This window comes from Trinickia sp. NRRL B-1857 (assembly GCF_050470685.1).
Classification (GTDB): domain Bacteria; phylum Pseudomonadota; class Gammaproteobacteria; order Burkholderiales; family Burkholderiaceae; genus Trinickia.
On sequence record NZ_JBFLUK010000001.1, the window covers coordinates 3,842,119 to 3,899,789 of the forward strand.

General features: G+C 62.2%; 50 protein-coding genes, 1 tRNA gene and 2 pseudogenes (2 of these 53 only partly in view). 33 read left to right on the plus strand and 20 right to left on the minus strand.

The features are described 5' to 3' along the window. From AB1286_RS17190 to AB1286_RS17220, 7 genes and pseudogenes are all read left to right on the plus strand, one after another. A protein-coding gene (locus AB1286_RS17190; protein WP_430364391.1) for an FkbM family methyltransferase crosses the window boundary here: on the plus strand, window positions 1-62 show its 3' portion. It extends 766 nt beyond the left edge of the window; the window shows 62 of its 828 coding nt (coding positions 767-828); its start codon lies beyond the left edge, outside the window; it ends in the stop codon at window positions 60-62. Between the two features lie 467 nt (window positions 63-529). Continuing rightward, on the plus strand, window positions 530-3,454 hold the full coding sequence (locus AB1286_RS17195; RefSeq protein WP_430364392.1) for an autotransporter outer membrane beta-barrel domain-containing protein: 2,925 nt from the start codon (window positions 530-532) through the stop codon (window positions 3,452-3,454). A 204-nt stretch (window positions 3,455-3,658) separates the two neighbouring features. After that, the gene (locus AB1286_RS17200) at window positions 3,659-5,734 is read left to right on the plus strand and encodes a sulfotransferase (protein ID WP_430364393.1); all 2,076 of its coding nucleotides are present in this window, start codon (window positions 3,659-3,661) and stop codon (window positions 5,732-5,734) included. Next, window positions 5,731-6,897 (plus strand): glycosyl transferase family 8, encoded by a 1,167-nt coding sequence (locus tag AB1286_RS17205; protein WP_430364394.1) that lies wholly within the window; start codon window positions 5,731-5,733, stop codon window positions 6,895-6,897. Before AB1286_RS17200 ends, AB1286_RS17205 begins: the two co-directional genes overlap by 4 nt. After that, window positions 6,897-7,784, plus strand: a complete 888-nt coding sequence (locus tag AB1286_RS17210) for an alpha/beta hydrolase (protein ID WP_430365107.1) — start codon at window positions 6,897-6,899, stop codon at window positions 7,782-7,784. Before AB1286_RS17205 ends, AB1286_RS17210 begins: the two co-directional genes overlap by 1 nt. 7 nt (window positions 7,785-7,791) lie before the next feature. After that, window positions 7,792-8,051 (plus strand): annotated as a pseudogene (locus tag AB1286_RS17215) (aldehyde dehydrogenase family protein); the annotation flags it as partial. Continuing rightward, entirely contained in the window at window positions 7,950-8,444 is a 495-nt protein-coding gene (locus AB1286_RS17220) for an aldehyde dehydrogenase family protein (protein WP_430364395.1), read from the plus strand. The pseudogene AB1286_RS17215 and the gene AB1286_RS17220, both read left to right, overlap by 102 nt. A 486-nt stretch (window positions 8,445-8,930) precedes the next feature. Here the strand turns inward: AB1286_RS17220 and AB1286_RS17225 are convergent, their stop codons facing one another. Both AB1286_RS17225 and AB1286_RS17230 read right to left on the minus strand, forming a co-directional pair. After that, on the minus strand, window positions 8,931-9,452 hold the full coding sequence (locus tag AB1286_RS17225; RefSeq protein ID WP_430364396.1) for a GNAT family N-acetyltransferase: 522 nt from the start codon (window positions 9,450-9,452) through the stop codon (window positions 8,931-8,933). Next, the gene (locus AB1286_RS17230) at window positions 9,452-9,727 is read right to left on the minus strand and encodes a DUF1778 domain-containing protein (protein ID WP_277430043.1); all 276 of its coding nucleotides are present in this window, start codon (window positions 9,725-9,727) and stop codon (window positions 9,452-9,454) included. Before AB1286_RS17230 ends, AB1286_RS17225 begins: the two co-directional genes overlap by 1 nt. A 63-nt stretch (window positions 9,728-9,790) precedes the next feature. Between AB1286_RS17230 and AB1286_RS17235 the strand changes: the two genes are divergently transcribed. Both AB1286_RS17235 and AB1286_RS17240 read left to right on the plus strand, forming a co-directional pair. Continuing rightward, window positions 9,791-10,309 (plus strand): DUF6933 domain-containing protein, encoded by a 519-nt coding sequence (locus AB1286_RS17235; RefSeq protein WP_430364397.1) that lies wholly within the window; start codon window positions 9,791-9,793, stop codon window positions 10,307-10,309. A 368-nt stretch (window positions 10,310-10,677) separates the two neighbouring features. Further along, window positions 10,678-11,822: pseudogene (locus AB1286_RS17240) on the plus strand (IS3 family transposase); the annotation flags it as partial. A gap of 201 nt (window positions 11,823-12,023) precedes the next feature. On the opposite strand, the gene AB1286_RS17245 reads toward AB1286_RS17240, so the two are convergent. The 14 genes from AB1286_RS17245 to zwf all read right to left on the minus strand — a co-directional run bounded on the left by AB1286_RS17245 (window position 12,024) and on the right by zwf (window position 24,540). Beyond that, window positions 12,024-12,338 carry a CcdB family protein gene (locus AB1286_RS17245; protein WP_430364398.1) on the minus strand — a complete coding sequence of 105 codons (315 nt, stop codon included), beginning with the start codon at window positions 12,336-12,338 and terminating at the stop codon, window positions 12,024-12,026. Then, complete coding sequence (locus tag AB1286_RS17250) at window positions 12,338-12,583, minus strand: type II toxin-antitoxin system CcdA family antitoxin (RefSeq protein ID WP_430364399.1); 246 nt, start codon at window positions 12,581-12,583, stop codon at window positions 12,338-12,340. Before AB1286_RS17250 ends, AB1286_RS17245 begins: the two co-directional genes overlap by 1 nt. A 159-nt stretch (window positions 12,584-12,742) precedes the next feature. After that, on the minus strand, window positions 12,743-13,288 hold the full coding sequence (locus tag AB1286_RS17255; protein ID WP_430364400.1) for a serine/threonine protein kinase: 546 nt from the start codon (window positions 13,286-13,288) through the stop codon (window positions 12,743-12,745). Between the two features lie 579 nt (window positions 13,289-13,867). Then, window positions 13,868-14,116 carry a helix-turn-helix domain-containing protein gene (locus AB1286_RS17260; RefSeq protein ID WP_430364401.1) on the minus strand — a complete coding sequence of 83 codons (249 nt, stop codon included), beginning with the start codon at window positions 14,114-14,116 and terminating at the stop codon, window positions 13,868-13,870. Further along, window positions 14,113-14,397, minus strand: a complete 285-nt coding sequence (locus AB1286_RS17265; protein ID WP_430365108.1) for a type II toxin-antitoxin system RelE/ParE family toxin — start codon at window positions 14,395-14,397, stop codon at window positions 14,113-14,115. The genes AB1286_RS17260 and AB1286_RS17265 overlap by 4 nt, the downstream gene beginning before the upstream one ends. Further along, window positions 14,397-14,684: a CopG family ribbon-helix-helix protein gene (locus tag AB1286_RS17270; RefSeq protein ID WP_430364402.1), complete on the minus strand. Its 288-nt coding sequence runs from the start codon at window positions 14,682-14,684 to the stop codon at window positions 14,397-14,399. The genes AB1286_RS17265 and AB1286_RS17270 overlap by 1 nt, the downstream gene beginning before the upstream one ends. 128 nt (window positions 14,685-14,812) lie before the next feature. Then, complete coding sequence (locus AB1286_RS17275) at window positions 14,813-15,214, minus strand: GNAT family N-acetyltransferase (protein WP_430364403.1); 402 nt, start codon at window positions 15,212-15,214, stop codon at window positions 14,813-14,815. Window positions 15,215-15,383: 169 nt separating this feature from the next. Further along, window positions 15,384-16,013, minus strand: a complete 630-nt coding sequence (locus AB1286_RS17280; protein ID WP_430364404.1) for a riboflavin synthase — start codon at window positions 16,011-16,013, stop codon at window positions 15,384-15,386. 22 nt (window positions 16,014-16,035) lie between these two features. After that, window positions 16,036-17,157 carry a bifunctional diaminohydroxyphosphoribosylaminopyrimidine deaminase/5-amino-6-(5-phosphoribosylamino)uracil reductase RibD gene (gene ribD / locus AB1286_RS17285; protein ID WP_430364405.1) on the minus strand — a complete coding sequence of 374 codons (1,122 nt, stop codon included), beginning with the start codon at window positions 17,155-17,157 and terminating at the stop codon, window positions 16,036-16,038. Between the two features lie 14 nt (window positions 17,158-17,171). Then, window positions 17,172-18,455, minus strand: a complete 1,284-nt coding sequence (gene hemL / locus AB1286_RS17290; protein ID WP_430364406.1) for a glutamate-1-semialdehyde 2,1-aminomutase — start codon at window positions 18,453-18,455, stop codon at window positions 17,172-17,174. A 250-nt stretch (window positions 18,456-18,705) separates the two neighbouring features. Then, the gene (locus AB1286_RS17295; protein ID WP_430364407.1) at window positions 18,706-19,839 is read right to left on the minus strand and encodes a porin; all 1,134 of its coding nucleotides are present in this window, start codon (window positions 19,837-19,839) and stop codon (window positions 18,706-18,708) included. Between the two features lie 546 nt (window positions 19,840-20,385). After that, window positions 20,386-22,308, minus strand: a complete 1,923-nt coding sequence (locus tag AB1286_RS17300) for a bifunctional transcriptional regulator/glucokinase (RefSeq protein ID WP_430364408.1) — start codon at window positions 22,306-22,308, stop codon at window positions 20,386-20,388. After that, window positions 22,286-22,978: a 6-phosphogluconolactonase gene (gene pgl, locus AB1286_RS17305; protein WP_430364409.1), complete on the minus strand. Its 693-nt coding sequence runs from the start codon at window positions 22,976-22,978 to the stop codon at window positions 22,286-22,288. Before pgl ends, AB1286_RS17300 begins: the two co-directional genes overlap by 23 nt. Window positions 22,979-23,079: 101 nt before the next feature. Then, window positions 23,080-24,540, minus strand: a complete 1,461-nt coding sequence (zwf, locus tag AB1286_RS17310) for a glucose-6-phosphate dehydrogenase (protein ID WP_430364410.1) — start codon at window positions 24,538-24,540, stop codon at window positions 23,080-23,082. 527 nt (window positions 24,541-25,067) lie between these two features. Between zwf and AB1286_RS17315 the strand changes: the two genes are divergently transcribed. The 10 genes from AB1286_RS17315 (at window position 25,068) to AB1286_RS17360 (ending at window position 42,427) form a co-directional block, all read left to right on the plus strand. After that, on the plus strand, window positions 25,068-26,321 hold the full coding sequence (locus AB1286_RS17315; RefSeq protein WP_430364411.1) for an ABC transporter substrate-binding protein: 1,254 nt from the start codon (window positions 25,068-25,070) through the stop codon (window positions 26,319-26,321). A 117-nt stretch (window positions 26,322-26,438) separates the two neighbouring features. Beyond that, a complete protein-coding gene (locus tag AB1286_RS17320) occupies window positions 26,439-27,380 on the plus strand; it encodes a carbohydrate ABC transporter permease (RefSeq protein ID WP_430364412.1) in 942 nt (313 codons plus the stop codon). Further along, entirely contained in the window at window positions 27,370-28,227 is an 858-nt protein-coding gene (locus AB1286_RS17325; RefSeq protein WP_430364413.1) for a carbohydrate ABC transporter permease, read from the plus strand. The genes AB1286_RS17320 and AB1286_RS17325 overlap by 11 nt, the downstream gene beginning before the upstream one ends. A 101-nt stretch (window positions 28,228-28,328) precedes the next feature. After that, a complete protein-coding gene (locus AB1286_RS17330; protein ID WP_430364414.1) occupies window positions 28,329-29,447 on the plus strand; it encodes an ABC transporter ATP-binding protein in 1,119 nt (372 codons plus the stop codon). Between the two features lie 375 nt (window positions 29,448-29,822). Next, window positions 29,823-32,429, plus strand: a complete 2,607-nt coding sequence (locus AB1286_RS17335) for a glycoside hydrolase family 15 protein (RefSeq protein ID WP_430365109.1) — start codon at window positions 29,823-29,825, stop codon at window positions 32,427-32,429. Between the two features lie 404 nt (window positions 32,430-32,833). Next, window positions 32,834-34,306, plus strand: coding sequence for a circularly permuted type 2 ATP-grasp protein (locus AB1286_RS17340; RefSeq protein WP_430364415.1), 1,473 nt, complete (start codon window positions 32,834-32,836; stop codon window positions 34,304-34,306). Between the two features lie 64 nt (window positions 34,307-34,370). Beyond that, entirely contained in the window at window positions 34,371-35,402 is a 1,032-nt protein-coding gene (locus tag AB1286_RS17345; protein ID WP_430364416.1) for an alpha-E domain-containing protein, read from the plus strand. Window positions 35,403-35,447: 45 nt separating this feature from the next. Further along, complete coding sequence (locus AB1286_RS17350; RefSeq protein WP_430364417.1) at window positions 35,448-38,888, plus strand: DUF2126 domain-containing protein; 3,441 nt, start codon at window positions 35,448-35,450, stop codon at window positions 38,886-38,888. A 27-nt stretch (window positions 38,889-38,915) separates the two neighbouring features. Continuing rightward, window positions 38,916-41,543, plus strand: a complete 2,628-nt coding sequence (locus tag AB1286_RS17355; protein ID WP_430364418.1) for a circularly permuted type 2 ATP-grasp protein — start codon at window positions 38,916-38,918, stop codon at window positions 41,541-41,543. Then, a complete protein-coding gene (locus AB1286_RS17360) occupies window positions 41,540-42,427 on the plus strand; it encodes a transglutaminase family protein (RefSeq protein WP_430364419.1) in 888 nt (295 codons plus the stop codon). Before AB1286_RS17355 ends, AB1286_RS17360 begins: the two co-directional genes overlap by 4 nt. A 16-nt stretch (window positions 42,428-42,443) precedes the next feature. Here the strand turns inward: AB1286_RS17360 and AB1286_RS17365 are convergent, their stop codons facing one another. The 3 genes from AB1286_RS17365 to trxB all read right to left on the minus strand — a co-directional run bounded on the left by AB1286_RS17365 (window position 42,444) and on the right by trxB (window position 44,939). Continuing rightward, window positions 42,444-43,064, minus strand: a complete 621-nt coding sequence (locus AB1286_RS17365) for a trimeric intracellular cation channel family protein (protein WP_430364420.1) — start codon at window positions 43,062-43,064, stop codon at window positions 42,444-42,446. Then, complete coding sequence (locus AB1286_RS17370; protein ID WP_430364421.1) at window positions 43,054-43,782, minus strand: Smr/MutS family protein; 729 nt, start codon at window positions 43,780-43,782, stop codon at window positions 43,054-43,056. The genes AB1286_RS17365 and AB1286_RS17370 overlap by 11 nt, the downstream gene beginning before the upstream one ends. A 161-nt stretch (window positions 43,783-43,943) precedes the next feature. Continuing rightward, entirely contained in the window at window positions 43,944-44,939 is a 996-nt protein-coding gene (gene trxB, locus AB1286_RS17375) for a thioredoxin-disulfide reductase (protein ID WP_430364422.1), read from the minus strand. A gap of 304 nt (window positions 44,940-45,243) precedes the next feature. Between trxB and AB1286_RS17380 the strand changes: the two genes are divergently transcribed. The 13 genes from AB1286_RS17380 to AB1286_RS17440 all read left to right on the plus strand — a co-directional run bounded on the left by AB1286_RS17380 (window position 45,244) and on the right by AB1286_RS17440 (window position 56,184). Continuing rightward, window positions 45,244-47,553 (plus strand): DNA translocase FtsK, encoded by a 2,310-nt coding sequence (locus AB1286_RS17380; RefSeq protein WP_430364423.1) that lies wholly within the window; start codon window positions 45,244-45,246, stop codon window positions 47,551-47,553. A gap of 168 nt (window positions 47,554-47,721) precedes the next feature. Continuing rightward, window positions 47,722-48,381: an outer membrane lipoprotein chaperone LolA gene (lolA, locus tag AB1286_RS17385; RefSeq protein ID WP_430365110.1), complete on the plus strand. Its 660-nt coding sequence runs from the start codon at window positions 47,722-47,724 to the stop codon at window positions 48,379-48,381. A 41-nt stretch (window positions 48,382-48,422) separates the two neighbouring features. After that, window positions 48,423-49,724 (plus strand): replication-associated recombination protein A, encoded by a 1,302-nt coding sequence (locus tag AB1286_RS17390; protein ID WP_430364424.1) that lies wholly within the window; start codon window positions 48,423-48,425, stop codon window positions 49,722-49,724. 120 nt (window positions 49,725-49,844) lie between these two features. Continuing rightward, window positions 49,845-51,143 carry a serine--tRNA ligase gene (serS, locus tag AB1286_RS17395; protein ID WP_430364425.1) on the plus strand — a complete coding sequence of 433 codons (1,299 nt, stop codon included), beginning with the start codon at window positions 49,845-49,847 and terminating at the stop codon, window positions 51,141-51,143. A gap of 132 nt (window positions 51,144-51,275) precedes the next feature. After that, window positions 51,276-51,366: transfer RNA gene (locus AB1286_RS17400), tRNA-Ser, on the plus strand. A gap of 245 nt (window positions 51,367-51,611) precedes the next feature. Then, window positions 51,612-51,902, plus strand: coding sequence for a nucleotidyltransferase family protein (locus AB1286_RS17405; RefSeq protein ID WP_430364426.1), 291 nt, complete (start codon window positions 51,612-51,614; stop codon window positions 51,900-51,902). Continuing rightward, the gene (locus AB1286_RS17410) at window positions 51,899-52,255 is read left to right on the plus strand and encodes a HepT-like ribonuclease domain-containing protein (RefSeq protein WP_430364427.1); all 357 of its coding nucleotides are present in this window, start codon (window positions 51,899-51,901) and stop codon (window positions 52,253-52,255) included. The genes AB1286_RS17405 and AB1286_RS17410 overlap by 4 nt, the downstream gene beginning before the upstream one ends. Window positions 52,256-52,518: 263 nt before the next feature. Continuing rightward, window positions 52,519-52,968 (plus strand): GNAT family N-acetyltransferase, encoded by a 450-nt coding sequence (locus AB1286_RS17415; RefSeq protein ID WP_430364428.1) that lies wholly within the window; start codon window positions 52,519-52,521, stop codon window positions 52,966-52,968. A gap of 165 nt (window positions 52,969-53,133) precedes the next feature. Continuing rightward, entirely contained in the window at window positions 53,134-53,664 is a 531-nt protein-coding gene (locus AB1286_RS17420; protein ID WP_430364429.1) for a GNAT family N-acetyltransferase, read from the plus strand. Between the two features lie 145 nt (window positions 53,665-53,809). After that, a complete protein-coding gene (gene minC, locus AB1286_RS17425; RefSeq protein WP_430364430.1) occupies window positions 53,810-54,577 on the plus strand; it encodes a septum site-determining protein MinC in 768 nt (255 codons plus the stop codon). 72 nt (window positions 54,578-54,649) lie between these two features. Continuing rightward, window positions 54,650-55,465, plus strand: a complete 816-nt coding sequence (gene minD / locus AB1286_RS17430) for a septum site-determining protein MinD (RefSeq protein ID WP_430364431.1) — start codon at window positions 54,650-54,652, stop codon at window positions 55,463-55,465. Window positions 55,466-55,479: 14 nt separating this feature from the next. Then, the gene (minE, locus tag AB1286_RS17435; RefSeq protein ID WP_102608594.1) at window positions 55,480-55,734 is read left to right on the plus strand and encodes a cell division topological specificity factor MinE; all 255 of its coding nucleotides are present in this window, start codon (window positions 55,480-55,482) and stop codon (window positions 55,732-55,734) included. Between the two features lie 315 nt (window positions 55,735-56,049). Further along, window positions 56,050-56,184 (plus strand): hypothetical protein, encoded by a 135-nt coding sequence (locus AB1286_RS17440; RefSeq protein WP_430364432.1) that lies wholly within the window; start codon window positions 56,050-56,052, stop codon window positions 56,182-56,184. Window positions 56,185-56,214: 30 nt separating this feature from the next. Here the strand turns inward: AB1286_RS17440 and AB1286_RS17445 are convergent, their stop codons facing one another. After that, a complete protein-coding gene (locus AB1286_RS17445) occupies window positions 56,215-56,394 on the minus strand; it encodes a hypothetical protein (protein ID WP_430364433.1) in 180 nt (59 codons plus the stop codon). A gap of 234 nt (window positions 56,395-56,628) precedes the next feature. Between AB1286_RS17445 and AB1286_RS17450 the strand changes: the two genes are divergently transcribed. Further along, on the plus strand, window positions 56,629-57,671 hold the 5' portion of the coding sequence (locus AB1286_RS17450) for an OpgC domain-containing protein (protein WP_430364434.1). It continues 97 nt past the right edge of the window; only the first 1,043 of its 1,140 coding nucleotides appear in the window; the start codon lies at window positions 56,629-56,631; its stop codon lies off the right edge, out of view.

Consider the following 57,671-nt stretch of genomic DNA (forward strand, 5'->3'; position numbering starts at 1 on the left):
AAGGGTTCGAGGAAATCGTCGATGCCACCGCTCATCCGTTGGCGGGGCATTCGCGGCCCTAAGCGATCGGAAAGAAAGCGATCCCGACATAACCTACGCCATTCGCATGGCGCCGCTTTTTCATACGCTTATTTGAATTTTATTCGCTGATAGCGCAACTGGTGCCGTCAATCGGTGTTTTCCAGATTTATAAAATCACGACTATTTTAGGGGTCGGAATATAATATATTTTTTGACTCAATGCACATAGCTCGTCTCCACGCGTTTGCGCTTGAGCGGAAGCGATTAGGCCCGCTGGCGGCCCACCACATGAGGCGTTGGCGGGTAAGTGGGTGGGATTTTCCCCGTAGTGAAAATGAAAGAAATCGCCGCGCTCATTCGAAATAAAAAGCTGCGCCGGAGAATATACAAGGATGAGCGTGACGTAAAAACATCGCGCACGGAAATATTGCGATTCGCCTGAATAAAATTTTGCAAGTCGCCACGGTTCTTACATAATGAGCTTCGGGACATTTCGATCGGGGCGCACATGAACCGTAAAAACGTACCGCCGAGACAACATGCGATCGCCGCAGCCCTTGCGGGCTTGCTCACCGGGGTAGTGCCGGTAGTCGCAAAAGCCGATTGCGGGATCAATGGGACGATCAGCTCCAACACGACGGAAATTGGCTGGTCTTCGGGAAACTGTACGATCGCCCCCAACGTCGTCCTCTCCAATTTCAACACTGCAACCGCTTTGCTGGCGACCGGCTCCTCCTTGGGAACGCTTACCAACAGCGGGACCATTGCGGGCATCACGTACGGGATGGTCAATGCAGGCACTATCAGCTCGGCGATCAACAACAGTTCGGGCACCTTCGTCGGCGGCAGTTCGGGCATTAGGACCACCGGCTCGATCAACGCATTCGGCAATAGCGGTTTCGTCGGCACGTCCGGCATTGCGGGCACCATCGCGTCCGGCATCAACAACACCGGCACGATCGGAACGCTGACCAACACGGCAACCGGCACGATCACGGGCGCGGGAAGGGGCATCCTCAATAGCGGGACCATCGGCACTGTGAACAATATGGGCCTGCTTGCCGGTAGCGGGACGGTGAGCGGCAGCATATTCGGCATCGACAACAACGCAGGCAGCATCGGGACGATTCTCAACAGCGGCACCATCAAAGGCTCGACGTACACAGGAACCATCGTCGGCTACGGCGTGCTCGGCGAAAATTCGGGTGTGATCGGCGCGCTGAACAATAGCGGCACCATCACCAACGAACTCGGTGTGCTTATCCGCAGCGGCGCAAACCTCGGTACGCTGACCAATACCGGGACGATCATCGGCACGTTTTCCGGCGTCGTGGCGCAGTCCGGCACGATCGGGACCATCAACAATTCCGGCTTGATCAGCGGCGCGACCACGCAAACCGTCACCGGCTTTCCGAGCGGGCCATACACCGGTATTTTTGCTCTAGCCGGCGCCACTATTGGTTCGCTGATCAACAGCGGCACCATTACGGGTCTGCTCAACGCGATCAATGTCGATACGACCAGCACTATTGGGCAGATCAGCAACAGCGGCCTGATCGCCGGTACGATCCACAACTCGAGCTCGGTGGATCTGACCATCAACGGTGGTACCGGCACGGTATTCGGCACGTTGACGGGGCTCAGCGGCGGCATCGCCAACGCGAATATAGGCACCATCACTAACACCTCGTCTAATCTCGTATTCGGCTCCGGCAACGTGCTGCTCAACGACATAGCCAACGTCGGGAGCCATGCCGTCAACAACACCGGCGCCACGCTCCAGGTCAACAATCCCATCGCGATTACCGGTAACTACACGCAAGGGGCATCGGCCACGCTCTTGGTGGGCGTCGCCGATAGCGCCGTCGCGGGCGGCTCGATCGATACCGACAGCGGCTATGGCCGGTTGGTCGTCTCAGGCACAGCCAACATCGCAAGCGGTGCGGCTGTGACTTTGCAAAAAATCAACGCCTATGGATTCGCGGCCGGCCAGCGCTTCGTCGTTATCGATGCCGCCGGGACGGGTACGAACTACAACGCAGGTACGCTGCGCTATTCGATCGCCGGGGTCTCGGGGCTCGTGGTGACCGGGGCCGCGGTGGCCAATGGTGCAAACAGCGATCTGGTCCTGACGGTCGCCAACTCCACAGGGACGGGAACGGGGACGGGAACGGGAACGGGAACGGGCACCGGCACCGGCACCGGTACGGGAACAGGCACAGGGACGGGAACAGGCACCGGTACGGGAACAGGCACAGGGACGGGAACAGGCACAGGAACATCGACACCAGCGCCGACAGGCGCCACTGCGCCCAATGCTGTGTCATCGCTCACCGGGTTGGCGAACTACACAGGCATTAGTCCCGCTTTGCTCAATTTGTTCGATGCCTCGCTCGCACTCAATGCCACCGGCTCGACCCAAGCGCTCAATGCCGCCGGCAAGCAGCTTAGCCCGACCTCGCAGACAACCTCGAGCCGCGCGGCGGCCGCCCCAACCTTGGATGCGCTCGATATCATCTCGAGCCACGCCAACGGTTTGCGCTTGGCGCAACGGGAAGACAGCGGCATCTCGACCGGAGACGCGGCGCCGACTTGGGGTGCTTGGGGGCAGGCGTTCGGCGGACATGCGAGCCAGGATGAGCGCGATCAGGTGGACGGATATAGCGCCAACTATGGTGGCCTGCTGTTCGGCGTCGATCGCGCGGTATCCGATACGTGGCGTGTCGGCGGTGCATTCAGCTATAGCAATACCGCTGTCAACAACACGGGCGACACCGCTGGGGACAACACTCGCATCAACTCGTACGGTCTGATCGGCTACGGCAGCTACGTGACGGGTAGGTGGTACGCCAATCTGTCTGCTGGCGCAATCCTTCAGCACTACGACACCAATCGCGTGGTCAACTTCCCCGGCTTCTCGAGCCAAGCCAACGGCAGCTTCAGCGGGCAGCAGTATGTCGCGCGCGGCGAGGTGGGTTATCCGTTTCCCCTTGGCTTCGCGACCGTGACGCCGCTCGCGAGTCTCACGTATAGCTATCTGCATCAGAACGCGTACACCGAATCGGGAGGCGACGGTGCGGCGCTCTCGGTCGGCTCCTCGCACCTGAGCTCGGTCACCACCGACCTCGGCGCGAAGATCGAGCGAGAGGTACCCACCTCGTATGGTGTGCTCGTGCCCGAATTGACCCTGGCATGGCGCCACGAGTACGACAACACCCGCGCGCTCACCAATGCCACATTCGCCGCCGACCCCAGCGGCCAAACCAGCTTCACGACCCTTGGCACAAGCCCCGTCACGGACTCGGCTCTGGTGACCGCGGGCGCGACGCTGTTGAATGGGCGCAACCTGAGTCTGACCGTGCATTATGATGTCCAGATCGGGCGAGGATATCTCTCTCAAGCCGGTAGCTTGCGACTACGGCAGCTGTTTTGACCGCGGATAGTGAGGCCGGCGCCAGCGCCGCCGGTCCTCCACGGCCTGCGTTCGCGGGGGGCGGCCCAAAGCGGCGCGCCGGCCTCCGAGCGCTCACGAGGGCCGAGGTCCCGCGTGCGCATGCTACGATCGCCAAGCATCGATGTTCCTTCTTCCCACGATCCCGACTTGTCGAGCATGCCCAGCGCCGCCCCTCCAGAGAACATGAGTATCCAGGAAGCGCTTACGCGAGCCTATGCGCACTGGAATGCCGGTCAGGCCGAGCAGGCCGAAATGCTGGCTCAGCGTGTGCTCGCCGCTTGGCCGGGACAGCCGGATGCGCTCCATCTGCTCGGGCTCATGGCCCACGCCTATGGCAACTTGGACTTGGCGATCGTTCATCTGAGGCAGGCTTGTCTTGCCCCGCGCGCACCGGCCGTGTATTCGAGCAATCTCGCGGAAATGTATCGCCTGAAGGGAATGCTGCCGGAAGGCGAGGAAGCGGCGCGGCGCGCCGTTGAGATGGATCCGACGCTCGTCTCCGGATGGAACAACCTTGGCATCGTGCTTCAAGAAGCCGGCAAGCTGGAGCAGAGCCGCGCATGTCTGGAGAAGGTCGTTGCGCTCAATCCGGCGTGGCCCGAAGCGCAAAACAACCTCGGCAATACCTGGCGGCGACTCGGACAAATGGACCGTGCCGAGGCCTGCTATCGTCAGGCGCTCGCGCTCAACCCGTCCTATGCGGAAGCGCACAGCAACCTCGCCTTCCTGCTCTCGACGCAAGGTAGCTATGACGAAGCCGCGCAGCATGCGCAGCAGGCGATCGATCTCAATCCTCGCCTCGTCGACGCATACCTGAACCTTGCCGATCTCGAGGTTTCCCGCCAGCGGCACCATGCTGGGCTGCGGGCGCTCGATATGCTGAGCGCTTTTGCTCCCGAGCATCCGGCTGCACTTACGGCGCGCGCCAAGGCGCTCAGACAGATTGCGCATATCGAGGAGGCGCTCGCCATCGCGCGGCATGCTGTGGCGCTCGCGCCGCGCAGCGCCGAGGCGCATTACGCGCTGGCGCTCGTATTGCAGGATCTCGGTATGACCGAGGAAGCGCAGCGTGCATACGAGCAGGCCGCGGAACTGCCCGGCACGGTGGCGGAAGCGGCACTCGTCGGGCGCGCCACGCTGTTGACGGAGGCGGGACGCAGGGATGAAGCGCTGTTAGCTTTCGAGCAGGCGCTGGCGCGCTTCCCGGCGTCTGCACAGGCGCTTGCGGCACGCGCGGAACTGCGAACGTTCGGCGCGGGCGATCCGGACATCGCGGCGCTCGAGTCCTGTATCGCGCAAGGCGAGCAGCGCTCGCTCGTCGACCGCATCGCAGCGCACTTCGCGCTCGGCAAGGCCTACCTCGACATCGACGATCCTGAACGAGCGTTTGGCCACCTCGATGCCGGCAACCGCCAGAAACGCGCTTCGTTCGACTATGACAGCGGGGAGACCGGACGCTGGATGGAGCGTATCGGCACGGCTTTCACGCGCGAACGATATGGCCGGCTTGCGGGCCTGGGCGAGCCGTCGACGCTGCCCATCTTCGTCGTCGGCATGCCGCGCTCCGGCACCACACTGATCGAACAGATCCTCTCGTCTCACCCGCAAGTGACGGGGGCAGGGGAGCTGTCCGCGCTCCGGCTGGCAATTGACGAACTCGGCAGCTTTCCTGACTGCATCGTTGCCCTCGATGACCAACCGGATGCCCAAGCGCGCTTGCGCCAGTGCGCGCAAGCGTATCTGGCCCGTGTGGCGCCGCTTGCCGGCGGACGCGCGCACGTCGTCGACAAAATGCCCGGCAACTTCCTGTATGCGGGGGCGATCCCGCTAATCGTGCCCGGCGCCCGGATCATCCACGTTCGGCGTGATCCGGTCGACACGTGCTTGTCCTGCTACACGAAGCTGTTCGCCGGACAACAACCGTTTGCGTACGACCAGACCGAGCTCGGCGATTTCTACCGTCAATACGAACGCTTGATGGCGCATTGGCGTGCGCTGCTGCCTAGCGACGTTTTCATCGAAACTCACTACGAGGCCGTAGTCGACGATCTCGAAGGGGAAGCGCGGCGGTTGATCGGTTTGCTGGGACTGCCGTGGGACGATGCCTGCCTGGACTTCCATCGCAACCGCCGAGTGGTCCGCACGGCGAGCGTAAACCAGGTGCGCCAGCCAATCTATTCGACCTCGAAAGGCCGCGCGCGCGCGTATGCGCGCTATCTCGGCCCCTTGCTCGAAGCACTGGGTATCGAGGCTTCATGATGTCCGGCGTCGCTCTCGATATGCGCGCGATCGATCTTCGGATTCGTCCGTTGCTGGCGTCTGGGCGCTATGAGGAAGCCGAGGCGGTCCTGCGGCCGTATCTGTCCTCGGGGCGCGGACCGCTTCCGCTCTGGAAGCTGCTCGCCGCTACGCTCCGTCCGCAGGGGCGTATCGCCGAGACGCGCGAGATCCAAGAAATGCTGGTGGCGCACGCGCCCGGCGATTTTCCTACGCGCTTCGATCTTGCCGAAACCTTGCTGCTCTCGGGCGAGTTCGAGCGAGGCTGGCGTGAGTATCACTACCGCTATAGCCTCGCGCACACGGCGCACATCGAACGCAAAGTGCAACGTCCACGCTGGGATGGTCGCGCCATGCCCGGCAAAACGCTGCTGATTTACGACGAGCAGGGCTACGGCGACACCTTCCAATTCCTCCGTTTGGTGCCGTGGGCCAAGGAGAGAAGCGGTGCGCGAGTCGTCCTCGAAATCAACGCGGAATCGTTATCGCTCGTACGTCGCGCCGCGGGGTTCGACGACCTCGTCGAACGGGGGAGCCTACCGCCTGCGTTCGACATGCATTGCGAGCTAATGAGCCTGCCGATGGCTTTGATGCTGAGTCTCGACGATTTGCCCGGGCCGACGCCTTACCTGCATCCGGACCCGCGTCGTGTCGAGCGTTGGCGGCAGCGTTTGGCTGGCTTGCCCCGCCCGCTGGTCGCACTTGTTTGGGCGGGACGTCCCACGCACCCCAACGATGCCAACCGCTCCCTGAGCCTTGCACAGCTCGCGCCGCTCGCGCAGACGGGCGTGGGCTTCGTTGCGATTCAGAAAGGTCCTGCCGCGATGCAGGCCGCTTCGCCGCCCGACGGTATGTCGATCCTATCGCTGTCCGACGAGATCAACGATTTCGAGGACACGGCGGCGATCCTTTGCGTTGTCGATCTGTTGATTTCAGTGGACTCTTCTCCCGTTCACCTCGCAGGTGCACTGGGCCGACCCGTTTGGGTCATGCTGCCGAAAGTCCCGGATTGGCGTTGGTTGCTCGAACGGACCGATACACCGTGGTATCCGCAGATGCGTTTGTTTCGTCAGGAGGTGCGGACGGACTGGAACGACGTCGTTTCCCGAATGGCGGCCGAACTGGTACGGTTCGTGGCCCAATGATGATCCTGGGCAGCATGGGCAGGCGTGCCCGTTCGTGGGTGCGCGTCCCGTTTTGCGTTGCGGCGATCGCGGTCACGGTTTCGCTTTTCGGTGCGCTGTCGGGGTGCTCGGTCTTCGATCGCGACGCCCATGCCGACGCCCTGGCCGCGCAGGCGGGGCTGCGGCGGCAACTCGTCGATTCCGGTCCCTTTGTGCTGACGGCCTTTTCGCGCCTCTCTACGCCCCGCGAGCCGTTGCGCATCTACATCGAAGGCGATGGCGTCGCCTGGCTGTCTCGCACTGAACCTTCGCTCGATCCGACGCCGCGAGAGGCGATAGGGCTCGCGCTCGCCGTGCAAGACAGCGCGCCGAATGTCGTCTATTTGGCGCGGCCTTGCCAGTTCACACCGATGGCGATGAATTCACGGTGCGGTATTCCATATTGGACCGGCAAGCGATTCGCGGCGGATGCGATCGAGTCGATGAACGACGCTGTCAGCCACTTTGCCGCGCTTACACCCGGGCAACCTATCGAGTTGATCGGCTATTCGGGAGGAGGCGCCGTTGCGGTATTGATCGCGGCACGCCGCACGGATGTCGCTTCGATACGCACCGTGGCCGGCAATCTCGACGACGAGTTCGTCAATCGGCTGCACCATGTCTCGCCGATGCCCGAATCGGAGGATGCGATCGATTTCGCGAGCCGTGTGGCCGATATTCCGCAAGTGCACTTCAGCGGAGCCGAAGACCATGTCGTTCCGCCGTCGGTGGCGCAGCGCTTTCTCGACGCTACCGGCACAAGATGCGCACGGGCAAGGATCGTCGGTGAGGCGTCACATGAGAGCGGTTGGATTGGACGCTGGCCGGATTTGTTGAAAATCGCGCCGGCTTGCCGGTTGGCAAAGTAGGGGGCGAGTGGGCCGCCAGGATCTCGACGTCGCTGCGGAGCGCTGCGTGTCCGGCGCATATTGGGCCGCGGGTCAGAATTGCCTGCATGTGCAGCGCATTATCGTAGACCGGCGTGTCTATGATCCGTTTCGTAGACGGTTTCTCGAACGTGCGGCCGGCGTGGTATGCGGCCCGAAGCTGAGCGAGTCGTCCGATATGGGGTGCCTTGTCAGCGAACCCGCAGCTCGGCGGATCGACATGCTGATGCGTTCGGGAACGGACGCAGGCGGAGCGATTCTGCTCGGAGGGGCCGCGCAGGTACGCGAATGTCGCCGACGGTTTTCGAGGGCTTGCCCGACGAGCATCCGCTACTCGTCGACGAAATCTATGGTCCGGTGACGGCACTTGTGCCGTGCGATGGAATGACCGATGCAATCAGCCTCGCGAACAACTCGCCATTCGGATTGCAGACGGGCATTTTTACGCGCGCGCTGGACAGCGCACGCGCTGCGATAGAAGAACTCGAAGTCGGTGCCGTCATGATCAATGACAGTACAGATTATCGGCTCGACAGCATGCCGTTCGGCGGCGTCAAGGCGTCGGGATCCGGCCGGGAAGGCGTGCGTTTTTCAATGCGGGCGATGTCGGAAACTAAGGTGGTTTGTTTCAATCATGGATGAGAAAAACCGCGGTTGCGCCGCCATCACCGGCGAGCGTTGGGCGATGAGATCCGTGATGTACTCGGGCAGTAACGCGCGGGGAATTTGGAGGGCACGTCGCACACGAGATGCGACAGCAACTGAGCGACCAATGCGTGTGGCTCGCTTGCACTGCTGTGTTTCGGGACCGGCTCGATAATCAATGGACTTGAGCAAAGGCTGCGGGGGAATTCGTGCCCAGCTCAAAAAACAGGTGTGACACCGCGCGAAGGCGCTCCGGACCGGTCTTTGTCCATCGCCATCGATTCCAAAGGCTGGTGCGGCACGCAGCCAACTGGCGTGCGTTGATAGGGTGAATTCTGAAGGTGTGGCGGTATCCAAACCGCAGACAGCGGACGTATACCGTCAGAGATACCGTCACGAAATCGTAGATGCAGTGATTTTTAATACACCGTCGTATCAACGGAGCTGTAGCAGGGCGGCAATAGACGATGAACTAGGCGATTTCTACTTCGGTTTGCTTGATCCAGCAGGCATTAGCAATCGACGAGCGTCCTTCAGCAACAACAGCAATTGCTGTTCTCGCACCGGTGAAGCTTCAAACCCGAAACGCAGATAGAAGCGTGCCGCATCCTCATCGATCGGATGTGTCAACATCGCGCGAACGCCGACTTGTTCGGCGATGGCCACTGTGCGCCGGATTGCATCTTGCAGCATGCCGATTCCGACGCCACGCCCATGATCCTGCGTTGCTACCGCCAGCCGAGCAAGGATGACAACAGGGATCGGATAGGCACCCATCCCTTTGCGTACTCGATCAGGTGCTTCCAGAGTATCGATTTGCCCCACGGCCAGGCTGTAATATCCGACTAGGCGCTGATCTACGATCACGACGTAAGTCTTGGCCGAACCACTGGCTTGTGCCTGCCGTGCATGGCGCAGGAGCCAGTCATTCAGGCCGGGCTTGCCGCAATCGAAGCCTTCCAAGACATGGTTGGCGTCTAGTGCTTGCAGTGCGGACAGCGGCATCAGCTCTCCCAAGGCGCTGTTCGGGAGAACAATTCCTTCAAGCCCGCATTGTCTTGGGTCGGCCGATCGAGCATGTCAAGCAGCGCTTGCGATTGGCTTTCAGTCACCAGGAACAAGCGTTGGTCGAGCAGCGTTCGTTCGGCGACCTGACAGGCGCTGTCGAGAATAAAATCCGTCATGGATTTGTGCGCGATCTCGGCGGCACGGCGCAGCACTGCTTCCTGCTGCGGCGTGGCGCGCAAACCCAGGCGGGCGGAGCGGGTAGAGGTGCTCATAAAAGGAATCTCCTTTAGATGTACGTCATGTTAGCACAATAGGCGTACATTTTCTCGTGATACGTGATTGTTCCCCTTTTTCATGCTGTATTTCCACTGTATCAAAAAGCTGCTCAAGCGTCTGAAACCGAAGCGATCGAGGTCGGACGGAGCACCACGAAGCTTGGCAACCGGCACGCAACTGTTTTGCCACGGTGGCCGCAGATTGCGATGCTTGCGAATGAGCAGACGCTATTGCCGATGCTGATTCCGTTGGCCCCGGCCGTCAGCCTGGCGATCAGCTTCGCGGGGGCTCTGCTAAATACACTGGCACGCCTACGGAGTGCCGCATTCGCTTATGACTCGGAAGCGAGCGAAATGCAGGTCGTCAAATGCGCGAAGACACCAAATCGCAGCGTTGTCGGCATCATGACGGAGTTCGCATATCTCGCCGAAGCCTATCGCAACCACGATAAACCGAACGACCTCATCGAGCTGTCGCTAAAACTGGCGCGTTGGCCATTTAGCCCGCTTTACAAGGGACCGGTGTCTTCGGAGCGGGCGTTGAAAGCGTCGACGAACGATGGGGGAGCGGTCGCTTGATCGCAGTTTGTCGCAGCGTAGTTCGGGTAATGCGGGCCCACAGGGCTAATGCTCGACGCGCCGGACGCAAAGCCTCTGGGGGACAAAGTCGCACAACCGACGACTTGTCCGCCGAGCGAAAGACAGCCGCGCAGCGTAGCTGACCGCAGCGTTCACCGGCGCTGTATCGGCGGTGCCGACGACAGAATCCTTTCTGTGTACCGCGCGATTATGTTGAGTTTGGCTGGAAACGCTTATCCCACGAGGCGGTGGGTTGAGCGGTGCTTGCGTATACCGTCAGAAATACCGTCGTCGCCCGCTGCCTTTAGCGAGACTGAAGTTGACCCGCGAAAACGGACACCTATTCTTTTTGAAGAGGAGGTGCCGTTATGGGCAAGCATCGGAAGGCGTACCCGGCGGAGTTCCGGGCGCAGATGGTGGAGTTGGTGAAGGCGGGACGTACGCCTGAGGAATTGGCGCGCGAGTTCGAGCCGACGGCGCAAAGCATCATCAACTGGGTCGTGCAGGCCGATCGCGATTCGGGCGTGCGCCAGGACGGACTGACGACGGCCGAGCGGCAGGAATTGGCGCGGCTGCGTCGTAAGGTGCGCCAACTCGAGATGGAGCGCGACATACTCTCTCACGCGGCTGCCTGGTTCGCTCGGGAGACGGGGGCCGTACCGCCGAAGGGTACGGATTCATGAAAGCGAACCGGGCCCGCTGGCCCATTGCCACGATGGCGCGGCTGCTGCGAGTCTCCACCAGCGGCTACTACGCGTGGCTCGTGCGGGAACCCTCGAGGCAGGCATGCAGCGATGCGCAGTTGCTCTCGCGCATTCGCATGCTGCACGCCAGTTCGCGCGGCACCTATGGCGCGCCGCGTATCCATGCCCAGCTCAAACGCGAAGGCGTGCATGTCGGGCGCAAGCGCGTCGCGCGACTCATGCGTCTGGCCGGCCTGTGCGGGGCTAGTCGCAGGCAATGGAAATGCACTACGCGACAACGCGCGGGAGCACGGCGTGCCCCTGATCTGGTGCGTCGCCACTTCAGCGCCGCAGCGCCGAACGTGCTGTGGGTTGCAGACGCCACCTACATTCCAACCGGCGAGGGATTCCTGTATCTGGCCGTCGTGCTCGATGTGTTCAGCCGCCGCATCGTAGGCTGGGCAATGTCCAATCATCTGTACACGGAACTGATGCTGCGTGCGCTCGATATGGCGCTCGCGCAACGTCGAGCTCGCGGGGTCATTCTGCATTCCGATCAGGGCTGCCAATATACGTCGATTGCCTTCGGACGGCGCTGTCGTGAAGCCTGTGTGCAGCCTTCGATGGGTACGGCTGGCGACTGTTACGACAACGCGATGTGCGAATCCTTCTTCGGCACGCTCGAATCGGAACTGCTTATGCGCGAGCACTTCGATACGCACGAACAGGCGCGAGGACGTTTGTTCTGGTTCCTCGAGGGCTGGTACAACCTGCGCCGCCTGCACAGCAGCATCGGCTACCACTCGCCGCTCGAGTTCGAAGACGAGCACACAAAAAACGAAATCATGTCCCCGTGCGGGTTGCCCACCGCCGGGCGTCGTCGTGGTCGTGACAGGCGACCCGCCGCCCGTCCGTGGACAACCCGCGACTTACCGCTTAACGGAGGTTAAATCACATATCGATCGCTACTGCAAATCCGTCCGTAGAAGCGGGTCAACTTCAGACGTAGATAGAAGCGGACGCGGAAAAGCTCACCACCTGCCAAATAGTCTATCGAGCGCCGCTATGATCTCGTCTTGCCGATGTACGAGCGAGCTAACCGGCTTCGTCAGCGCGTTTTTCGGAACTGCTGCGAGCGTCGGGGTATCGAGCATGCAATCGATACCCTCAATGATGAATACGGGAATTAAATCCGGCGGAAGCGGTACCGGGGCGATCCGGTCCAACCGGCGCAGCGGGATCACCACACGAGTTGCCAGTCCGGACAAATGATTTCCTTGGACATCGACCACATAAGGCGTACCGGCGTGCCCGCTGGGGTTGGAGAATACTTCGAAACGGGTCATCAGAACGTCCGATACTGAGCAAGCGGCAGGCCGTCGCGCTCGAGCATGTCGTTGTAAGCCTGGATAAAGTCCGCGTGTTTGATCGCCCATTGGCGATCTTTCTCTGCCTGCACTGCCTGTCGGATGGCTCGCTCGCACGTCTGCGAAAAATTGATCCCGAGCTCCTTCGCGTCCTTGTAGACATCCTCAGGCAGACTGATGTTGGTAGCCCGGCGCGGAACGGTGTCAGTCGTCGTATGCCGCATGCTTGCCTCTGCAATGTGGGGATTTATGCGCATTATAGCCCACATAAAGGTGTTGGCCCGCGGCGTCCATGGTCGTGGGCAGAGGATGGGGAAGGACACAGCAGTGGTTGTGAGGTCAGTCGGAGACGTGACGGCGATGCACCGACAATCCGAAGGTTTTTAGATGTGTTCATACACAACCTTCGTGCGATGTCCTAGAACGTTGCCGAGTTCGGTCGCGAGACGTGCGTCGATCATCCAATTGTTGAAGCCGAAGCCAAGATTCCCAAATGCCCAGTCGAATTCGAGGAACGTCCAGTCGACGATCGATGCCGAATGAGCGCATGTGGGACATGCCAGCGTGTCGTCGGCCTCATCTGAGTGCCATCGCTCGACCGCCTCGCTCCAGGGCACCGCATCCAGCTCATGATTGGCTCCGCAATGCGGGCAGCGTATCTGATCGCTGTTCGAGCCTGTATGAAATACGGTGCGCTCCACCGTGACTTCCACGCCGCAAAGCTGCAAGTCGTCTGCTATGTACTTTGACCAGGCGGCCGCTTTGGGCCCGGGGCGATAGAGATCTGCGCCGCTGAGTGCGCCTCCGCTATCGGGGATCGATTCCGCAAGGCCCTGTTGGACCAGCCATTGGAGGCCTTTCTGTGCCCAGGCCGATGCATCTTCATTCGTTGCTTCGAGATCAACGACCCAGCAGATGTTATCGCTCACGGTGGCGGGCTCCTCGGTATGACGTCGGTTGCAGTGATTGGCGTGCGAACCCGATCATATCCATCCCGAAAATGGCATCGCTTCGGGAATGACGGCCGATGACCGTCCAGCGCGTGCGTCAAACCGGGTTAGACGGCACTCCTGGGGCTAAGACGCGGTACATGACGAGAGCGGACTGGATTTGGGAGGCGGAATTCTCCGCGCTGTCGCGATCCGCGCCCGAAGCCGTTCGACGGTGCGCGGATTCTTGAGTGTATGAAAGCAAACGCGGGCTATCGACTTTGAGCGCCTGTCGAGGAAGTGAAGCGTTCATTCATTTGGCATTGCTTATTTGAGCCGAGAAGGAAATGTCTAACTTCCCGGCGCCGTTCGATCCAACAAATTACAAGCGATTCGTCGGCGCCGCCGTCGACAACATCCTTTCCACATACCGCGCGATTATGTTGAGTTTGGCGGGAACACGAAGCCCCATATAGGCGGGGGCGAGAAATGCTGCTCGTATACCGTCAGAAATACCGTCGGATCACGGTGCTTGTAGCGAGACGACGATAGGCAATGCTGGACGGTGCCCGCAATCGTTCAGAGCGTTTCCAGCATCTGAAGCGTTTCCGGGTGCTTGGCGACCAGTCGGATCAGCGTGGCGGCCTGCGCGTTGGGCTTGGCCTTGCCTTGTTCCCAATTCTGATACGTGCGCACGTTGATGCGCAGGCTTCGGGCCATGACGGCTTGCGACGCGTGAGAGGCTTCGCGCACGGCCTTGATTGCGGCGGGCGAGATTTCGAGCGCATCGGCCTTGATCTCCCGCGCCTCTCTCGTAGCGATTCTCATTCCCGTATCGGCGGCCATTGGCGGGCCGCATGGACGACGTTCAGCACGCGAACCAGATCGCCAACTATGTCATAGATCAAGATGTAATTTCGATGGACAACCAGTTCGCGCGTACCGGTTATGCGTCCAAGGCGACCAAGGTTCGGACGGTCGACCAGCCGCGACGCCTTTTCCTCGAACATCTCATCGAGATCCAACGCCGCAGTGGGGTTATCGGCTTCGATGTGGTCGTATATGTTGTCGCGATCCTCAATCGATTCCAGCGTCCAAAACAACTCCATCACTTCGAAGCTTCAAGCCGACGACGAGTGTTGGCACGACGGGCTGCGAATTTAGCCTCAACGTCGGCGGCCGGTACGAGATTGCCGGCATCGGCCGAGGCTCGTGACCGCTCAACCTTGGCGCGCAGCCAGGCGTCGTATTCAGCGGATTTTTCTTGCTGTTTCACGTAGTCCCGCATGAAGTCGCGCAAGAGTTGAGCGCCAGTGCGGTCGTGGGCCTTGGCGACTGTGGAGAACTCGTTTTTGAGCGCTTCGTCGACCCGAAAAGTAAAGGTAGCTTCTGTCATGGCGGTGCTCCCCATGTGTTACATGATAAGTGCATGGTAGCACAGTCAGGTTGTGTTCATGGAGGGCAAAACGCGAGATGGATGACGACGTTGAGCTTCCAGCCGTGTCTGACGACTAATGGCGGACCTCAAGCCGCCTCGCCGAACTGGCTGCGGTATTTGACAAACCCACGCTTTCGGTCGCCCCGGAACCCGACGTGCTCGAAAAATCGGTGCGCGTCGACCCGGGAGACCGAACTGAGCAGCATGATCTTGGAGCAGTTCCGTGAAAGGCAAAATCGCTCGACCTCACGTAGAAGCGCTTGCCCAATACCTTTTCCCCAACATTGCCGGTCAACGACCAGATTCTCCACAACCGCGAAGGGTTGTTCCGCGTACATAGCGTCCGCACAAAGGGAAACGAGTACGGTACCGAGTACACGTCCGTCGATCTCGCAAACCAGAACTCCAGTGCGAGCGTCTTCGTCCAGAACCTGGAGCTGAGATTCCGTGACGTTGATGTTCTCATCATCGACCAACTGACGATACAACGACTCAATCGCAGCAGCGTCTGCGCGCGAAGCCGTCCGAATTGTTGGGAGGGAGGCCATACCGTTCGGTGACGCTTGGAAAGTGCGGGTGATTCCAGCCGAGGCTGGGCTGTTCGTGTCCTGAGTGTCTGGTTCGGCCAAAGGCATGCCGTGGGCTTGGTTCAACGAATCATGACCGTCCCGTGGGCGCCGCCGTCGATAACATCCTTTCGGTGTACCGCGCAATCAAATCCACCTCGAGATTGACCTTGTCTCCGGCTTTGATGTTTTTCAGCGTGGTCACGTCCACGGTATGAGGGATGAGGTTGATCGAGAATTCGGTGCCGTCGTCGCGATCGTCGACGCTATTGACCGTCAAACTCACGCCGTTCACGGTGATCGACCCTTTGTACGCGAGGTAACGCCCGATATCGCGCGGCGCCAGGACGCGTAGTTCGTGCGACTCGCCCACCGGCTCGAAGCGCGTAACGACACCAAGCCCGTCGACATGCCCCGATACGATATGACCGCCCAAGCGCTCATGCGCGGTCAACGCCTTTTCCAGATTGACCTCGCCCGGTGCGGCTAAGCCGACCGTACAGTTCAGGCTTTCGCGCGAAACATCGACGTCGAACGTTTGAGCGGTCTTCTCGACCACTGTCATACATGCACCCTGTATCGCGATGCTGTCGCCGAGCGCGACGTCGCCCAGATCGAGCGTTCCCGCGTCGACCGTTAGGCGCACGCCCGCCGCTTCGCCGGTTCCCAAAGGCTTGACCGCCTCGATGCGGCCTACTGCCGCGACGATTCCCGTAAACATCGTGTTTGCGTTCCTTGTTTCTTCAGTGAGGCGTCGAGGGAGCTTGCCATCGCGCCAGAATCCTCAAATCGTCCCCGACGCGGTCGATCGAATGAAAGGCGAGCCGCGTGCGCGCATCGAGCACGGCCGGCGCCGCCAAGTCGAACATACCTGCCGAACCCGCGCCAAGCAGCGTCGGCGCCAAATAGACGAGCAACTCGTCCACACAGCCTTCACGCAGCAACGAGCCATTCAGCTTATGCCCGGCCTCGACATGCAATTCGTTGATGCCGCGTTCTCCAAGCCGTTTCAACATCGCCGGCAAGTCCACTTTGCCCTGTTCGTTCGCCAGCGGCACGATCTCCACGCCCCGCGCCGCCAATGCATCCGCGCGAGCGGCATTCGCTGCGTCGATATGCCCGCAAAACACGAGCGGCGGCGTGCCCTCCAAAAGCCGCGCGGAGAGCGGGACCTCGAGGCGGCTGTCGATCAGAATACGCAGTGGCTGGCGCGGCGTATCGATGCCTCGAACGGTGAGCTGAGGATCGTCCTCGCGGACGGTGCCGATACCCGTCAAAATCGCGCAAGCCCGCGCGCGCCAAGCGTGGCCGTCCGCGCGCGCGGCTTCCCCGGTGATCCACTGGCTTTCCCCGGTGGGCAGCGCCGTGCGGCCGTCCAGTGAAGCTGCGACTTTCATTCGCACCCACGGCCGAGCGCGCGTCATGCGCGACACGAAGCCGATGTTCAACTCGCGGGCTTCGTTCGCGAGCAGGCCGCAGCGCACGTCGATCCCGGCGTCGCGCAGCATGGCCAACCCGCGGCCCGACACCTGCGGGTTCGGATCTTCCATCGCCGCGATGACGCGCTTGATTCGCGCGTCGATGAGCGCGTGCGCGCACGGCGGCGTGCGCCCGAAATGACTACAGGGCTCGAGCGAAACGTAGGCCGTGGCGCCTTGTGGGTCATGACCTCGGCGCCGCGCATCCTTAAGCGCCTGCACCTCGGCATGATCCTGTCCGGCCGGCTGAGTGAAACCTTCGCCGATCGGTACGCCGTCCTTGACGAGTACGCAGCCCACACGCGGGTTCGGCATGGTCGTGTACATGCCGCGGCTCGCGAGCGTCAGCGCCCGCTGCATGTGGATGAAATCGGCTTCGGAGAACATGGGCGAGGGCCTGGTTACGCCACGTTTGCGGCGAACGCGCCACGCGCCGCTTCGATCGTCGCATCGATGACGGCATCGTCGTGCGCGCTCGATACGAATCCCGCCTCGTAGGCCGACGGCGCGAAGTACACGCCGGCATCGAGCATCTGATGGAAGAACGTGTTGAAGCGTGCGATATCGCTGCGCGAAACGTCGGCGAAGCTCGCGGGTACCTGCTCGGTGAAGTAAAGGCCGAACATCCCGCCGATCGCGTCCGCGCTGAACGCCACGCCGGCCTCGCGCGCGGCGGCGGCCAGGCCGTTCGCGAGCCGCGCCGTTTGTGCCGACAAACGTTCATAAAAGCCGGGTGCTTGAATCAGTTCAAGCGTCTTCATTCCGGCCGCCACGGCCACGGGATTGCCTGAAAGCGTGCCGGCCTGATAAACCGCGCCTTCAGGGGCGAGTAGCGACATGATGTCGCGCCGGCCGCCGAACGCCGCTGCGGGCATGCCGCCGCCGATGACTTTGCCGAGGCAAGTCAGGTCGGGCGTGATGCCGTAGACAGCCTGTGCACCGCCGAGGGCGACGCGGAAGCCGCACATCACCTCGTCGAAAATCAGCACGGCGCCGTGATGCGTGCACAGGCGCCGCAACGCTTGCAAGAACTCGGGGTTGCCGCGCACGAGATTCATGTTGCCGGCAACGGGTTCGACGATCACAGCTGCGATTTCGTCGCCGAAAGCCGCGAATGCCTCTTCGAGCGCCTGCGTGTTGTTGTATTCGAGCACGGTCGTGTGCTTGGTGGTGTCCGCCGGCACGCCCGCCGAGGTCGGATTGCCGAACGTCAGCAGACCGGAGCCCGCTTTGACGAGTAGGCTGTCGGCGTGGCCGTGGTAGCACCCCTCGAATTTGACGATGCGGTTGCGCTGCGTGAAGCCGCGCGCGAGTCGCAGGGCGCTCATTGTCGCTTCCGTGCCGCTCGACACGAGCCGCACCTTCTCGATCGACGGCACGAGCTTGCAGATCTCTTCCGCGATCTCGATCTCGGCTTGCGTAGGCGCGCCGAACGAAAAGCCGTCGGCGAGCACGCGTTGGACAGCCTCGAGCACTTCCGGATGCACGTGGCCGACGATCATCGGACCCCACGACCCGATGTAATCGATGTAGCGCTTGTCTTCCGCGTCCCAAAAGTAGGGCCCGTTCGCGCGTTTGACGAAGCGTGGCGTACCGCCGACCGAGCGGAAGGCGCGCACGGGCGAATTGACGCCGCCGGGAATGGTGCGCTGAGCGCGTTCGAATAGGGCTTGGTTGCTGGACATGTATGACGTTCGCTTCGAAGAGGGACCGGCCAAGCTGGCCAAGCGCGCGGAGGCGGCGGCCGGTGGGATCGCGCCAATTGTACCGAACTGGCGAGCGCGAGGCGCGTACGCCAGGGTGTCCTAGTACGAACGGTGGGGAAGAGGGGCTACGCCCGCGCAATAAAAAAAGCGCCCACGAGGGGCGCTTTGAGGATGCTGCGGCAACGGTGCGCCGGTGGGCTTGCGCCCGCCGGACGACACGTCGCTGTGCTTAGAACTTGTGACGGATGCCGACGCGACCGAGCACTTGGTTGTTCGTCGTGCTTGCGCCGCCGAGGACGCCCGCGTAGATGTCGGCATTGACGCCAGCCTTCATCGAGTGGTTCCACACGCCCATTGCATAGACGTCGGTACGCTTCGACAGACGGTAGTCGGCGATCAGGTTGACTTGACCGTACTCCGGCTTCGTGTTCGTCGCATCGACCTTGCCGGTCGTGTACGTGTAGCCGCCGCCCAGCGTTGCGGCCGGCGTCAGGCTGTAGTTGGCCCACAGTTCATAGCTGTCGAAACGCGTCGTTTGGCCGGCAGCGAGGGCGTCGTTGAAGCGGACGTCCGAAATGTTGCCGCCGATTTGGACCGGACCGAATTGGTACGTCGCACCACCGCTGATCGACTGCATGTTGCTCGGGGCACCGACGTAGTTCCAGATACCGCCGGAGCCGAAGTTGGCGTCATTGCTGACCGTGGCCGAGCCCGCGTTCGCTGCGTTAACACCGCCCGGGTTCTTCGCGAGGAAGTAGCCAGCGCCGATGTACAGCGGGCCGCCCGAGTAGTTCAAGCCTGCGCCGACCGTGCTTTGCGCACCGAACGAACCTGCCACGCCGCCGAACGCGTAGAACAATTCGCCTTGGATGCCTGCGAAACGCGGCGAAACGTACTTGACCGCATTGTTCACGCGGAAGCCGTTATCCGTGTTGTCGATGTCGCCGGGGTGCGAGAAGAGGGCGCCCCATTGGCCGTTGAACGTCGTCGGTTGCGCATTGTCGACAACCGGATCGTATTGACGGCCGAGAGTCAGCGTACCGAACTGGTCGTTCGTCAGACCGACGTAGGCTTGACGGCCGAATTCACGGCTGCCTTGACCCAGCTTGCCGTTGAACACGTTGAAGCCGTTTTCCAATTGGAAAATGGCCTTCGTGCCGCCGCCCAGGTCTTCCGAACCCTTCAGGCCCCAGCGGCTGCCTTGAACGATGCCGCTCGACATTGCCCAGTCAGCGTGGCCGCCGACGTTGTTCACATAGTTCAGGCCTGCGTCGATAACACCGTACAGCGTGACGCTGCTTTGTGCGAACGCCGGTACCGCGAAGGCACCCGTCACAGCCAGTGCGAGAAGCGACTTTTTCATCAAATAGGTCTCCGAGACGTTGAGTTGCAGTGTGAGCAACCCGGATTAGGTAATTCGTTGCCGCGGACTCTGCCGCCTCTTGGGCAGTTCGCGCCGCAGCGGGGTCCAGGCAGTCGAGGCGATACTAGGCATCTAACCCCCGTACCCTTATTAGTAGAAACACTAGTTGTCGCCGATTATTGCGAATATTGAAACGCAGTAATTCAAGAGCACGATCCTTCTCTTCCTTGACAGGCAAGGAAAGCAGTGAAAGCAAACGCTTAATAACTGATCCCGGGTGTTGCGTGCGAGCGACACTTGAGGAAGCGTGATTGTTGCGAATACGTTGAAGAAAAATCGACGTTTTCTGAAGGCCTGCGGCCTGCTGTCTCGTTTTTGGCGCCGGATGCACCCCTAAGGTGCTCGCATCATTTGTATGAACAATAAGAATTCACCTCGGCGGTGCGGCGCCGAAATAAAAAACCCGCCGCTCCGGGGAGCGTACGGGTTTCTTCGGACTTCTAACGCTTTGCGCCGATCAGCGCTGCCGCTGCGAGGTGGCCGGCGTCAATCGGCTGCCGACGACGCAGCGCCGTGGCTAAGCCAATCGAGTACGGCCGTCGCATCGTCGGTGCCGATGGTGCGCGCCTTTGCCACAGCCTGCGTCATTTCCCCCGTGGGTTCGGCGCGGCGGATCGCCACACCGACGGCGAGGATGTCGATCATGACCAAATGCAAGATGCGCGAGATCATCGACAGTTGCGACTCGCGAATCTCGATATGGTCGGTCTCGAGCGCTACCGTGGCCCGTTTCGCGAGCGGCGTGTTGCTCGAGGTGATGGCGATCACCTGCGCGCCGGCCTGCATGGCCACGTCGAGCACGCGCAGAAGCTCGGGGGCGCGCCCCGACTTCGATACCGCCACGATCACGTCGCCCTTGCCGAGCAGCGCGGCCGAAGCGGCCTGCATATACAGGTCGCCGTAGGCGATCGTGGGGATCCCGAAGCGGAAGAACTTATAGTGTGCGTCCTGCGCGACGATGTTCGAGTTGCCGAGTCCGTAGAACTCGATTCGGCGCGCGCCGTTGAGCAGCTCGATCGCGCGCTCGACGTGCTCGAAGTTCAGGTGCTCGCGTAGCTGCAAGATCGCCGAAACGGTGTTGTCGAGCACCTTCGCCCCGAAATCCGTGGCCGTGTCGCCCAAATGCACCTGGCTATGGCTGACCGGGATCGTGCCCGTCAAACCTGTCGCGAGCTTCAGCTTGAAATCCGAGAGGCCCTGGCACCCCAGCGAGCGGCAAAAGCGAATGACTGTCGGTTGGCTCACGTCAGCCTTGCGCGCGATGTCGACAATGGGGTCGCTGATGATGGAACGCGGGTGATTCAGCGCGAGATCGGCCACGCGGCGCTCAGCCGGCGTCAGCGCATCGCGCATTTGGCGAATGCGTTCGAATACCGCCGACGAGCCGCCGCCGGCGCGATTCGACAATTGCTCGGCCAAGATCGCCGAGACGCCGAGGAATGCCGGGTACTCGGCCGTGATCACGTAAGTCGGTACGTTGGCCAGATAGGGCTCGAAGCGGCCCTTCGCCTCGAAACGCTCGCGGAACGGGGAGCGTAAAAACAACTCGCCGAGCTTGAGCACGACGCCGCCGCCGATATAGATGCCGCCGAGCGCACCGAGCGTGACCGCGAGGTTGCCCGCGAACGTGCCCAAAATCCCGCAGAAACAGTCGACGGCTTCGAGCGCGAGGGCTTCTCCCGCATGTGCCCGGTCGACGACATAGGCCGGATCGACCGTCGCCGGCAAACGCTTTTTGTCGCGGGCAGCCAGGGCGCGGTAGATGAGCTCGATACCGGGACCGGCGGCGACGCGCTCGAACGATACGTGCGGCCACTTCTTGCGCGCGTATTGCATGACGAGATCCTCGCGCTCGTCCATCGGCGAGAAGGTGGCGTGACCGCCTTCGCTACCGAGCGCGATCCAGCGATCGTCGGCCGGAATCAAGCCCGAGACGCCGAGCCCAGTGCCCGGGCCAAGCAGGCCGATCACGCTGTTTTGCCGACGCGAGCCGCCGCCCACCTGCATGCGCTGGGCGTCGGTCAGGCCGGGCAGCGCCATCGCGAGCGCGGTGAAATCGTTCACCACGAGCAGCGTGTCGAACCCGAGCGCGCGCCGCGTCGCCTCGATCGAAAACGCCCACTTGAAGTTGGTCATGCTGACCTGGTCGCCGTCCACCGGGTTCGCGATCGCGATCGCCGCGTGATTGACGTGGCCGACCTTCGTATCCTTCAGGTACTTCTTCAGTACGTCTTCGATCGTCGGATAGTCGGCGCACGGGTAGACGCGGATCTGGCTGATTTCCCCGGGTTCCGTTTCGAGCGCGAAGCGCGCGTTGGTGCCGCCGATATCGGCTAGCAGGCGCGGACCGTCGGCGTGCTGGCGTGCGCCGGGTACCGGATGAGCTTTATTTTGCAGACCAGTAGACATCGAGTCTGACTCCCTTGTCGTTTGCCAGCTTCGAGATGGCGTTTTCTTGCGGCGCCGAGGCGGCCGCTTTGAGGATGTCGAGCTTGCGTTCACCCGAAATCAAAAGGAACAGCCGCTCGATGCCCTTCAACGCGGACATCGATAGGCTGACACGTGCGTGCGGTGCCGCACCCGGATGGACACAGACGTAACGCTCGGCCGTTGCCAGCGCGTGCTTCCATTCGCTTGCCGGCGCATCGGCGAAAAGCGACGCCGTATGGCCGTCCTCGCCCATGCCCAGCACGGCGACATGCGGTAGTGCATAGGAGGGATCGGCGTTGAGCGCGGCGATGCGCTCGTCGAGCGGCACGGATACGTCGACGAGCGGCGCGAAGCGTGCAGCAGCCGCGCCATGCTGGAGCAACGTTTCGCGGACGAGGCGCGCATTGCTCGCATTGTCCGTTTCCGGCACCCAGCGGTCGTCGACGAGCGTCACGTCGACGCGCGCCCAGTCGAGCGACTCGAGTGCAAGCGCCTCGAAAAACGGACGCGGACTCGTGCCGCCGGAAACCGCGAGCGTAGCGCGCGCCCCGAGGGCCGTGGCAAGCGATGCGCCGAGCGCGCCGCCCACCGCCTTAGCCAGCGCGCCGGCTTGGGCACGCGGGTCGTCAAAAGCGTGAAGCTCGATCACTTCTCCTCCAGACTGCTTTTTGTATGTTCACCATCGCCGGCAGCGCCGCGCCTTGGAAAACCGCCGGCGCCGCCGAATCGTCGATTCGTTGCACCAGAAACTCAGTTCTCTTCTTCGAGCCAGCAGGTGCCGTGCTGAGCGAGCATGGCACTGGCGGCCGCGGGGCCCCAGGTGCCGGCCGCATACGGCTTCGGCGGTTTGTTCGAGGCGGCCCATTCATTCAAAATCGGTTCCACCCAGCGCCACGCGGCCTCTTGCTCGTCGCGCCGCACGAACAGCGCGAGGCGTCCGTTGATCACGTCGAGCAACAAGCGCTGATAGGCCTCCATTTGACCTTCCTTGAAGAACTGGTCGAATGCGAGATCCAAATGCACGCTCGAAAGATTCATCCCTTCGCCCGGTTGCTTGGCCAAGCAGTACAAGCGGATCGATTCGTTCGGCTGCAACCGGATCACGAGCCGGTTCGCGCCGGGCCGCAATGCCGGGGCGCCGAGCGCCGAGTGCGGCACGGGCCGGAAATTGACGACGATCTCGGCCACGCGCTCGGCTAGACGTTTACCCGTGCGCAGGAAGAAGGGCACGCCGGCCCAGCGCCAATTCTCGATCTCGACCTTGAGCGCGACGAACGTCTCGGTCGCGCTTTGCGGCTTCACGCCGTGCTCGGTCGCGTAGGCCGGCACCGAGGTGCCCTTGATGACGCCCGAATGGTATTGACCGCGCACGGCGATCTTGGAGATGTCGCGCGTATCGATCGGCTTGAGTGCGCGCAGCACGCGCAGCTTTTCGTCGCGGACCGAATCGGAATCCATCGAATGGGGCGGCTCCATCGCGACGATCGACAGCAACTGCAACAGGTGATTTTGCACCATGTCGCGCAGCGCGCCCGTGTTGTCGTAGAAGTCGCCTCGCGCCTCGACGCCAAGCTCCTCGGCGATCGTGATCTGAATGCTTTCGACCCACTCGCGGCGCCACAGCGGTTCGAACAAAGCATTGCCGAAACGAAGCGCGAGCAGATTCTGCACGGGCTCCTTGCCGAGGTAGTGGTCGATCCGATAGATCTGCTCTTCGGCGAAGATTTCGCCCACGGCATCGTTGATCGCATTCGAGGAGCGCAGATCGTAGCCGAGCGGTTTTTCGAGCACGATCCGGGCGTTTTCGTTGAGCCCCACCGAGGCGAGCGCGCGGCAGATCGGCACGAACAGCGACGGCCCCGTGGCCAGATAGAACACGCGCGTGCCGGCGTGATTGTCCAGCGCGTCGCGCAGCAGCGCGAAATCTTCGGGCTTGCCCAGATCGAGCTTGACGTAGGCGATGCGCTCCAAGAAGCGCTCCCAGACGCTTTCGTCGAGCCCGCCTTTCGAAACATAGGTCTTGACGTTGCTATTGACCCAGTCGATATAGCCGTCGCGATCCGCCGCGTGGCGCGCGACGGCAACGATCTTGCCGTGCTCGGACAGCATGCCCGCACGGTGGGCCTCGTACAGCGCCGGGAGGATCTTTCGCATCGACAGATCGCCAGTCCCGCCAAAGAGAACGAAAGTGAAGCCTGAGTCGATTTGCATGAGTCTTGAGCCGAAGTCTAAGGGTTGCGGGGCGCGATTCGAGGAACGTGCTTGGCTGGTTGGCTGCTCGAAGTTGCGACGTCTTGTAGCGCGATAAAAATAATTTTGACACTGAATTGTAGTTTAACTACAATCCAAATCAAGAGGTAACGTCGATCGATTGCAAAAACCTTGCGCCAAGCGGGTCCGGCGGCAGGGGTGCAGGCGGCGATCGGCGGCAGCGCGCCGCGTGTCCCTATTTGTTTATATCGCGCGTGCATGTTAGCAGCGCGATTTGCATGGCGCTGCCTCCCCGAGCTCGACCCGCGCGATGCGGGCTGGCCGAATTCAAAAGAGGAGACAGTCCAAGCTTGGAAGCACGCATTTCCTGACGATCCTTCGCGGCCGCTCGGCGCTGCCGGCACATAAGTGCACGCGTCGCGGCGCGGCCACATCCAGTGTTGTTGTGTTGCACCCAACCACCGTTCCCCAGCCATAAGAAGAGGGGAGCACTCGTTACTTGGTCAGTAGTCTGGAGGAGATAAAGAATGAAAGTTCGCGCGATCATGGCTGCGCTGTGCGCCACGGGGCTGATGATGGGCGTGTCGGCGGCTCAGGCGGCGGAATCCGTCGAAGTGCTGCACTGGTGGACCTCGGGCGGTGAATCGAAGGCCATCGGCGTCCTGAAGGACGACATGACGAAGCAAGGCTATACGTGGAAGGACTTCGCGGTTGCGGGCGGCGCGGGTGCGGCGGCCATGACTGCACTGAAGACGCAGGTGATCTCGGGCAATGCACCGAGCGCCGCGCAGATCAAGGGTCCCCTGATCAAGGAATGGGCGGACCAAGACGTTCTCGTGAACATCGATTCCGTCGCGAAGGACGAAGACTGGAAAAAGAACTTGCCGCCGCAGATCGATAAGATCATGCAAGCGGGCGGCCACTACGTCGCGGCGCCGTTCTCGGTACACCGCGTGAACTGGCTGTACATCAACAAGGCCGCGCTCGACAAGGCAGGCGGCAAGGTGCCGGCGAACTGGGACGAGTTCTTCAAGCTCGCCGACAAGATGAAGGCGAACGGCATCATGCCGATCGCGATGGGCGGCCAACCGTGGCAAGACTTCACGGTCTGGGAAGACGTGGTGCTCTCGCAAGGGCCCGCGTTCTACAAGAAGGCGATCGTCGATCTCGATCAAAAGACGCTGACCTCGCCGCAGATGGTTCAAGTGTTCGATACGGTCCGCAAGCTGACGACCTACTTCGACGGTTCGCGCACGGGCCGCGATTGGAACCTGGCCACGGCCATGGTCATCAACGGCAAGGCCGGCATGCAGTTCATGGGCGACTGGGCGAAGGGCGAGTTCGCGAACGCGAACAAGAAGTCGGGCGTGGATTATGTCTGCGCGCCGGTGCCGGGTACGGACAAGGCCTACACGTTCAACGTCGATTCGTTCGTGTTCTTCCAGCAGAAGGGCCAAAACGGCGCTACGCCGGGCCAGGTCGCGCTCGCGAAGACGATCATGAGCCCCGAGTTCCAAAAGCAATTCAGCTTGTACAAGGGCTCGATCCCGGTTCGTCTGGGCGTCGATATGAGCAGCTTCGACGATTGCGCGAAGAAGTCGTACTCGGATGAACAAGCGGCGATCAAGGCCGGCGGTTACGTGCCGTCGCTGGCGCACGGCATGGCTCAAGGCGATGCCACGGCCGGCGCGATGAGCGACGTCGTCACGAAGTTCATGAACTCGAAGGAATCGTCGCAAGACGCAGTCGCCGCGCTCGCCAAGGCGGCAATGACGAAGTAAGCGTAGTTCCGGGGGCGGTTCGCGCTGCGCGCCGCCCGCGTCACTCAAGCCGGCCGTGCGCCTCCCTAGGCGTTTGGATCGCGCGCGGTCGGCGTGCAAGCACTCAGGAGTCGAGTAGTGGCTGCCTCTCTCAGCGGCAAAGGGAACAACGTGGCGCACGTACCCCACCGCACATCGTCGATTTCGGCACTCGCCGACCGCTGGATCCCGAAGCTCGTGCTCTCGCCTAGCGTGGCGATCAGCCTTGTATTCGTCTATGGCTTCATTCTGATCACCGGCTATCTGTCGCTGTCCAAGTCGCGACTGATGCCTAACTACACGTTCGCTGGCCTGACACGCTATAGCGAGCTGTTTCAAAACGACGTCTGGTGGACGTCGGCGAAGAATCTCGGTTGGTTCGGTATTCCGTTCATCGCCGTGTGTATCGGCCTGGGGCTGTTCCTGGCCATCTTGCTCGATCAAAAAATCCGCAGCGAAGGCGCGTTGCGCGCCGTGTTTCTGTATCCGATGGCGCTGTCGTTCATCGTGACCGGTACGGCCTGGCAGTGGATTTTGAACCCCGCGCTCGGCTTGGAAAAAGTGCTGCACGACTGGGGCTGGACGAGCTTCTCGTTCCACTGGCTCGACGACCCGGACAAGGCCATTTTTTGTATCGTCATCGCGGCCGTGTGGCAATCGACGGGTTTCGTCATGGCGTTGTTTCTCGCCGGGCTGCGCGGCGTCGACGCGGAAATCTTCAAAGCTGCCCAAGTGGACGGTGCGACGCTGCCTACGATCTATCGCAAGATCGTGATCCCCAGCATGCGTCCGGTGTTCTTCTCTGTGCTCTTGATCTTGTGCCACATCACGATCAAGACGTTCGACCTCGTCGTCGCCATGACGGCGGGCGGTCCCGGTACGTCGTCCTCGTTGCCCGCGATGTTCATGTATACGTTCTCGTTCAACCGCGGCCAGCTCGGCGTGGGCGCCGCATCGTCGATGATGATGCTGGCCACCGTCGTCGCCGTACTCGTCCCGCTCATGTACTTGGAATCGAGGAGCACCCGCAATGCAGCCTAAGATGACGATGAGTCGAGCGTTCATTTACGCTGCGCTTGCGCTGTTCGCGTTGTATTTCCTGTTCCCGCTCTACGTGATGCTGTCCACGTCGTTCAAGGACCTCGATCAACTGCGTACGGGCAACTTGCTGACGCCGCCGTCGCATTGGACGGTCGCCCCTTGGGTGAAGGCTTGGAGCGAAGCCTGTACGGGCGTGCGTTGCGACGGTATGCGGCCGTTCTTCATGAACTCCGTGCGAATGGTGATTCCGGCCGTGTTGCTCTCGTCGATCGTCGGCGCGTTTAACGGCTATGTGCTGACGCATTGGCGTTTCCGCGGCGCGGATGCCGTGTTCACGATGCTGCTGGTGGGTTGCTTCATCCCGTTCCAAACGATTCTGTTGCCGATGGCACGGACGCTCGGCGCGATCGGCATCTCGAACACGATCTCGGGGCTCGTACTCGTGCACGTCGTGTATGGGATCGCGTTCACGACGATGTTCTTCCGTAACTTCTACGTGAGCATTCCGGCGGAACTCGTGAAAGCGGCGCGTATCGACGGCGCAGGCTTCTTCATGATCTTCACGCGGATCTTGCTGCCCGTGTCGCTGCCGATCTTCATGGTCTGCGTCATTTGGCAATTCACGCAGATTTGGAACGACTTCTTGTTCGGGATCGTGTTCTCGGGTGTCGATTCCATGCCGATCACGGTGGCGCTGAACAACCTCGTGAATACGTCGACGGGCGTGAAGGAATACAACGTCGACATGGCGGCGGCGATTATCGCGGCCTTGCCGACGCTCCTCGTGTACGTCATCGCCGGCCGCTACTTCGTGCGCGGCCTGACGGCGGGCGCGGTGAAGGGCTGATTGGACATTTCGTTGCGCTTGGCTGCGCCGCGCATCGCGCCGCGCAGCGTAAAAGGCGCATCGCACATATCGAAAGCAGAGCAGATTAAAGGATTTTCAGCATGGCAAGCCTTTCCATCCGCGACGTATACAAGACCTATCCGAACGGCGTGCCCGTCCTGAAGGGTGTCGACATCGAAATCGAGGACGGCCAGTTCTTGATTCTCGTCGGCGGCTCCGGGTGCGGGAAGTCGACGCTGCTCAACATGATCGCCGGCCTCGAGACAGTCACCAAGGGCGAGATCTGCATCGACGGCAAGGTCGTCAACAACCTGTCGCCGAAAGATCGCGATATCGCGATGGTGTTCCAGTCGTACGCGCTTTATCCCTCGATGACGGTGCGCGACAACATCTCGTTCGGCCTGAACATCCGTAAAGTGCCGAAGAAAGAGCAGGCGCAGATCGTCGATCGCGTCTCGCAGATGCTCCAGATCGATCACTTGCTCGATCGCAAGCCGGGACAGCTCTCCGGCGGTCAGCGGCAACGCGTGGCAATGGGCCGCGCGCTGGCGCGCGATCCGGTGATGTTCCTGTTCGACGAGCCGCTTTCGAACCTCGATGCGAAGCTGCGGATCGAAATGCGCTCGGAAATCAAGCTGCTGCATCAACGCCTCGGCACGACGATCGTCTACGTGACGCACGATCAGATCGAAGCGATGACGCTCGGCGATCGCATCGCCGTGATGAAGGACGGCGTCGTCCAACAGTTCGGCGCGCCGCAAGAGATTTACGATTCGCCGTCGAACCTCTTCGTTGCGGGCTTCATCGGCGCGCCGCCGATGAACTTCATCGAAGGCAAGCTCGTCGAGCAAGGTGCCGGCGTCGGCTTGGAAATCGATACGGGTGTCGAGCGTAGCGTGCTCAAGCTGCCGTTCGACGCGAATCGCGTGAAGGCGAACGTCGGGCAGAAGGTCATCCTCGGTCTGCGGCCGGAACGTCTGACCGATGCGCGCGGTGCGCACGATGCGAATAGCGCCGATTTGCAGCCGCTGACGGTTAAGGTCGACGTCATCGAGCCGACGGGTCCGGATACGCTTGTGTTCGCACAGATCAACGGCAAGCGTACCGTGAGCCGCGTGCACCCCGCGTCGAACCCGCAAGCGCTGCAAAACATGACGCTGCTTGCCGATGTGTCTAAAGCCGTGCTGTTCGATCCTTCGACGGAAGCGCGCATCGCCTGATGCGTTAGGCATACCGGCTCCGTCTAGCGGGGCGCCTCGCGCGCCCCGCGGCTCGAGCCGCGCGCAACGGTCGCATCGCTGTCGCGGGGTCTTGGGTTTATCGTTTTGTCATTTAACCGTCCTATCTTTTAGCCGATCTCTTCAGATCGGCCGGCTTGGGTTTGCATTAATTAGTACTACTAATTATTTGTAGTTGTTCGTCTGTTGCTTTTTCTGCTTTCGAGTAGTTCGGCAAGACCCGGGCGCATCAGCACGCTCGGGGACGACGACGCGCCACGCCATTCTCCCTCTGCATTCGGAGCGCTTTTCAGGCGCGTCTTATGACAACTCACTATGAGAGAGAAGAGGGCCGTGAAATCAAGAACCGTTTTGCATATGGCTGCGGCGTCGTGCGCCGCCTTGCTGTTCGGCATCGCCAATGCCACTACATCGGGGGAAGCGTTCGGTAGCCCGGGCGCGACCGCTGTCCACGGGCCGGCGCAGAAGTCGTTTCTAGGCACTGCTGTCGGCAGCACCGCATCGTCCGTTTATTTCACCGGTTATCGCGGCGTCGTCTCCGAGGTGTATTACCCGGTGCTCGACACGACCGAATCGGTCGACCTCCAATTTCTCGTCGGCGATAGCGCGAAAACCTTCGTCGATGAAGAAAAAGTGCAGCCTTATACGGCCGCGCAAACCGACTCGCGCACGATGAGCTGGCAGGTGACCACCGGCAACACGGCGCACAACTGGCAGGTCACGAAGGTGGTCTACGCCGATCCGACGCGCAACTCGCTGATCGAGCGCGTCACGTTCCAAGCATTGAACGGCACGACGGTGGGTAACTACAACCTGTACCTGCTGTTCAAACCCCACCTCGACAACGCGGGCTCGAACAACACGGCGCTGACGCAAACCGCCACGAACGGTCGCGTCATGCTCGTCGGCAATCACAATACGCGCTATTCGGCGCTTGCAACGTCGTTGCCGTGGAAAGTGCAGAACGGCGTGTCGATGGTGTCGAACGGCTTTGTCGGACAGAGCGACGGTTGGACCGATTTGCTCGGCGGCGCGTCCGCCGACAAAACGATGGACTGGACGTATTCGTCGGCGACGAACGGCAATATCGCGCAGATGGGCTGGCTCGACTTCGGGGGCAGCAGCGCGACGAGCATCTCGTTCAATGTCGTGCTGTCGTTCGATAGTACGTCGGCCGCGGGCGCGATGAACACGGCCAATGCCACGTTGGGCGACAACCTCGACAGCCTGCGCACGCAGTACGACAACGCGTGGCATACCTACGCGGGCGGTCTTTCGACGCAAGGCGGTGCGGCCGACAACGAGTACTACCTTGCCGCGATGACGCTCAAAACGATGCAAGACAAGAGCAACGGCGCGATGATCGCGGGCATCGGCACACCGTGGGGCGAATCGCAGACCGATAGCAACAGCGGCGGCTATCACCTCGTATGGCCGCGCGATTTGTTCAAGTTCGCGAACGCGCTGATCACGGCCGGCGATACGTCGACGGCCACGACGGTGGTCAACTACTTGTTCAATACGCTTCAGCAAAAGAGCAATTGCGGGACGGCGGAGTACAACGCCTCCGGATGTCCTCAAGGCTACAGCCGGGTTGGACGCTTCCCGCAAAACGCTTGGGTAAGCGGCGTGCAGTATTGGCAAGGCACGCAAATGGACGAACAGGCGATGCCGATATTGCTCGCATGGCGGCTCGGGCCGAGCGTCTATAACGCGCAGTGGGCGAACATCCGCTCGACGGCCGACTACATCGTGGCCACGGGGCCTTGGACCTACCAAGAACGCTGGGAGGAAAACTCGGGCTATTCGCCTTCGACGATCGCCGCCGAAATCGCCGGGCTCGTCGCGGCCTCGCAAATCGCCGAGGCCAACGGCGATGCGACGCGCGCTGGCAACTATTTGGCCGCCGCGGACGATTGGCAGCAGAACGTTGCGGCATGGACCTATACGAGTACGGGCCCGTACGGCAACGGTCATTACTACATCCGCATCAACCCGTCGAACATGGGCGGCACGGGGACGGGGCCGCAGGTGTACAACCCGGCTTCCGGGCCCGATTCGGGACAGACGTTCACCGTCAAGAACGGCGGCGGCACGCAAGACGCGCGCGCCGTGGTGGATGGCGGCTTTCTCGAACTCGTGCGCATGGGCGTCAAGCGCGCGAACGATCCGACGATTACGAACACGTTGTCGGCCTATGACGCGGTCGTCAAACAAAACGTGAGCGGTCAAAATCCCGCCTGGTTCCGCTATAACTTCGACGGCTATGGCGAGCACAACGACGGCAGTCCCTTCGACGGTACGGGTGTCGGTCGGTTGTGGCCGATCTTCACGGCCGAACGGGGCATGTATTCGATCGCGAGCACGGGCGTGGGTAGCAACGGTACGTCGTATCTGAATGCGTTGAAGACGTACACGACGCCCGAGGGATTTATTCCCGAGCAGATCTGGCCGAATACGACGACGTTGCCCGGCGGCTGGCAGGTGACGACGCCGTCCGGCTATCAGGTCGGTTCGCCGACGAAGTCGATGGCCCCGCTCAACTGGGCGATGGGCGAGTACATCAGCTTGTTGGCATCGATTCAAGCGGGCAAGATCGTCGACATCCCGTCGATCGTCTGCGCTCGTTATAGCAACTGCGTCGTGCCGCCGGCGAGCGGGCAAGTCGGCGCATCGGTGAACGTCACGGCCAATACGCAACCGGGCCAGTACATGTATGTGACGGGCAATACGGCCGCGCTCGGCAACTGGAATACGAACCTCGGCTTGCCTGTCGATCCCTCGAGCTATCCGGTGTGGAAGAACTCTGTGAATTTGCCGGCGAGCACGACGGTGCGATACAAGTACTACCGCAAGAATGCGGACGGCTCGGTAACGTGGGAGAACTACGCCGGGGGCGGCAATCGGTCGGTGAGCACGCCGGCGTCGGGTAGCGTCGCATTGAGCGATACGGTGTCTTGGTAACACAGTGGGGCAGGGATCGTTCATCGCTGCCCTGCCTTGGTGCGCCGACCCTGTGCGCGCGTTCCGTCGCGGTGCGTCCGAACGCGCGCAACGTCGATCCTTCCTCCTTCCATGGCCCTCGAGGTCCATCCCGAGGCCATCGGCATGCAATTTGCCTTAATCGGTTCGTACCCTGACCAGGCACAACGGTGGGCGTTGCGGGGCTTTCGTGGGCCGCATCGTACCGTTCGATTGCGTTTTGGCTTGGGGACGACCGGTCGAGCGGTTTCGATCGGACTATGGGGGCGGTCGCCCGTCTCCATCGAAGAATGCTTGATACCGAACGGCTGCACCCGCGCAGGGCAGTAGCCGGGCTCGACCGGGGCCCCGATGGTGGTCCCGCATAACGAACGGGAAAATCGGCCATGAAGCAAGCCTTCTTCAGCGAGATGTTCGAGCGCAACGGGCCCGCTATCTCGGGGGTGCCCGCCGCCGAATTTCACGGATGCGGCGAAGCACGCATGCACTACCACGCGTTCTTCGAGTGGATGTGCGCGCAAAGCGAGCAGCAAATCAGCAATAAGCGCGCGGAAGCCGATCTGAATTTTCGGCGCGTGGGCATTACGTTCGCGGTATACGGTGCGAACGATGCAACCGGTGTCGGCACCGAGCGCACGATTCCGTTCGACGTCATCCCGCGCATTTTTCCCGTGCAGGAATGGGCGGCGCTCGAACGAGGATTGCGGCAGCGTGTCGGCGCACTGAACCGCTTCATTCACGACGTTTATCACGACCAAGCCATCGTGCGCGCGGGCATCGTCCCGGCGGAGCAGATCTTCGGCAACGGTCAATATCGCCCGCAGATGCAGGGTGTCGACGTGACGCGCGATATCTACGCGCATATCGCGGGCATCGACATCGTGCGCGCCGGAGCCGGGGAGTTTTACGTGCTAGAGGACAACCTGCGGGTGCCCTCCGGCGTGTCTTATATGCTCGAGAACCGCAAGATGATGATGCGGCTCTTTCCGGACCTGTTCGCACGTAACCGTGTCGCACCTGTCGCGCACTATCCGGACTTGCTGCTGGACGCGTTGCGCGCGGCGGCGCCGCACGGCGCACAAGATCCGACGATCGTCGTGCTCACGCCGGGCATGTACAACTCGGCGTATTTCGAGCACGCCTTCTTGGCGCAGCAAATGGGCGTGGAGCTCGTCGAGGGGAAGGATTTGTTCGTCGACGGCGGCTTCGTCTATATGCGCACCACACGCGGGCCGCAGCGCGTCGATGTCATCTACCGGCGCGTCGACGACGATTTTCTCGATCCCGAGGTGTTTCGCGCCGACTCGACGCTCGGTGCAGCCGGGTTGCTATCGGCCTACCGCGCGGGCAACGTGACGCTCGCCAATGCGGTCGGCACCGGCATTGCCGACGATAAGTCGATCTATCCGTATGTGCCCGATATGATCCGGTTCTATCTGGGCGAAGAGCCCATCCTCAATAACGTGCCGACATGGATGTGCCGCAAGCCGGACGATCTGCGTTACGTGCTCGATCACTTGCCGGAGTTGGTGGTGAAGGAAACGCACGGCGCGGGCGGCTACGGAATGCTCGTGGGGCCCGCTTCGACAGCCGCTGAAATCGAGGCATTTCGCGCAGTGCTGCTAGGAAATCCCGACAAGTACATTGCCCAACCCACGCTTGCGCTCTCCACCTGTCCGACTTATGTCGAAAGCGGCATCGCGCCGCGTCATATCGATTTGCGTCCGTTCGTGTTGTCGGGCAGCGAGGTGCGGATGGTGCCCGGCGGATTGACGCGCGTGGCCCTGCGCGAAGGCTCGCTCGTCGTCAACTCTTCGCAGGGAGGCGGCACCAAGGACACCTGGGTGCTCGAGCAGTAGGACCTCGGGTGCAGCGCCGCCTCGCCGAACGATATCGCTTCGGTAACGCCACTTCGGAGACATCATGCTGAGCCGTACCGCCGACCATCTGTTCTGGATGGCACGTTATACCGAGCGCGCCGAAAACACGGCGCGCATGCTCGATGCGAATTATCAACTCGCGCTCGTACCGCAATCGGACGAGTACGTTGCGCTCGGCTGGCGCGCCATGCTCTCGATTTCGGAATTGGCCGGCATCTACGCGGCCGCGCACCCGAACACGACGAGCCGCGATGTCATCGCGTTCATGTCGAGCGATCGCGACAATCTTTCGTCGATCGTTAGCTGCCTGCGGGCCGCGCGCGAAAACGCCCGCGCCGTGCGCGGATCGATCACGACCGAGCTTTGGGAAACGCTAAATACGACTTGGCTCGATGCCCAGCGCATGTTGGCCGACGGCGTACTCGAGCGCGATCCCTGCGAGTTTTTCGAATGGGTCAAGTTTCGCTCGCATCTCTCGCGCGGCGTACAGCTCGGCACGATGGTGCGGGACGAAGCGTTCAACTTCATGCGGCTCGGCACGTTTCTCGAGCGGGCGGACAATACCGCACGCATTCTCGATGTGAAGTACGAGATGCTCGAGCAACGCGGCGCGACGTTGGCCCAGCCGCTCGCGCAATCGCTCGATTACTATCACTGGAGCGCCGTGCTGCGCTCGGTGTCGGGCTTCGAGGTCTATCGCAAGGTCTATCGCGACGTCATCGTTCCCGAGCGCGTCGCGGAGCTACTGATCCTATTCGTGGATTGGCCGCGTTCATTGGCGGCCAGCCTAAGCGAAGTGCGGCAACTCATCGCGCGTGTGCGCAACGCACGCTCGGCCCGTGCCGAAGCGATGGCCGTGCAATTGCATACCGACGTATGCGCGCTGCCGATCGGCGAAGTGTTGCGCGATTCGCTGCATGCGTGGCTCACCGATTTTCTTGCGCGCGTCAATGAACTCGGGAGCTGTATCAGCGAAGACTTCTTGGTGCCGCTCGCGCCCGAACCCGCACTCGCGCAAGTGCCGCGGCTATCGCAATCCCAATCGCAATCATCCACGCAACCGCACGCGGCTTGAGCGTCGCGGCCCGAATCGTTTCGTTCATCGTATCGAGGTTCCCCCGTGTCGATCCGCGTCGCGTTAAATCATGTCACCGAGTACCGCTATGACCGCCTCGTCACGCTCGGGCCGCAAACCGTTCGTCTGCGACCGGCGCCGCACTGCCGCACGCCGATTCTGAGTTATTCGATGCGGATAGAACCGGCGAGCCACTTCGTCAATTGGCAGCAGGACGCTTTTGCGAATTATCAGGCGCGACTCGTCTTCCCCGAGCCTACGACCGAATTTCGGGTGACGGTGGATTTCGTGGCGGAGATGTCCGTCTACAACCCGTTCGACTTCTTTCTCGAGCCGCAGGCCGAGACATTTCCGTTCGAATACGCCCCGGCGCTTGCGGCCGAACTCGCGCCGTATCTTGCACGCAGCGCCGAGCCGACGCCGAGTTTTGCCGCCTTCATCGAGAGTATCGATCGTACGCCTTGCGGGACGGTCGATTTTCTCGTCGCGCTCAACCGGCGGCTCGCGCACGAGATCGCCTATCTGATTCGGATGGAGCCCGGCGTGCAGACGCCGGAGCAAACGCTTGAACAGCGCTCGGGTTCATGTCGCGATACCGGTTGGCTACTCGTTCAAACGCTGCGTCAGCTCGGCTTCGCCGCGCGTTTCGTCTCCGGTTATCTTTTGCAGTTGACGCCCGATGAGAAGGCGCTCGATGGACCGAGCGGCACCGAGGTCGATTTCACCGATTTGCATGCGTGGTGCGAAGTCTATCTGCCGGGCGGCGGCTGGATCGGGCTCGATCCGACGTCGGGCTTGATGGCCGGCGAGGGGCACATTCCGGTGGCTTGCACGCCCCAGCCGGGCAGCGCCGCACCCGTGTCGGGCGCGCTCGACGAGTGCGAGGTCGAGTTTGCGCATCGCATGTCAATCGCGCGAGTGTACGAGACGCCTCGGGTGACGAGCCCGTACGATGAAGACGTCTGGCGCGAAATCGACCGGACGGGGGCGCGGGTCGACGCCGATCTCCAATCGATGGACGTGCGGCTGACGATGGGCGGAGAACCCACGTTCGTATCGGTACGCGATCGCGACGCCCCCGAGTGGAACACCGACGCACTGGGGCCGACCAAACGCGGGTACGCCGTTTCGCTAATGGACACGCTACGCGCCCGCTACGGTGCCCGGGGCTTTTTGCACGTCGGCCAGGGCAAGTGGTATCCGGGGGAGCAATTGCCGCGCTGGGCGCTTTCGCTCTATTGGCGCGAGGACGGCGAACCATGCTGGCAGGACCCGTCACGTTTCGCCGATGAAAGAGAGCCGATGGACTATACGTCCGCGGACGCCGAGCGCTTCATTCGTCGGCTTGCCGATATGCTCGCGGTCGACGAACGCCACGTCCAAGCCGGTTACGAGGACGTCTGGTATTACCTCTGGCGAGAGCGGCGCTTGCCGGTCAACGTCGATCCGTTCGACTCGCGATTGGACGACGAGCTCGAGCGTTTGCGGTTGCGGCGCGTGTTCGATGCCGGGCTGTCGGCCGTGACGGGTTATGCGTTGCCGCTCGCGCGCGAACGCGACACGGCGACGACGCTCGCCGGAGCCAGGTGGATCACGGGCCCTTGGTTCTTTCGCGACGAGCGCATGTATTTGATCCCCGGCGATTCGCCGATGGGCTATCGTCTACCGCTCGATTCCTTGCCATGGGTCAGCGCAGCCGACTATCCGTCGTTGCATGAGCACGATCCGTTCGCGGCGCCAACGATGCTGCGTGGTGCGGCGCAGTTGCGCGCTCAATACGGATCGGCAGAAAAGGCGAGCGCGGCCGTGTCCGCGGATGGGCGCGCCGGTACGCAAGCCGAAGGATGGAGTCCGCGTGTGCCCGAGCGCGGCGAGTCGGCCGCATCGGTTCGCCGCACGGCCCTTTGCGTAGAGGCGCGCGATCCCGCGCGCGCGGCGGGACCTCGGGCCGAGGCCGACGCTGCCGCCCGCGGGCGCAAGGGCGGCGCACTCTATGTTTTCATGCCGCCGCTTTCGGAATTGGACGACTATCTGGACTTGCTGGCGGCCGTGGAAGCAACGGCGACGGATCTGCAAGTCAAGATCGTGATCGAAGGCTATCCGCCGCCGCGCGATGCGCGCTTGAAACTGCTCCAGGTGACGCCCGACCCGGGCGTTGTCGAAGTCAATATTCACCCGGTCTCGAACTGGGGTGAGCTCGTCGACAACACCGAGTTTCTCTACCGAGCTGCGCGCGAGTCGTATCTCGGCCCGGAAAAGTTCATGCTCGACGGGCGCCATACGGGCACCGGCGGCGGCAACCATATGGTGCTCGGCGGCGCCACGCCCGCCGACAGCCCCTTTCTTCGCCGCCCGGACTTGCTCGCGAGCCTCATCGCTTATTGGCACAACCATCCGTCGCTGTCGTATTTGTTTTCGGGGCTCTTTATCGGGCCCACGAGCCAAGCGCCGCGGCTCGATGAAGCCCGCAACGATCAGGTGTACGAACTCGAGATTGCGTTTCGCGAACTGCAACGTCAGGTCGATCGACTGGCGGCGCTCGACACAGGCGGGCAGGCGGTGCCGCCTTGGCTCATCGACCGTACGCTGCGCAACATCTTGATCGACGTGACGGGCAATACTCATCGCGCCGAGTTTTGCATCGACAAACTCTATTCGCCCGATGGCCCAACGGGCCGGCTCGGCCTGCTGGAAATGCGCGGCTTCGAGATGCCGCCGCATGCGCGCATGAGTCTTGCGCAACAACTCTTACTGCGTGCGCTCGTGGCACGCTTTTGGCGCACGCCCTATACGACGAGGCTCACCCGCTGGGGCACCGAATTGCATGATCGCTTTATGCTCGGCACGTTCGTGCGGATGGATTTCGACGACGTCCTCACTGATCTGTGCGCCGCCGGATACGCGTTCGACCGGGCCTGGTTCGCGCCGCATTTTGAGTTCCGGTTCCCGCTCGTCGGCGAGTTCGACGCGAGCGGCGTCCGGCTCACGTTGCGTCACGCACTGGAGCCTTGGCATGTCATGGGGGAGGAGGGCGCGCCGGGCGGTACCGTGCGGTTCGTCGATTCGTCGCTAGAGCGTATCGAAGTGCTTGCGCTCGGGCTCAACGAGAGCCGTCATCAGGTGACCGTGGGCGGCGTGCCGTTGCCGCTGCAACCCACGGGTCGCGCGGGCGAATACGTGGCGGGCGTACGCTTTCGCGCGTGGCAGCCCTCGGCGTCGCTGCATCCGACCATCGGCGTGCATGTGCCGCTCACGTTCGATCTCGTCGACAACTGGGCGGGACGCTCATTGGGAGGATGCCAGTATCATGTGGCCCATCCGGGTGGACGCAATTATCGGACGTTTCCCGTCAACGCCAATGAAGCGCAGAGCCGGCGGCGCGCGCGCTTTTTCACGATCGGCCATACGCCCGGGCCGATGTCCGTGAAGACGTGCGAGCGCAGCCTCGAGATGCCGTTTACGCTCGATCTGCGGCGGGTGGGGTAGAGCGACTGACCGAAGCTAGAGAGCAATTTGCCTTTTCAATCGACCCTGCCGTTCGATGGGGCGGCCGATCTCGCCGATATCGGCGCGCGCCTATCCGAGGTTCCCCCCCGAGCGGGCCATTGGGACGAACTGCGCGAGGCTTCCGGTGCGCTACGCGCGCCGTGGCGGCGCTTTTTCGGCCTGCTCGGCGATGACGGCGCGGCGGACCTCGAGCATGCCGCCGCAAAGGTTGCTCGGCAAATCCGCGACAACGACATCACCTACAACGTCTATGCCGACAACGGCGAGGCGCGGCCGTGGGCGCTCGATCCGTTGCCGTTTATCGTCGAGGAGGGCGAATGGCGCGCAATCGAGCGCGGTGTTGCGCAGCGCGCGCGACTCCTAGAAGCGCTCGTCGCCGATATCTACGGGCATCAGACGTTGCTCGCGCAAGGGCTGTTGCCGCCGGCGCTCGTGTTCGGACACCCGGGTTATCTGCGCGCGATGAAAGGCTGCGTGCCGCCTGGCGGACGCTACTTGCAAATCGTTGCCGTCGATCTAGCGCGTGGACCGAAGGGAGACTGGACGGTCGTCGGGCATAGGACGCAGGCGCCGTCGGGGCTCGGCTATGCGCTCGAGAACCGGCTCATCGTCGCGAATTTGTTTGCCGAGCCCTTTCGCTCGCTTGGGGTGCAGCGTTTGGCGCCTTCGTACTCGCAATTGATCGCAACGCTCGCGCAGGCGGCGCGCGAAACGATGACCGAGGACGAGCGGCGCGTCCGCGCGGATTCGCCGCACATCGCTTTACTGAGTCCTGGGCCGTTTAGCGAGACCTATTTCGAGCATGCGTTCCTCGCGCGGTATCTGGGCCTCACGCTCGTCGAAGGGACCGATCTCACCGTGCGCGGCGACAAGCTCTATCTGAAGACGCTGGTGGGCTTGGAGCGCGTCCACGGGCTGCTACGGCGCCTCGACGATACTTTTTGCGATCCCGTCGAGCTGCGCGCGGATTCGACGATCGGCGTGCCCGGGCTATTGCAGGTGCTGCGCGCGGGCAACGTCGTCGTCTCGAACGCACCGGGCGCGAGCGTCGTCGAGTCGCCGGCGTTGCATGGATTCTTGCCCGGCATTTGCGCCGCGCTCTTCGGCGAAACGCTCGCATTGCCGAGCGTTTCCAGTTGGTGGTGCGGGGAGGCGGCCGTGCGCGAGGACGCGTTTGCGCGCCTCGAGCAAGGATGCCTCGTCTCGACCTGGGCCGGGTTGCCTTATCCGTCCTCCTACGAAACGCCACCCGGGCTCGCGGCCGGCGCCCAACGGCTCGCCGACTGGCACGCGCGCGTGCAAGCGGCGCCCGACGCTTTCACGATCCAAGCCCCGCTGCCGCACTCGTGCACGCCGCGCTACGAGGACGGCGCGCTGACTCGGCGTCCGTGCGTCTTGCGCATCTACGCGATCGCTACCGCTTCCGGCGGCTGGCATGTGTTGCCGGGGGCGTTCACACGCACGGCCGGCGAACAGCAAACGAGCGTATCGATGCAATCGGGCGGCAGCAGCGTCGATACGTGGGTACTGTCTAGCCGGCCCGCCAACCCGTTTTCCCTTTTGCCTTCGCCGATGAAGCCCGGCGATTTCGCGCATCGGCGCCGTACCGTGTCGAGCCGAGCCGCGGAGAACCTATTCTGGGCGGGACGCTATTGCGAGCGCGCGGAAAACAGCGTGCGCCTTGCGCGCTTGATACTCGGCTCGCTCGACGATCACGATTCCGACGCCATGCTCGGAACGCTCGCCGAGCTCGCCGTGCGGTTCGAGTTGATTCCGGCCGCCGATGAAGCTGCCCGCGGCTCGCGCCACGCGTTCGAGCGGACGCTGGCGGCTTCCTTGCACGAGCATTCCGGTACGGCGAGCGTGGGGCGAATCATCGCCAGCCAAGTGCGCGCCTGCGGCGAGATCCGTGCGCGACTCTCGAACGATCATTGGCGCACGATCTTGGCGGCACGTAACGATTTTCGCGACGCGTTGCAAGCGCAATGGCTCGCGCCGTCCATGGGCGGGCCGGCGTATCACGGCGAGGACGCGCAACACGGCGGCCGCCATGAATCGTACGACCGCGTCGCGTTGATGAGTGCGCTCGAGACGCTGGCCATGCAGTTGTCGGCGATCAGCGGCGCGCAGGGCGACCGAATGGTGCGCGACGAAGCGTGGCGGCTACTGTTTGCCGGACGCCACATCGAACGCGTGATCGGTATGACGACATTCCTACGGGTCGTGGCCGATGCCGGCATGCTGGCGACGCCGGCCGGCTTCGACGTGTTGTTGCAGCTATTCGACAGCACGTTGACTTATCGATCGCTCTATCCCGGGCGGCTCGAAGTGCCGGCGCTCATCGATCTGCTCGTCGTCGATCCCACTAACCCCCGAGGACTGTATGGCGTCCACGACCGGCTGATGATCAAGCTCGACGAAATCGCTCGTGCGGCGGGCGGTCCGCCGATGCCTGCCGTATCGTCTTTACCGACGCTCGAGCGCCTTTGCGACACCGACGCTGCGGGGCGCTATGCCACGCTCGTCGCGCTGTGCGACGAACTCGCCGCGCGGGTCGCCGCGGCATCGGACGAGATCAGCGCGCGTTATTTCATCCATGCCGATCGCGCGCGCGGATCGAGGGTGTCCTCATGAGTGGCGAGATCACGCTTTCGGTCGTGCACGATACGACCTATCGCTACTCCACGCCGGTCGAGCGAGCCCAGCATCTCGCGACGATCCGTCCGCTCGATTGCCCCTGGCAGCGCGTGGTCTCGCATCGTGTGCGCATCGATCCCGCACCGTCTTACGAGGCCTCGCATCTCGACGCATTCGGCAACGAAGTGCGCTACTTTTCCTTCGATGCGCCGCACGAGCACTTGCAGGTGACAAGCGAAACCCTGGTCGTGATCAAGCGCCGGTGGGATGCGCTCGCCACGTTCGCGACACCGGCTTGGGAGGAGGTTGTCGACGCCCTTCGCTATCGAGCGGGCCGGGCGTATCGGCCCGAGAGCGAGTTCGTCTTCGCTTCGCCGAATATCGCGCTCGCCCCCGAGTTGCGCGAGTACGCGCTGCCGAGTTTCGAATCCGGTACGCCGATCGTTGCCGGCGCGATCGATCTCATGCATCGGATCCATGCCGATTTCGCCTACGAGACGCAAGCGACGGCATTCGATACCCCGGCGTTGCGCGCGTTCCGCTTGCGCCAGGGCGTGTGCCAAGACTTCGCGCAGGTGATGATCGGTTGCCTGCGCTCCCTTGGGTTGGCGGCGCGTTACGTGAGCGGTTATCTGCGGACGGTTCCCCCGGCGGGGGCGCCGCGTCTCGTCGGCGCCGATGCCTCGCATGCTTGGCTGTCGGTGTTTTGCCCCGGCATCGGGTGGGTCGACCTCGATCCGACGAACGACGTGCTAGCCGATCTGGACCACGTCACGCTTGCGTTCGGACGCGACTACAGCGACGTATCGCTGCTGCGCGGGATCATTCTCGGCGGTGGGGAACACGTGGTCGACGTAGCGGTCGATGTGACCGCCAGGTAGCGCACGAAGCGAACGATCAATGCGGCAGCCGTACGTCGAGCTTAAATGTGACGAGCCGTGCGATGAGGATGAAGCCGGTTGCGACGATCACGCTGTAGACCGAATCGAATTGCAGACGATCGAGCAGCAGATAAAGCCAGCAGCCGGCGAACGCGCATGTGGCATAGGGACGCGAATCGCGCAGTAGCAGCGGCACCTCGTTGCAAACGACGTCGCGCATGATGCCGCCGAAAACACCGGTCACGACACCCATCATCACCGCGATGAACGACGGCATATTCGCATCGAGCGCGATCGAGGTGCCGGAGATGCTGAATAGCCCCAGGCCGATGGCGTCGGCCACGAGCAACGCGCGTTCGTTGAAGACGCGCGAGGCCATGCGCAGCACGTACGGGGCGAACAACGACAGCACGAAAATGACGACGACGTAGGCCTCGTGCTGCACCCAATAAAACGGGCGCCGCTCGAGCAGCACGTCGCGCACGGTGCCGCCCCCGAAGGCCGTCGCGAGTGCGACGAGGAAGGTCCCCACGGCATCGAGCCGGCGTTTGCGGGCCTCGATGAAGCCGGAGAATGCATAAGCGAGGATCGCGAGGCCCTCGATGATCGCGAGCGCGAACGTGAGCCTAGGATGCACTGTCGGCGCCTCGGTCGGGGCGCATCGCACCTTGCCGGGTCAGGCTCGGCTGGAGCAGCACGAGCACCGCCCCCGCGCCGCCGTCATGCGGCCGTGCTTGGCAGAATGCGATGACTTCGGCCTTTTGGACGAGCCAGGCGCGCACCTTTCCTTTCAAAACCGGCTCTTTGCCGATCGAGCCCAGCCCCTTGCCGTGGATCACGCGAACGCAGCGCAGCCCGCGTTTGACCGTCTCGCGGATGAATTCGGCCAACGCTTCGCGCGCCTCGTCGCGGCGCATGCCGTGCAAGTCGATCTGCGCCTGCACGATCCAATCGCCGCGCCGCAATTTGCGCACGACTTCCTGGCTCACGCCCGGTCGGCAATAGAACAGCGACTCGTCCGTATCGAGCAGCACCTCGGGGTCGAATTCGTCGGAGATGGCTTCGCTGAGCACTGCTTGCTCGTCGCGCTGCGTCTGCAACGGCAAGGCCGTGGGCGGTGTACGGCCATGGACCGCGCGCGCCGCGGCGGCGATCGGTGCGACGTCGCCGATCTCGCGCCGGAATATCTCGGCATCGGCCGCGGCTTCACGGGCGGCCTTGGCGGCGGCGAGACGCTCGCGTTCGCGTTCGGCCGCGTTCTGCTTGAGAGTGTCGCGCAGCGAGGCAAGATCGGCAAGACCGGTACCGGCCTTCGGGGGCTTGGTTTCGCTGGGACGGGGACGATTCTTTGACATGACTTGACACCGACGACAACCGAGATCGAGTTCGACAACGCGGGGCGGACAACCTGAGAACCGCCTGGCGTAAAAAGGGCCGCTGGCTTGCCGCCGCGGCCCTCATCCGACTGCGGCACCGCTTGGCATCGACGCGCCGAGCGGTGCCGACGACCGCTATTTTACCGGTCGGCTTCCGCGCTCATCACATGGTCCTGATGCAGCTCGTGCACGCTTTCCAGATAACGCTGCGCATCGAGGGCGGCCATGCAGCCCGTGCCGGCGCTCGTGATCGCTTGGCGGTAGACGTGATCTTGCACGTCGCCGGCTGCGAACACGCCCGGCACGCTCGTGCCAGTGGCGTTGCCGTTCAGGCCGCCGTTCGTGATGATGTAGCCGTTCTTCATCTCGAGCTGACCCTCGAAGATGTCGGTGTTCGGTTTGTGGCCGATGGCGATGAACACGCCTTGTAGCGCGACGTCGGCCGTTTCGCCCGTTTGCGTGTGTTTGATGCGCACACCCGTCACGCCCGAATCGTCGCCCGTGACTTCGTCCAGCACGTGATTCCATTTGATCTCGACGACGCCTTCCTTCTCTTTCTCGAGCAAACGGTCGATGAGGATCGGCTCGGCGCGGAACTTGTCGCGACGATGGATGACGGTGACTTTGCTCGCGATGCCGGCCAGATACAGCGCTTCTTCCACCGCGGTGTTGCCGCCGCCGACGACGGCCACGTGCTGCTTCTTATAGAAGAAGCCGTCGCAGGTCGCGCAGGCCGATACGCCGCGGCCCGAAAACGCTTCTTCCGACGGCAGGCCCAGGTACTGAGCCGAGGCGCCCGTCGCGATGATCAGCGAATCGCACGTGTACTCGCCCGAGTCGCCGATCAGCCGGATCGGCTTTTCGTTCAGCTTGGCCGTGTGGATATGGTCGAACAAGATCTCGGTGTTGAAGCGCTCGGCGTGCTCGAGGAACCGCTGCATCAGTTCGGGGCCTTGTACGCCGTTCGCGTCGGCGGGCCAGTTTTCCACGTCGGTGGTCGTCATCAGCTGGCCGCCTTGGGCTAGGCCGGTCACCAGCACGGGAGCGAGGTTCGCGCGCGCGGCGTAGACGGCGGCCGTATAGCCGGCGGGGCCGGAACCGAGAATGAGCACTTTGGCGTGTTTGCGCGTGGACATGATTGTTCGTTCCGTAAGAAAGATGCCGCGGGAAGCTGCCCGGCAGGCGTGGCGCGCTCGGCCGAGCCGCCCGCGTTACCCTGCTTCTAAGTTGGGCATACGTGCGTGATTATAAAGGGGCGTTCGAAGCCCCGCTGGAGGCGCGCTTAATCGCCGCGATAGCGTTTGCCCGCCGGGTGCGCTTCGCGCCGTCTAGGCCGTTCGCATGCCGTTACGGTCATTTACAGCCTGCGGGCCGACGCAGCGTTTACAATAGCCCGCATCGAACTCCTGGCGGGTGCGCCCGCCATGCTGCTACGGATTCATGGCCAAAGCTCCTTATTCGGCGCCTGCGCAAGCGTTACCGCACCGCATGTCGCGCCTTTTCACCGAAATCCGCTGGATCTTGCAGGTCGCGCTGGGCGTGTTCCTCGTGATGGCGCTCGTCAGTTACAGCCGCCACGATCCGAGCTGGACGCATGCGGCCCAAGTCGATCGCATCTCGAACTGGGCCGGTCGCGTCGGCGCCTGGACATCGGACATTTTATTGTTGCTGTTCGGGCTATCCACTTATTGGTGGGTGGTCTTGCTCGTCCGGCGTATTAGCGCGAACTATCGGCGCTTGAGCCGTCACGGCGAGGCGGAGGACGACGCGCCGCGCGACGGCGCTTGGATTGCCGATGCCTTTGCGTTCGTGCTGGTGCTCCTCGCGAGCGACGGCATCGAGGCATTGCGGATGTGGTCGCTGCGCTTGCCGCTGCCGCGCGCGCCGGGCGGTATCGTCGGCGACGCCGTGGCGCGCGGCGTCTCGCATGCGCTCGGCTTCACGGGCGGCACGCTCGCGCTGTTGATTGCGCTCGGGATCGGTCTGTCGCTTTATTTCCGGTTTTCTTGGCTGTCGGTTGCCGAGCGCGTGGGCGACTCGATCATTTCGGCCGTGACGTTCGCGAAACTGCGGCGCGAGGCGGGCCGCGATCGCAAGCTGGGCGAAGCCGCCGCGGTCAAGCGCGAGGGCAAGGTCGAGCAAAGCCGCGTGCGGCTCGAAGATCACGAGCCCGTGACGATCGTGCCGCCGCTGGCCACGCCGCCGAAGTCCGAGCGCGTCGAGAAGGAAAAGCAGGTGCCGCTGTTCGCCGATTTGCCTGGCGACTCCACCTTGCCGCCGATTGCATTGCTCGATCCGGCGCCGCCTGCGCAAGAGACGATCTCGGCCGACACGCTCGAGTTCACGTCGCGGCTGATCGAGAAGAAGTTGAAGGATTTCGGCGTGGACGTCAGCGTCGTCGCGGCGTATCCCGGGCCGGTCGTCACGCGCTACGAGATCGAACCCGCGACGGGGGTGAAGGGTAGTCAGATCGTCAATCTCGCCAAGGATCTCGCGCGGTCGCTTTCGCTCGTTTCGATTCGGGTCGTGGAGACGATCCCGGGCAAGAACTACATGGCGCTCGAGCTGCCGAACCAGCGGCGCCAAACGGTGCGTCTGTCGGAAATCCTCGGCTCCGAGGTCTACGCCGCCGCGTCCTCGAAATTGACGATGGGTCTTGGCAAGGACATCGGCGGCAATCCTGTTTGCGCCGACTTGGCGAAGATGCCGCATTTGCTCGTGGCCGGTACGACGGGCTCGGGCAAGTCGGTGGGGATCAACGCGATGATCCTCTCGCTGCTGTACAAGGCGAGTGCCGAAGACGTGCGGATGATCCTGATCGATCCGAAGATGCTCGAAATGAGCGTGTACGAAGGAATCCCGCATTTGCTGTGTCCGGTCGTGACCGACATGAGGCAGGCCGGCCATGCGCTCAATTGGGCCGTTGCCGAAATGGAACGCCGCTACAAGCTCATGAGCAAGCTCGGCGTGCGTAATCTGGCCGGGTACAACAACAAGATCGACGATGCGGCCAAGCGCGAGGAGAAGCTGCCCAATCCGTTCAGCCTGACGCCCGACGCGCCCGAGCCGCTTACGCGCCTGCCGCACGTCGTCGTCGTCATCGACGAGTTGGCCGACTTGATGATGGTCGTCGGCAAGAAGGTGGAAGAGCTGATCGCTCGTATCGCGCAAAAGGCGCGTGCGGCGGGCATTCATTTGATCTTGGCGACGCAGCGGCCGTCGGTCGACGTCATCACGGGGCTCATCAAGGCAAACGTGCCGACGCGGATGGCGTTCCAGGTGTCGTCGCGTATCGATTCGCGCACGATTCTCGATCAGCAAGGCGCCGAATCGCTGCTCGGCATGGGCGACATGCTCTATCTGCCCCCGGGCACCGGGTTGCCCGTGCGCGTGCACGGCGCGTTCGTTTCCGACGAGGAAGTGCATCGCGTCGTGGAAAAGCTCAAGGAACAGGGCGAGCCCAATTACGTCGAAGGTTTGCTCGAGGGCGGGCTGGCGGGCGAGGGCGACGAGGGCTCGGCCGCAGGTGGGGCCGCGGCGGGCGGCGAAGCCGACCCGCTGTACGATCAGGCCGTCGAAGTCGTCGTGAAAAACCGGCGCGCTTCGATTTCGCTCGTGCAGCGCCATCTGCGCATCGGCTACAACCGGGCGGCACGACTGCTTGAGCAAATGGAGCAATCGGGACTCGTTTCGGCGATGTCGTCGAACGGCAATCGCGAGATTCTCGTCCCGTCGCGCGAGGGCGATTGACCGCGGGCGGCGTTTGCCGCCGCGTCGTCGCGCCCACCGCGCACAATTTCCGATCCGTTACGGAGAGTCATCTTGAATTCAACGCAGTACACGTTCCAAGCCGGCGTGCGTTCGCCGTTCCTTCGTTTGTCCTCGCGCGGCGCAACGCGTGCCGGCGCATTCTTGCGCATGCTTGCGCGTGCCTTGGGTGCGACGGCGCTTGGCGCGGCATTGCTCGTCTCGGCGCCCGCCGCGTTTGCGAGCGGCACCGAGCAATTGAAGGCGTTCGTTGCGCAAGTGCAATCGGCGCGGGGCGAGTTCGTGCAACGCGAAGTGAAGGCGCCGCCGAAAAACATGCCGGCAAGCGGTTCGGTCGTGCCGACCCTTGGCGGTACTTCGAGCGGGACGTTCGTGTTCGCTCGCCCCGGCAAATTCATCTGGACGTATGAAAAGCCGTACACGCAGGTGCTGCAAGCCGACGGCGATAGTCTCTACGTCTATGACAAGGACTTGAACCAAGTCACGATCCGCAAGCTCGGCGGCGCGCTCGGCGCGAGCCCGGCGGCGATCCTGTTCGGCAGTAACGACCTCGACAAGAATTTCACGCTGCGTGACGCCGGGGTGAAGGGCGGTATCGATTGGCTCGAGTTGATCCCGAAGGCACGCGACACGCAGTTTCAGAGCGTCGGCATCGGCTTTCGCGACGGTAACCTCGAAGCGATGGAGCTGCACGACGTGTTCGGCAACGTGACGTTGCTCACGTTCTCGAATATTCAAAAGAATCCGGCCTTGAAGCCGGGCTCGTTCAAGTTCACGGTGCCCAAGGGTGCCGACGTCATCAACGGATAAGCGGATAAACGTCGACCGTCTTGCTCAATGCGGTATGAAACATGTCAGATCTGTTTTCGGTAGAGCCTAGCGCGCCGCTGGCCGAAGCGCTTCGGCCTAAGACGCTGGCCGACGTCATCGGTCAGTCGCACTTGCTGGGACCGGGCAAACCGCTACGGTTGGCCTTCGAATCGGGCAAGCCGCATTCGATGATTCTTTGGGGACCGCCCGGCGTCGGCAAGACGACGCTGGCGCGTCTGACGGCGACCGCGTTCAAGTGCGAATTCATTGCTTTGTCGGCGGTGTTCTCGGGCGTCAAGGACATTCGCGCGGCGATGGAGCAGGCCGAGCAGAGCCTTGCGATGGGCAAGCATACGATCTTGTTCGTCGATGAGATTCATCGGTTCAACAAGGCGCAGCAAGATGCGTTGTTGCCGTATGCCGAGTCGGGCCTCGTCACGTTTATCGGCGCGACGACCGAGAATCCGTCGTTCGAAGTCAACTCCGCATTGCTGTCTCGTGCGCAGGTCTACGTGCTCAAATCGTTGACCGAGGACGAGTTGAAGCAGCTCGTCGCGCGGGCCTGCGAGAAAGTGCTTTCGCATCTGCACATCGAAGAGGCCGCAATCGATACGCTCGTCGGTTACGCCGACGGCGACGCGCGCAGAATGCTGAACTTGCTCGAGCAGACGAGCGCGGCCGCACGTGCGTCCGGCACCGACGAGATCACGGCCGAGTTTATCCGCGAAGCGCTGACCTTGAACGCGCGCCGCTTCGATAAGGGCGGCGACAATTTTTACGACCAAATCTCGGCGTTGCATAAGTCGGTGCGCGGCTCGCACCCCGATGCGGCGCTTTACTGGCTGACGCGGATGCTCGACGGCGGCGCCGATGCCCGTTACCTCGCGCGGCGCATCGTGCGGATGGCATGGGAAGACATCGGGCTGGCCGATCCGAGGGCCATGCAGATCGCGAACGACGCGGCGGCAACCTATGAGCGCTTGGGCTCGCCCGAGGGTGAATTGGCGCTCGGGCAGGCCGCCATCTATTTGGCGATCGCGCCGAAGAGCAATGCCGGATACAACGCGTTCAACCAGGCGACGGCTTTTGTGCGGCAGGACAAGTCGCGCGAAGTGCCGGTTCATTTGCGTAATGCGCCGACCAAGCTTATGAAGGAATTGGGCTACGGTCATGAGTATCGCTATGCGCATGACGAGCCGCACGCTTACGCCGCGGGAGAAACGTATCTGCCGGACGGCATGCCCGAGCCGAGCTGGTATCAGCCGGTGCCGCGCGGGCTCGAAATCAAGATCGCCGAAAAGCTCGCCTTTCTGAAGAAGCTCGACGAGCAAGCGGACGAATAGACGGCTTAGCCGGGGATGCCCGATGCGGATCGCATGGGCTGCCTGTCTCTTGCACACGGAGCGCGGCGACGCGGCTTCGTGCGCTAAAATCGCGTTTTCATTCAACGAAAGTTCGCTTCCATGCTCGACATCCAGTTGCTGCGCAAAGATCTCGACGGCGTTGCCAAGCGCCTCGCCGCTCGCGGCTACACGCTCGATGTGGCCGCGTTTTCGGCGCTCGAAGCCGAACGCCGCGCCATTCAAACCCGCACCGAGGAGCTGCAATCGCGGCGCAACACCTTGTCGAAGCAGATCGGCGCGATGAAGGGCAAGGGTGAAGACACCACGGCGTTGATGGCGGAAGTGGGCGGGATCGGCGACGAGATGAAGGCATCGGCCGCCCAGCTCGACGACGTGCAGGCGCGTATTTCGAAGCTGATGCTCGACATGCCGAACGTGCCGCACGAGAGTGCGCCGGTGGGCAAGGATGAGAATGACAACGTCGAGGCGCGTCGCTGGGGCACGCCGCGCCAGTTCGATTTCGAGGTGAAGGATCACGTCGATGTCGGTACGGCGCTCGGGCTCGACTTCGAGACAGGGGCGAAGCTTGCGGGTGCGCGCTTCACGATGCTGCGCGGCCAGATGGCTCGGCTGCATCGCGCGCTTGCGCAGTTCATGCTCGACACGCATACGCAGCAGCACGGTTATACCGAGGTGTACTCGCCGTACATCGTCAATCCCGAGATCTTGTACGGTACGGGCCAGTTGCCGAAGTTCGCCGACGATATGTTCCGTGTCGAGAAGGGCGGTGGCGAAAACGTCGTGACGCAGTATCTGATTTCGACGTCGGAGATCACGCTGACGAATACGGTGCGCGACAGCATCGTGGATGCCGCGGCTTTGCCGATCAAGCTGACGGCGCATTCGCCTTGCTTCCGTTCCGAGGCGGGCGCGTACGGTCGCGACACGCGCGGGATGATCCGCCAGCATCAATTCGACAAAGTCGAGATGGTCCAAGTCGTCGCGCCGGATGCATCGTACGAAGCGCTCGAGAAGATGGTCGGACATGCCGAGGCTATCCTGCAAAAGCTCGAGTTGCCGTACCGCGTGGTGACGCTCTGCACGGGCGACATGGGGTTCACGGCAGCCAAGACCTACGACCTCGAAGTCTGGCTGCCGGCGCAGAACACCTATCGTGAAATTTCGAGCTGCTCGAACACCGAGTCGTTCCAGGCGCGCCGCATGCAAGCGCGTTACCGCAACGCGCAGGGCAAGCCCGAGCTTGTGCATACGCTGAACGGCTCGGGGTTGGCTGTTGGCCGTACGCTTGTCGCCGTGCTTGAGAATTTCCAAAACGCCGATGGTTCGGTGACGGTGCCGACGGCGCTGCGTCCGTACCTAGGCGGCGTGGAACGGCTGGAGCCGGCGTCGGCAAACTGATCGTTCGCGCGGCGTTCCAAGTTTTTTGGAAAAAGGGCTTGGAATGTCGTGGTAGCTGTTCTATAATCTTCGCTTCGCCAAACAACGACCAGCTTGGTGAAACGAATGCGGGGAGACCCCGTTCGAGAAGTCGGAAAGGTGGCAGAGTGGTCGAATGCGCCGGACTCGAAATCCGGTGTACGGTTATACCGTACCGTGGGTTCGAATCCCACCCTTTCCGCCAGAATTTCAGCAAAAACCCCGCAAAGTCGATGGCTTGCGGGGTTTTTCGTTTTTCGATCTGCCAATTGAGGTGGGTAGGGGTAGGGGCGGGGGCGGGCGTTGCCGATTCGTGGCCGCGCGGTTACGCTTTCATTAGTAGCCACGGTTGTCTGTGGGTCCCCGTGCAGCGCGGTTTCTGAAACTGCTCGTGACACGAAGCCCGTGCGCCTTGGTACTTTCACCCCCCTCAAAGCGCAGAGGATGCTGATGCGACCGTCTGTTGTGCTGGATTTGAAGCGAGGCGCGGTGCGCGAAGCTGCGGGCCGGTATCGGGCCGCCAATCCGCGCGTCTTCGGTTCGGTTGTTCATGGTACCGACCGAGACGGCAGTGACCTCGATTTGCTGGTTGATGCTTTGCCCGGTGCGACGCTGTTCGACTTGGGTGGCTTGCAAGATGAACTGGAATCGCTGCTGGGTATTCACGTCGATCTACTGACTCCGGCGGATTTGCCGCTGAAGTTCAGGGCCAAAGTGCTTGCGGAGGCTCGGCCCGTATGAATGAGAGTCGGTTGGCCGATTACCTCGACCATATGCGGCAGGCTGCGGAGGATTCCTGCGGCTTTGTGGCAGGCATGGGAAAACGCGATTTCCTTGACGATAAGCGCACGCAGCGGGCCGTCATCATGAGTCTCGTCATCATCGGAGAAGCCGCCACGAAAGTGATGGATGGTTATGCCGATTTTGCCGACGCGCATTCCGAAGTGCCTTGGCGCAGTATGCGCGGCATGCGTAATCGAATCGCTCACGGCTACTTCGATATCAACCTAGACGTTGTATGGGATACCGTGCAAACGGCGTTGCCAGAGTTGTTAAAGAATCTGTACGGGGTGAACAGCTCGGGCGGTCAGTAAGCGGTGTTTGCTGATCGTTGCTCAAATGGTGTCCCGAGCATAATCTCGCTCTCGTCATGAAGAGTGCGTGCGTTGCGTTCGCGTTGTTTATGAATCGCCCGCTGGGAACCGTGCAACTCTCGGCCAGTCTGCCCGATCACCGCGACAATCGCCGCCGAACGCAAATTTCCTTTCGTCCAGCGACGATTTGCGATAATCGTCTCCAAGCCGCCCAGATGAGCCCATTTTCCCGAGCGGCTTTCAATACAGAGACCAGAGACGACATGGCAAACGACAGCTTGCTCATTTCAAGCGACAAAGACGCGCTCGACATCGACGTGATCCACGCATTCCTGCACGATCACGCGTATTGGTCGAAAGGGATTCCGAAAGAGACCGTCGAGCGAGCGATCGAAGGATCGGTGTGCTTCGGCGCTTATATCGAAGACAAGCAAGTGGCCTTCGCCCGGCTGGTCACCGATATGGCCACCTTCGCTTATCTGTGCGACGTGTTCGTCGTGCCCGAGTATCGCGGCCGCGGATACGGGCGAGCCTTGATGGACCACATCTTCGACTCCGATCTGCTCAAGGGCCTGCGGCGCATCCTCCTCGTCACGAGCGATGCGCATGAGCTCTATCGCCCGGTCGGTTTTCAGTCCCTAGGCAGCCCGGAAAAATTCATGGAAATCGCGCGGCCCGACATCTACGCCGCGCTTCGCGAGGCCGCGTCTTGATGCTGAGGACACCGAAGCATTCGCGTTCGCCGCTCGGTTTTGTGCTCTGCACAATATCCGAGGGTGGACGCGCCATTCATCTCCCGCTTAAATACAAGGTTTGACTCGCCCGCCGGTTCGGACGAAGCTACGCGTTAGCCACCCATCCGCGATAATCGGAGCCTCATGAGTTCATCGCTGACTGTTCGCCGTATAGCCGCCGATCAGGGCGCAACGTTTCGCGAGTTGCGTGTCGCTTCGTTGCGCGATGCACCCGACGCCTTCGCCGAGACGCTTGAAGAAGCGCTCTCCGAACGCGCCGAAACCTTCGACGCAGCCGCGGCGCGCTATGCCAGCTCCGAAAGTTCGGCCACGTTCATCCTCTATACCGAAGGGCATCCCGCCGGCCTCATTGGCGCTTACTTCGACGATACGTCAGAACGCAAGCCGTTCGTTTGCGCCCTATGGGTTGCGCCCGCGGTGCGTCACTTGCGCGGTGGCGAATTGCTCGTGAACACCGCGACCGCCTGGCTGGCCGAGCGCGGAGCGACCGAAATCTACGCATGGGTGGCCGATGCCAATCGCACTGCCATGCGCTTTTACGAAGCGCTCGGCTACGGCCCCACCGGCGAGCATCAACCCGTTGCGCGAGCGCCCAAGGAATGGCAGACGTTGCTCGTGCGCAGCGTCAAGCCCGAACAAATCGCCGCCCACTAAACGCCCGCCAAACGCCCGCCGTGCTCGATGAACGATGCATGCGTCCATGCGACGCATGCATCGCGCATTGGCTTGTGGACGCGAAATTTCTGGCCCCTGGCGTGGACCCCTGTAAAATACGCAAAATTTTTTGCCGTAACGCCCCATGTCGCTGAACAAAACGCCTTTCTTCGAACTTCGCAGCGGCACCGTCGATGCGCTTCAGTTCGTCGTGAAGACCACCGACCTCGACGCGCTCAAGAACGAGCTGACGCGCCGCTTCGAGGCCACGCCGGAGTTCTTCTCGGGCGAGGTGGTCACGATCGACGTACGCCGCCTCGGCGAGAGCGAACGCGCATCGATCGCCGATATCGCGCGGCTGCTTGAAAGCGTGCGTATGCGGCCGATCGGCGTCGTCGCCGGCGAGGCACAGCGCGAGTGGGCCGGCACGAGCGGATTGCCGCTCGTCGAAGCACGCGACCGGCGGGGCGCGGCCGGGAAAGAGCCGGCGTCGCAGGACGGATCGAGCGCGCAACCGGTCAAGCCGGAGCCGGCGGCGGCAACCGCAGCCGAGCCGAGCGTTCGAATCGCGCCTGCCCCGCAGACGCTGATCGTCGACAAACCGCTGCGTTCGGGCCAGCAAGTCTATGCGAAAGGCGACCTCGTCGTGCTTGGGCTCGTGAGCTACGGCGCGGAAGTCATCGCCGAGGGCAACATCCATATTTATGCCCCGCTGCGCGGCCGCGCGCTGGCGGGTGTGCACGGCAATCACGATGCCCGGATCTTCTGCACGTGCCTCGAGCCGGAACTGATTTCGATCGCCGGCATCTATCGCACCACGGAGAATCCGCTGCCGGCCGACGTCATCGGCAAGTCGGTGCAAATCCGGCTGTCCGACGAAAAATTGATGATCGAACCGCTGCGGCTCACATAAACCGAGCCGCGCGAAGACGCGCCCAGCGCGTCGTTCCAATGGACGAATTTGACGAATACAGGGTAAGGGGAAATGGCGAAAATCGTTGTAGTGACTTCGGGCAAGGGCGGCGTGGGCAAAACCACCACGAGCGCGAGCTTCGCGTCGGGCCTCGCGCTGCGCGGCCATAAAACGGCCGTGATCGACTTCGACGTCGGCCTGCGCAACCTCGACCTCATCATGGGTTGCGAGCGCCGCGTCGTCTACGATTTCATCAATGTGATCCAAGGCGAAGCGAACCTGAATCAGGCGCTGATCAAGGACAAGAAGTGCGAGAATCTGTTCATCTTGCCGGCCTCGCAAACGCGCGATAAAGACGCGCTGACGCTCGAGGGCGTCGAGAAGGTGGTGAACGATCTGGCCGGCATGGGCTTCGACTATATCGTCTGCGATTCGCCGGCCGGTATCGAATCGGGCGCGCTGCTGGCGATGCACTTCGCCGACGAAGCGCTCGTCGTGACGAACCCGGAAGTGTCCTCCGTGCGCGATTCGGATCGTATCCTCGGCATTCTTTCGTCGAAGACGAAGCGTGCGATCGAGGGCAAGGATCCCGTGAAGGAGCACCTGCTCATCACCCGTTACAACCCGAAGCGCGTCAGCGAAGGCGAAATGCTTTCGTTGTCGGACATCCAAGAAATCCTGCGTATCGACTTGATCGGCGTCGTGCCGGAATCGGAAGCGGTGCTGCACGCGTCGAACCAAGGCTTGCCGGCCGTCCATATGGACGGGACCGACGTGGCCGAGGCCTACAAGGACGTGGTGGCTCGCTTTCTCGGCGAGGACAAGGAGCTGCGCTTTACCGACTACCAGAAGCCGGGCCTGTTGCAGCGCCTCTTCGGTACTCGCTAAGGAGGGCGCCCGTTATGTCGATTCTGTCGTTCTTGCTCGGCGAGAAGAAGAAGTCTGCGGCGGTTGCAAAGGAACGCTTGCAGCTCATCATCGCGCACGAGCGCGCCGGCGGCCATCCGCCCGCCGATTACTTGCCCGCGCTTCAGCGTGAGCTCGTTGCCGTCATTTCGAAGTATGTGAAGATTTCCGACGACGATATCCGCGTCAGCCTCGAGCGGCAAGACGATCTCGAGGTTCTCGAGGTCAAGATCGAAATCCCGCAAGCCTAAGCGGCACCGCCGGCCGTTCGGCCGGCGTCCCATCGATAAGCGCGGCGTGCCGGTTGGCGCCGCGCTTTCGTTTTGTCGCGCCGCCCACGTCGCGCCCGCTCGATTACGACTCTGTTAAATCTGTCGCGGCGTGTTGCCGCCGAAACGGTCGCTCGACCGCCCGGCAATAAAGGGGCGCCCCCACCCCGAGTTCGTTGTAATAATGACCGAGGGCTGCTTACAAATTGCAACGCCCCCGCGGTCTCTCCTGCTGTTCAATCGCATTCATTCGACATTGCCGTCGAATCGACGAATAGCGAAGTTAGGAGAACAATGATGAAACGCTCGAAAGCACTCTGGATCGCAGGCGCGCTGGTTGCCTTGTTGCTGGGCGGATGTGTGATCGCACCCGCCCTCGGGTACTACGGCTATTACGGCGGGTACCACCACGGCTATTACTACGACCGTTGAGCGGGCGGATTCAGCGAAGGGCGGTTCGGATCAGGCCAGCAACGTTTCGAGTGCGATGACGGCCGCGAATGCCGCGGCGTTCGCGAGCACTGCTTCGACCACGATCGCAAGCCATGTCTTCGGCCGGAAGCGCATCGCGAGCAGTAATGCGAGCAGTAGCGCGAGCGCGAGGATGGCCACGATGTCGGCGTTATCGATGCGGATGTTCATCGTCGTCCCCTATGCAAGTGAGGCGAAAAAATGACATGAAACAGTGCGTCGAGCCCAGTATAGACGCGCGATTCGCACGGACAAGCCGGGAAAAATCCCGATGCTTGCATCGGGTGCGCGCGAGGGCGCATCCCGATATGTAATAAACCCGTTCGACTGAGGAATTTTTCGAGACAGGGTTGCACCAAGAGCGGAGGGCCGAGAGAGCGGCCGCCGAAAGAGGGGTGCTATTAAATGAGTTCGTCCGCTGGACGGTCGATCGAAGTCGATCTGCTACGCGGGATCGTGCTGATCGCGATCGCCGTCGATCACATTTCAACGAGCGTGCTGTCGCACGCCATGCTGCATAACTATGCCTATTGCGACGCGGCAGAGGTCTTCGTATTTTTAGGCGGGTATGCCTCGGCCTCGGGTTATACGAATATCGCGGCACGCCAAGGCGAATGGGCCGCGCGCCGTCGATTCCTCAAGCGCGCGTGGGAAATCTATCGCGCGTATTTGCTGACGGCCGCGCTGATGCTCGCCTGCGGCGCCGTCGTCGCGCGATTGCCGATCGCTCAACAACTCGTCACCGAAACGGGCTGGCCCCAATTTGCGCATCGGCCCTTGCAAAGCCTCGCTGAAATTGCGGTTTTGCGTCGACAGCCGTTTCTTTCCGCCGTGTTGCCGATGTATTTGCTCTACGCGCTGAGTATTTCGCTCGTCGTGCCATTCGCGCGGCGCTTGCCTGTCGTGTTCTTCGCCACCAGCCTGGCCGTTTGGCTCGGCGCCCCGTGGCTCGCGGCAAGCCTACCGGGCGTGGCCGATTGGCCGTTCAATCCGTTCGCTTGGCAGTTGTTGTTCATGCTTGGATTGCTGTGCCGGCTCCATCCCGTACCTACTCAAATGCAAACGTCGGGCGTGGGTCGTGCGCTGACCGGGGCGGCGTTCGCCTTGGCGCTCGCATTTACGTTCGTGAAGGTATGCATCGATACGCATCCGTCGCCTGGCTATATGAAGCAGAATCTGGCCAGCGTGCGTATCGTCAGTTTTCTCGCGCTTGCTTGGCTCTGCGCGCAGGCGGTGCGGCTAGGCTGGCTGCGGACATTGGCGGAGCGGGTGCCGGCCCTCGTGACGATCGGCAAGCAGGGGCTCGTTTGTTTCGTCGGCGGCACCGTCGTGTCGATCGTCGTCGATAGCGCCGTTCGTCTCGCCCACGCCGATACCAACGTGTTCGCTCGAGCGCTCGGCGATGTCGTCGCTATCGGGTCGCTATGGATGTTGGCGCGTTTCGCGAC

Excerpts from the sequence above, each read along its gene's own strand:
- AB1286_RS17195 (WP_430364392.1), top strand. The coding sequence starts at position 530 with ATGAACCGTAAAAACGTACCGCCGAGACAACATGCGATCGCCGCAGCC.
- AB1286_RS17200 (WP_430364393.1), top strand. The coding sequence starts at position 3,659 with ATGAGTATCCAGGAAGCGCTTACGCGAGCCTATGCGCACTGGAATGCC.
- AB1286_RS17205 (WP_430364394.1), top strand. The coding sequence starts at position 5,731 with ATGATGTCCGGCGTCGCTCTCGATATGCGCGCGATCGATCTTCGGATT.
- AB1286_RS17210 (WP_430365107.1), top strand. The coding sequence starts at position 6,897 with ATGATCCTGGGCAGCATGGGCAGGCGTGCCCGTTCGTGGGTGCGCGTC.
- AB1286_RS17220 (WP_430364395.1), top strand. The coding sequence starts at position 7,950 with ATGCGGCCCGAAGCTGAGCGAGTCGTCCGATATGGGGTGCCTTGTCAG.
- AB1286_RS17225 (WP_430364396.1), bottom strand. The coding sequence starts at position 9,452 with ATGCCGCTGTCCGCACTGCAAGCACTAGACGCCAACCATGTCTTGGAA.
- AB1286_RS17230 (WP_277430043.1), bottom strand. The coding sequence starts at position 9,727 with ATGAGCACCTCTACCCGCTCCGCCCGCCTGGGTTTGCGCGCCACGCCG.
- AB1286_RS17245 (WP_430364398.1), bottom strand. The coding sequence starts at position 12,338 with ATGACCCGTTTCGAAGTATTCTCCAACCCCAGCGGGCACGCCGGTACG.
- AB1286_RS17250 (WP_430364399.1), bottom strand. The coding sequence starts at position 12,583 with ATGCGGCATACGACGACTGACACCGTTCCGCGCCGGGCTACCAACATC.
- AB1286_RS17260 (WP_430364401.1), bottom strand. The coding sequence starts at position 14,116 with ATGAGAATCGCTACGAGAGAGGCGCGGGAGATCAAGGCCGATGCGCTC.
- AB1286_RS17265 (WP_430365108.1), bottom strand. The coding sequence starts at position 14,397 with ATGGAGTTGTTTTGGACGCTGGAATCGATTGAGGATCGCGACAACATA.
- AB1286_RS17270 (WP_430364402.1), bottom strand. The coding sequence starts at position 14,684 with ATGACAGAAGCTACCTTTACTTTTCGGGTCGACGAAGCGCTCAAAAAC.
- AB1286_RS17280 (WP_430364404.1), bottom strand. The coding sequence starts at position 16,013 with ATGTTTACGGGAATCGTCGCGGCAGTAGGCCGCATCGAGGCGGTCAAG.
- ribD (WP_430364405.1), bottom strand. The coding sequence starts at position 17,157 with ATGTTCTCCGAAGCCGATTTCATCCACATGCAGCGGGCGCTGACGCTC.
- hemL (WP_430364406.1), bottom strand. The coding sequence starts at position 18,455 with ATGTCCAGCAACCAAGCCCTATTCGAACGCGCTCAGCGCACCATTCCC.
- AB1286_RS17295 (WP_430364407.1), bottom strand. The coding sequence starts at position 19,839 with ATGAAAAAGTCGCTTCTCGCACTGGCTGTGACGGGTGCCTTCGCGGTA.
- AB1286_RS17300 (WP_430364408.1), bottom strand. The coding sequence starts at position 22,308 with ATGTCTACTGGTCTGCAAAATAAAGCTCATCCGGTACCCGGCGCACGC.
- zwf (WP_430364410.1), bottom strand. The coding sequence starts at position 24,540 with ATGCAAATCGACTCAGGCTTCACTTTCGTTCTCTTTGGCGGGACTGGC.
- AB1286_RS17315 (WP_430364411.1), top strand. The coding sequence starts at position 25,068 with ATGAAAGTTCGCGCGATCATGGCTGCGCTGTGCGCCACGGGGCTGATG.
- AB1286_RS17325 (WP_430364413.1), top strand. The coding sequence starts at position 27,370 with ATGCAGCCTAAGATGACGATGAGTCGAGCGTTCATTTACGCTGCGCTT.
- AB1286_RS17330 (WP_430364414.1), top strand. The coding sequence starts at position 28,329 with ATGGCAAGCCTTTCCATCCGCGACGTATACAAGACCTATCCGAACGGC.
- AB1286_RS17335 (WP_430365109.1), top strand. The coding sequence starts at position 29,823 with ATGGCTGCGGCGTCGTGCGCCGCCTTGCTGTTCGGCATCGCCAATGCC.
- AB1286_RS17340 (WP_430364415.1), top strand. The coding sequence starts at position 32,834 with ATGAAGCAAGCCTTCTTCAGCGAGATGTTCGAGCGCAACGGGCCCGCT.
- AB1286_RS17345 (WP_430364416.1), top strand. The coding sequence starts at position 34,371 with ATGCTGAGCCGTACCGCCGACCATCTGTTCTGGATGGCACGTTATACC.
- AB1286_RS17360 (WP_430364419.1), top strand. The coding sequence starts at position 41,540 with ATGAGTGGCGAGATCACGCTTTCGGTCGTGCACGATACGACCTATCGC.
- AB1286_RS17370 (WP_430364421.1), bottom strand. The coding sequence starts at position 43,782 with ATGTCAAAGAATCGTCCCCGTCCCAGCGAAACCAAGCCCCCGAAGGCC.
- trxB (WP_430364422.1), bottom strand. The coding sequence starts at position 44,939 with ATGTCCACGCGCAAACACGCCAAAGTGCTCATTCTCGGTTCCGGCCCC.
- AB1286_RS17380 (WP_430364423.1), top strand. The coding sequence starts at position 45,244 with ATGGCCAAAGCTCCTTATTCGGCGCCTGCGCAAGCGTTACCGCACCGC.
- lolA (WP_430365110.1), top strand. The coding sequence starts at position 47,722 with ATGCTTGCGCGTGCCTTGGGTGCGACGGCGCTTGGCGCGGCATTGCTC.
- AB1286_RS17390 (WP_430364424.1), top strand. The coding sequence starts at position 48,423 with ATGTCAGATCTGTTTTCGGTAGAGCCTAGCGCGCCGCTGGCCGAAGCG.
- serS (WP_430364425.1), top strand. The coding sequence starts at position 49,845 with ATGCTCGACATCCAGTTGCTGCGCAAAGATCTCGACGGCGTTGCCAAG.
- AB1286_RS17405 (WP_430364426.1), top strand. The coding sequence starts at position 51,612 with ATGCGACCGTCTGTTGTGCTGGATTTGAAGCGAGGCGCGGTGCGCGAA.
- AB1286_RS17410 (WP_430364427.1), top strand. The coding sequence starts at position 51,899 with ATGAATGAGAGTCGGTTGGCCGATTACCTCGACCATATGCGGCAGGCT.
- AB1286_RS17415 (WP_430364428.1), top strand. The coding sequence starts at position 52,519 with ATGGCAAACGACAGCTTGCTCATTTCAAGCGACAAAGACGCGCTCGAC.
- AB1286_RS17420 (WP_430364429.1), top strand. The coding sequence starts at position 53,134 with ATGAGTTCATCGCTGACTGTTCGCCGTATAGCCGCCGATCAGGGCGCA.
- minC (WP_430364430.1), top strand. The coding sequence starts at position 53,810 with ATGTCGCTGAACAAAACGCCTTTCTTCGAACTTCGCAGCGGCACCGTC.
- minD (WP_430364431.1), top strand. The coding sequence starts at position 54,650 with ATGGCGAAAATCGTTGTAGTGACTTCGGGCAAGGGCGGCGTGGGCAAA.
- minE (WP_102608594.1), top strand. The coding sequence starts at position 55,480 with ATGTCGATTCTGTCGTTCTTGCTCGGCGAGAAGAAGAAGTCTGCGGCG.
- AB1286_RS17440 (WP_430364432.1), top strand. The coding sequence starts at position 56,050 with ATGAAACGCTCGAAAGCACTCTGGATCGCAGGCGCGCTGGTTGCCTTG.
- AB1286_RS17445 (WP_430364433.1), bottom strand. The coding sequence starts at position 56,394 with ATGAACATCCGCATCGATAACGCCGACATCGTGGCCATCCTCGCGCTC.